This window comes from Pseudoalteromonas sp., from assembly GCF_036960685.1.
GTDB lineage: Bacteria > Pseudomonadota > Gammaproteobacteria > Enterobacterales > Alteromonadaceae > Pseudoalteromonas.
The window spans coordinates 1-57,671 of sequence record NZ_JBALXK010000024.1; the positions used below are offsets into that span (position 1 = coordinate 1).

The following is a 57,671-nucleotide window of genomic DNA, read 5'->3' on the forward strand; positions in this document are numbered from 1 at the left end:
AACAGTGATGGATTTATTCTCTCGGCGTATTGTGGGTTGGTCGATGGATAAAAATATGGACAAGCACCTTGTTATAAACGCACTGTTGATGGCTGTATATCAACGTCAACCGAAGGCTGAGGTAATGGTGCATAGTGATCAAGGCAGTCAATACGCTAGCGCTGACTATCTCGCATTTATGAAAGAACATAACCTTGTGCCTTCAATGAGCCGCGCTGGGAACTGTCATGATAATGCGGTTGCTGAAAGCTTTTTTGCGACAATTAAAAAGCGAATAATTAAGCGTAAGATATACTCGACACGCGAAGATGCGAAAGCTGAGATATTCAATTTTATAGAAATGTTTTACAATCCAAGAAAACGCCATTCACACACAGGCGGTGTTTCACCTGCTAAGTTTGAGGAAGCGTACTATTCTGAGTTAAAAACTGTCTAGTGAAAGCTGGGAAGTCCACCATTTCCATCTTGTCCATCATCTAGTGAACCATCTGACCCACCATCAATACCAGAACCAAATTGTACTGAGTTTCCCTCTTCTGCCCACGGCGGCACCAATGGACTTTGATTATTTGGACCTGAAGCAGACGCCGAAGTACCCATCACTTTTCTCCTTTTAATTCTTTAATAACAGGCACCATCCAAGGCTTATTTGGTATAGTGTTGGTATATGTTACAAATACGCTTTTGCATTTTTCATCTTTAAGTGAGAGTAACCTAGCACCATAAAAGCCAACGGGCATCTTTTTCCAATCTTCGACCAATTTAAATTGTTCGATTAGTGCATCCATGACAGATAAATATTCCTCTTGAGGCGTTGTTTCCAAGAGTTTTGAATTTACTTCACTAAGTCTGTTTTTTTGCTTTGACAATCCTTCTAATAGTTTCAATGCTGCACCTGACATAACAGAGTTAATGGCACCAAGAGGAATGCTTTGTCTACTTAAATAAGCGGCAGGCTTAAGGTTTAAATTTGAAAATGGAGGATGTAACTTTGACCATTTATCAAGAAATTCTAGATCTTCTTTCCACTCCTCAGGCAATTTATCGAGACTAAGTTCACTTTCAGAATCTTCCAGCATGGCAATTATTTCTGGCTTACCATTTTCTTTATCAATCAATTCATAAAGCTTATTAGTTGCCTGAGTACCCATACACCTTTCAAAAATAACTAATTTGGTAATCGTTTTCTCATCAAGCTGCATGCCTCTGCGATTCGCTGTTTTAAGCCGCATTCGAATTTGATTGAGCAAGCGCTTTACTATGCGCGGGTTACCATTAATATGCGCAGAACTTGCTAAAATGGGAGCCAATTGCTCTGCTACCTTAAATTCAGCTCTCAACTCTTCAATGTAGTCAACATTGCAGTCATTAAGCAGCTCATCAATAGTTATAGGATCTTGCTGCCAAGAAAGTCTTAATGATTCCTCTAATTTATCGCGGATTTTATTGAACTCTGGTTGCTCGACTTTCTTGTCTGAAGCAATTAGCATCATCAAGTATGCTCTAATTTCTTGTACGCCCGGTTTTGGTACATGGACAGGTATTTGAATTAACTTGTCTAAGTAGTCTTTTTGATGTCGAACTGATGCTCCTTTGTGAAAATGCTGCACAGCCAATCTAATCATGTCTTCGTCCGCTGCGATAACAAACGCAGTATTTGGTAAAAACAAGAATAATCGAATGGCTTCTAGTGTTGAAATTGCATTGATTGGGGAACAGCGATCTAAATTGTCTACATATACGATTAATGGCTTGTTGAAACCTTCAAGCAAAGAAGCATATGAACTTCTAAACTTGCGAATTTCAGTTGGTGGTGAAATCACTTTCTTAGATCTGACTAAGCCTTTCCCTTTTTTCACTCCCTTCTCGACATTCTTTGCAATATCCGCTACGTCGCCAAAATCAATTTCGTCTTTGTTTTCATTTTGGTCGCCAGTTTCAATATCATCGTCAAAATAATTCATTATCTTTTGACCTAGACCAAACAAAGGAAAGCCGGATGCAGCTGCACCTCCTTCAGCTAGCAAGCCAAGTAATCTGATTTTATCAACGCGCTCCGCAAAATTTTGAGCTTTATCAACCAATCCTTTATTACCTTCAGCTTCCTTTAAAAGCTCTGAGGCTATTGTTTCAAGCAAAGCTGCCTTGGCGTCATCAAATCCCTCAAATGTCCACGCATCAAAGTGAATTTGAATGTAATCTTTTTTATCCTCGGCTAAAGATTTTTTAGTTAACTCTAAAATAGTAGACTTCCCAGCCCCCCAGTTACCAAAAACGCCGATACTTATCGGCATTAGCTCTTTTTCAGTAATTAAATCTTTAATCGACTCTGCCGTTTCATTAAAATTTAGAAAGTCTATTGGAGACTCTTTATCTGACCACATTTACTGTCCTTGTTGTTGTTATATTTCATTTAAATTGGTGTAAATTTCTATATTTCAAGCCAATTTATTCAGCTTAAGTACATAAGATCGCAATTATTCTGAATTTATAACATTAGTTACTAAGTGCGCTTCACTGGGTGTTTGTCAGAAGCACTTTTTAATGTCTCTACAAAATTGAAAAATGCTTAAGTAACCCAATTTTGTAGCAGCGTAACTAGCTATAATGTCGTCATTTGCTAGCAGACTGAATAGACCTATTATCTAAGGTAATTCTCAGCCGTTCTTGATGTTGCTCTTCATACTCTACCGACGAAAGTAGATAATTGGAATCATGTTTTCTGTTTATTGTTATAGAACATATCTCTATAGTCGAATGCTTCAGCCGTTTACGTTGTTTTCCTTATCTGAATTATTCGTGCAGGTGAGTATTGCCCTGTTCTCATGATGGCTAGCTCTTTAACTGAAATCTCATAAAAGCCGAGATTTTTATCAACAACGTAACGACTTCCATTTCTAGTTCTAATTTCCAATTTATCATCAACCTCCAGCTTATCAACTATCATAGAAGTTGTAATTTGCTCAAACGGGCGATACCTGAATGATTCATCTTCTTTGACTACTCCAAACAGTACTTCTCCAAGATACTCATTCTTGGCTTCGCTGAAATCAATTACCGTCACTATTGAAGCTTCCTGTAGATAAATTTTGAACATAATTTTCAATACTTAAACAGTATTATTAATCAAATCCGCATCTTTATACGGTCTCAATGCAAGACTAAATAGAGAATCATACTTAGGGCATGGAGATTTTCGAGCGTCCTTGTGAGTTAGTAAGCTTTCTTTGAGCGCGTAAGTAAACTCACAATAATTAACATGATCAATAACGGGTGAATCATCTAATTTCTCAGCTAACAATGTTAGCTTTTGCTTCCCAAACTTAATTATGAATGTTTGTTTTTCACGAATATTTCTAACTCGAAGATCTAGTAATGGCGTTGATTCATCTAGATCTTCACAAGCTTTATTGCTTAAAGGAAACCCATAAACAAGATATCTCTTGTTCTTGATATTAAATACATGTGGTTGATTTTCTTCTTTAAACATTGTCTGACTATTCAATACAGAGTGTGTACTCAAAAACCAAAGCTTCAACAATTCAACTTTATTTGCCTCATCTAACAATTCTTCTTCACTTGGCGTCGAATACAATAATGCTTTCTTAAAATTGTTGTTTACTGAGAATTGATCGTACTTTTCTTCAAAGTATCTTATTGCAAACAAGCGAAATGGAAATTCTCCCAACTTGATAGTTGAGTAAAGTGCCTCGTAATCTCTATTCAGGACAGAAAAAATGGGTTTCCAAATTAATCCGAAATTAGCATTGAAAATATATTTCGCTTCATCATCAAGACCGAACAAAAGAAATATTTTAGAGATAAGCTGCAACTTACTGATGTTTATAACAACCATATTGGCAAGTCGATTAGCCATGTGATCAATACTTTTTTGTAATTCAATGATTAATCTTTTGTCGTTTACTCCTTCTCCAATGAGCAAATACTTTAGCCAATTCAGTAGCATGGCGTGCTTGCTTTTGAGCGAGTTAATATTTTCATATAGCGAGGATTCAAGTGCTTTATAGTCAGTTTCGCAATAAATAGCTCTGGCAAGTGCGTCCTTCGCAATTTCTATAGGAAGATTTAAAGAGGTTGAAAGTAATGTTGCTTGTCTTTCTAATTTGAGATCTAAGTGAATATATGTGATCAAAATATTGCTCCAAACGTAAAGCAGAACGATGGCCCAGCACGCCAGTTCTTGCAGTGGTTACAATATTTTTTTCGGATGCTCCGCTTTGCCGTATTTTATTTTTAACAAAAATAAATACTAGGCACAGGCTGTCCGAACAGCCTCATTTAGGCTAATTTAGAGGTCATTTTAAGTCAATACTTCAAATATGTATAACAGGAAGAAATGAAAGAATGAAAGTTCTATTAATCAATAAGTTAAAGTGAAAAAATACTTAATAAAATTTTTGAATTTTGTCCATTTACAAACGATGGGTGGTCATCCATCCGGCTTAAGATAGCTTCTTTATACTTATCAAATACTGCCATATATTTTGTATCAGCTTTTGGATGAAGGTTGGTTAATAGAATTAAATCGTCATTGCTCTGTACTTTTATGCGTAGCTTTAGTTCTTGCCAATTTGAACAATCATAAACAACTTCAGATAGTACTTGCTGAGCCTGCTTCAGAGGAAGAGATATAACTTTTGAAAGTCTTTTAGCTTGTCTTTTTACGTTATCTAATTGTTCACTATTCGCTGTAGTCATTAATCAACCAAACACAACAAATACCAGCCCACCGCACTAGCATTGAGTTTTATTGGGAAATTAAATTCTTCTACAGAGTATATCCATTTGGTCCACGGTGGCAGATCGGGCGTCTCTGGAAAGCCTAGGACCATTATTACATAGAGCTAAGTAACAATAAAAGTCAGAAATCAGCAACATAACCATGCAATGAATATTAAGTTGTAGTAGCTCATATCTGATCTTAATGTTTAGGTGATAGACTAAACTTCATTTAACAGGCAGCACAGGAGGTGGTGGAAATGGTTTAAACCATTCCTCATGAACTTTGCAGTTTTCGCTGTTTGGCTCTGGGAATGCCTGTTTTACTCTAACGTGAAGCGGCATCGATACACAATTACCAAATATTAGGGCCTCACCCGGAACAGATTGCTTGATCTTATTTGCGAAGTCATCTGAAAAATACGGAAGGATGGCATAGACGTACTTCATATCTATTTCATTCTGTATTCGGTGAATTATGAAATTTGAGCATTGTGATAAAACTGTCTCAGATAATTCTGACGGACGTTGAGAAGATATCAGCAAATACAATGCGTATTTTCTGCCTTCACGAGCTATCTGTTCGAAAATATTTTCTCGGAGAAGGTATTTCGAATCTTTTTTAATATAACGGTGAGCCTCGTCTAGTACGAGATGTATAGGTCTTTCACGTCGTGCATTACCTTTTAGTTTTCTTCTTGAAGAAAAGTTTATTCTTGATGTTACAGAAGTTAATGTCTCCAGAGCATCTTTAGACAACTCGCTGGTATCGATAATTACCATGTTGGTTTGAGCTGGTACGGCTAGATTTGATTGCCACAGCCAATCAAGATAATTATTGATATTGGTAGTCTCTATTGGTGCTTGCCGCATAAAAGCACAATCTGGGTTGTCTAAGAAAAAATCTAATCTTGTCATCATCGTAGAGGTATATTCCCTTACTCGCCCATTACCTCTAGCATCTTCTTCCAGCAATGTTAAATTTGCGGCCTGCTTCAAAAAGCGATAATCAAAATATTCTTCACCCGATGCTCTGAAATCCATAACCTCTCGAAGAGTAGCATCGTCAACTTTATTTCTCACTCCCTGTAAAGCCTTCTTCAGCTTGTCTTTATTTTCACCAAAACTGATTGTGCAACTGGAATACAGGTTTTCTAAGTCGGTCAGTATTCCTTCATCCGTGCAGGCTCTATTCAGGTTTGCATCAAGCTTAATAAGGTTCACAATCCCATAAATGATACTTTTTGCAGCAGTGATGATTGCTGTTTCGCTATCTCCCTGTGCATGCAGAGTATGGAGCAGGTTGCAGATCTTAAATCTAAGATAGTTAATTAACTTTTGCCTCTGCTCTCCATCACGAGTTGAGATCATATAAAATTTATAGCTTTCCTGAAGCACTTTGTCCCAGAAAGGACGTTGGGTCGCATCCGTCGCCATCAGAAATGCACTCCACTCATCAATGTTCATGAGAAAGTGGGGAAGATAAAACGGCTCAAAGCCTTCTTCTGCTTCATTAATGTTGGGTTTGAGAAGCCTTACTTGTAAATTGGGGCCTATTTCATGTCCAGTAAAGGCATTCTTATATTCTCCATTCACATCAAAAATCAATATCCGCGAACCAATGGCAGAGTTATCTTTTTTCTTGTGAATGTCTTGGATGATGTGCGCTATTGTATTTGACTTACCACTGCCAGAGTTGCCCAACACTGCCGAATGAATATTGAAAAATGCATTGACTGATATGTTTATTGGGTAGTTGATTAAGTTTTTACTCTCACCTAGATAGAAACTTTGGTGAATCGACGCGTTCAATTCCTTGTCTTTAGTTGTATGAAGAATAAGTTCCATATCTTCAAACGTAACTACAGTTACCTCGCTGTAAATACCGGGGAAAATTCCTACACCAAGATTAAATTTTCCAGTTCTTGTGATAGTGCCGACAGGTTTTAACAACAGTTCCCTATTGCTATCAATGTCGTAAGCGGCAGAGTCTAATTTCATATCGCTATCAAAAATTGACACAACTTCACATATTAACTGCTCACCAACTGAGTTTGTTGTTTTTAGATAGCTACCAATGTTGCCAAAATAATAGACCACACCAGCGAGGTTTATAGAATTACCTCTAATGTCTGAAGAAATTTTGACTCGGAACTGGTTGAAGTTTACTGAAGTGATCTTTCCAATTTTCATTTTTTATCCCCGACCGCCTTCATTGACTTTATAAACTCTTCTAGTATTTCGCTATCCTTACTACGGTCTAAATCGGGAATGAAATTATTCACAATGTAATTGAAATAATGAATTTTTTCTTTTTTAGGATCTGAGTTTTCATCAATAGGAACTTCTACCTCTCCTGATATTTGATAAATACGTCGGTCTGTCAGTCTTGTAAGATTTTCAGACGGATGATAATTACCAAAAATAACCACACTAAGGCTGGAGTTTGCTGCGAGTGCTGCATAGATAGCATTGTTGATATGTTCATCACTAAAGCTATATCCAATTACTATTAATACACCATGCTGGAGTAACAATTTGTTTTGAAATTCTCTGATGAGATCTGCATAGGGTGAACCTAAGCTCTTGTTTTGTTTCAATGGTGTGGGGTAGATCAGTACATTTTTACCATTAGGTTCTTGATTCGGAATAACGTCAACTTCTTTGATATTAAAAAACGAATTGTCATCCGACTCTATCCAACTAATCGAGCCATGTAGCTTGTAAAGATATACCATGTTTTCTAATGGCTCATACTTTTCAACGCTAGGATCAACTTTTCTGGAAAAGGTAAAGGAGAAACGTGCAGGATTAAACGTGCGCGACAAGCCACTACTAAAACCATTATTGTAGTTAATGTTGAGAAAACCCAACGCTGTTTCACTTAACAAATCATTGTTTGTCGTAAATACATTAACCCTAGCTAAATCTTTGTTTCTTAGAGCTAGTTTTTGATAAAGTTTTTTATATAAATCGAGAGAAAGCTCTGCCTGCGCTGAGGTGCAATCTATATTTATAGATGAATAGATCTCAGTCTCTATAAGGTTAATTAGGAAGTCATTGAGGCTATCAGATTGACCGACACCTTTTAGGTATTCACGCTTTGAGTACAGTGTACCAAGTATGTTTTCTAGGTTCTTTGGAGAAACATCTTTCGCAGATTTGAACCGTTTTTTTAACTCATCATGCGATGGGTTTTCTGGAAGAAAAGCTAACTGGGTCATAGTTTGTGTAGCTTCTACTTTTTCAGTTACTTTACCAATTAGTGGTGCCATTGCAGGTATGGCATCAGAACTTGCACCAGCACCCAATAAAAAGTGAAGATTTTTTATGTTGGTAAGATCAGAAAGTTTACTCCTGATTTTTTCTATACCATCTGCAACACTATCATTTTCGCCAAACAAACTCTCCTGACCTTGTCTGAATATAAGGTAGTCTTTCGCAAATTTCTTATCTTCACTCATGACATCAACTCCCTTTAATTAATTTTTACTCATCGCGATTCCTGAATGAGAAACTGAATCCGGTAACTCGATAAGATACTTTTTTCTATATTTAGTATGATATTAGGTGGTATTACGAATAAAAATACAAGACCTATATTTAATCAAATGAACAGACAAAACTTATTCAAGCTCATCAACTTAATCCAATACATTCAAACCACTTCAATTTCCGTCAATCAATAGCCTTTAAGCTTCTATACTCTTCAAACGCAAACCGATCCGTCATACCACTAATGTAATCGATTAATAATCGAGATCTGTAATACAACTCTAAAATTTTATCTTCATCAGAAACGGTTTCTTGTTCGTGTATGCTTTTCACGCTGTCGCTGTAATGGCGTTTATGTTTGTTGGACAAATCATGATACAACCTTGTCTCAATAGGACATGGTTTCAAAAACTCGGTTTTGGAAAGGGACTTAAATTTTTCATAATCTAACTTAAGAAGTGGCATATAAGCATCAAGTAATCCTGATATTATCGTATGGCCTTGTAACTCTAAACGCTCTACTTCTTTAGCAGAAAAAACATATTTAGAAGCAACATCTTTCAAAACTTCTGTTGCTAAGTGAAATTCATCATTGCCATCTAACAAAGACTCATCAAGCGTCCCATCGAACACAGCTTCATGATTTTCAATATATCTGTCAGATGCATAATTAGCTAATTCATTAACCAAGATAGTTCTTAACGTAAGAATGTATGAATGGTTCTTATTGTGAGACTCTGACTCATATCTCTTGTATGCCTTTTCAGCAAGATTTGGCAAATATCTTTTTTTGACTACTTCGTTATCAACTTCTTCATCATCTAAATAAGAATCCCATATATCGTTTATAGCTTTATGAAGCTGATCTACATTTAAAATGCCTTTATCTAACGCATCATCAAGATCTGCAATACAGTAAGAAATATCATCAGCAGCTTCCATAATGTATGTCAGCGGGAATCTATTGCCAGATTTAATATTTAAGTTATTTTGAAGCGCTTTAACGTACTTATCTTCAGAGTAGTAATAACCGGGCTTTTTCTTTCGATAGTAATAACGATCACTTTTATCAGTAGGCTTTGGTTCGTAAGCAGGTCGGGTATATTTGATTAGACAGGCTACTTGTGAAAAAGATAGGTTTAAGTCTTGCAAACTATGTAGAAGTCTAATGGCTTGCGCGTTACCTTCAAAACAAAGCAGGTCTTTTACTAGTATATTATCCTTAACCTCATCCCCGAATTTTTCAGTGAAAACATTCAACAGTGACGTTTCAGACCACATGTTTATGGCTTCTTCTCCAAAATGACCAAAAGCTGGATTTCCAACATCGTGCAGCAAACATGCGATTTCAATAGCACTGGTAAAGCCATCTTTTTTATCGTCTAATCCTAAAGCTTTTAATTTTTCAGCTTCGTTTAACTTTTTTAAAACCAGTTTTGCGATATATCTACCAACTTGTTGAACTTCTAAAGAATGAGTTAAACGACTTCTAACCGCAGCATTGGATTCTAGAGGGAATACTTGAGTTTTTTGTTGCAACCTTCTAACAGCAGCAGAATTAATTGAACGCCCCCGATCTGACTCCATTTCTTCATCAAATGTTTCTTTAGGAGCCGTAGATGCTCGAAAGCGTTCATGCTTTAACTTTTCGTTATAATCCATACTGAAATTTCCCTTAATATTGTTATTACTCAAAATAAAAACTTTACAATTCCCACAAACATTATGAATGTTTGTTCAATATCTATCTCTGTTGGGGCAAGTGTCGTTAATTTAAACCAAGTTTTCGTTTTATATCGAGAGGTATGTCATTCAACAACCTTCCATACAGCTCTTCACAAGTATTCTGAAGTAATTTTTTATTTTCATTCGTTAGTTTTATAGTACTGTTTTTTAACTCTTCTTTAGTCTTATGCTGATAACCTTTGTTAGGCTTATCTAATCTAGCTTCTTTAGATTTATGTAGCTCCTTATTTGTCTTATCATAGTATTTGGTCAACGCTTCAGAGAAGGTATTACTATTAAACAATGGCTGAGACTCTTTTCCAATTTTTCTACCGACTTCTGCCTTTGAAATAGTCCAGTACTTTTTAACCTCATAACTTCTTTTATTAGGATGCCCACTGATGTAGCGTAACTTTTCCTCTTTAAGATTATTTATCGCTTTGTAAGCTTCTTCAGCAGTGGGATGAAGCTTGATCCATTCTAACTTCTTATCTACTTCTGTACTCTCAGGCTCTTGGCTTCTTTCTTCTTTCAATAAGAAATCATCGTAATAATTATTACTCATTTGGGAGCCTCCTCAGAGCTGACAACCATTTCGATTGTTTCATTTAAGAAATCAATATATTTTTGATAAGGTGATACATCGTGATTTTTACTCAGTTCTTTTATACGTTTGAGTGCCAGCCTAACAGTCACTAAATGCGCCATTTTGATAAACAGAGGGAGGTTTGGGTTTCTACAAGCTTCGACATCTGGTTTGATATATACAACAATGCCGTTGAAGTTTCCCTCTTCGATATCACCGTTGATACAGCCCAAGCAAAGGCTAGGTTCAGCTTTGTGCCGCTGAGGTGTACCATCTTCTGAGCACTTAGCGTGGACAAATGTACCCTTTCGTAATACACACGTATTCCAAGGATTAACTTTAATATCGATTATTCTGTCATTCGAAACTTTGTTTGTTAGTTTTTCATACTCTCCGTGTGTTTTAACATGAGTAATAGCAACAGCTTTATTTATGAACCGATCAAACAGACCAGAATAATGCCTTCTTTCATCATTAAGACTCTTGATTCTATTTCTTACAATATGATTTATTGTTGTTCTCTTGGCGACCTGCATTAAAGCTTTAGCTTCTTTCCCCTTCAAATATGCCATGAAAAAACGTTCATCGATGTGTTTGAAATTTGCTCGAATAAACTTGCCTATGTCGCCTTTATATCGCCTCAAGACAGCTTCGGCCCATACATGCCTTAATGCGTGAGGAGTTGCGTTAAATATTCCAATTCTAAGTTCATCTATTATGGCTCTTATATCTGAATCGCTGATATTTTCACGAGTTACTCTTATGTATTCCAAAGTTTCTTGAGATAAGCGATTTTCGAGTATTTCAATTGCAATCTCATCAAGTTCATCATTGATATAACGTCTGATGGTTTCTGCAAAACGTAAGTGTTTCTGATCAACCGTATAACTTCGAGATATTAATTCTAGGACTTGGTTATCATTTCTCAGCTTATCTCTTAGTTCTTGTAGATTCTGAATTATTGCACTATTCAAATCGTATTTAGCAGACAAATACTGCTTTCTTTTAAATTCTACTAAATCACAATGAGTATCCTTAACCATTAGTAGTTCAAGTTCATCAAGTTCTAAAAACGTTACGTATTTTTCAGGAAAACTCTGCCAATGTCTTGCTACCATTCTACTGACATGACTCTCAATTAGCGTAGCTTCTCCAAGTGTGGCAGAAGTCAACGCAAAACCGTTGTCATTTGTTGCTGTAAAGGCAGACAATTGCTTAATTAGAATTGCAGTTGATAACGTTATTTCTCTTTCTAGTAATGTCTCGCCATTTGTCTTTGGTGAAATCCACTTAATATAAAATCTGAACGGTGAATATACAGCATCTGAAATTTCTTTATTAACAGCAGAATTTAACGATGATTCAGGAAAGCCATATTCACTCGCTCTCCAACCAGTATAAGCAACCATAGCCGTTACACCAGCAGCTTCGACATCCCTGAAAAAACTCCCCATTTTGACATTAGTTCTATCACGAAATAGATCTAAGTATTCGTCCAGAAGTGCAACTGCTTTCTCTAAATCTAAAGTTTGTTCGCTTAAAACTTTGTCACAATGCTCATCGAATTCTTGTAATGAAAAGTCGACCTTAAAGCCTGTGTTATCACTATTAATACTCGCAGCATATTCTGACAGTATATATTCTCTTTTTTTTAGCTGACTATCATAAAAGCGAGAAAACATCAGTGCTCTTACAAACTCATGTGAATCAAAACGAGTTTCATCTAATTTTAACTCTAATATTATTTTATTAAGCTTATCTATATTAAACGCATGATACTTCAAAACTATTTCGTTAAATTTAGTGGTAATTAAATTGCAGAGCTGCTCTTTATTTTCATTAAATAACGCATCCCATTTAGATTGATTTCCTTTCTCTTCTAAATCAAACCCTAGTTCAAAAACAGAACAACGAAGAGCTGTAGCAAAAACAATATGTTGCTCAAAGAAGCTTGCACAATAATCAACATAATGTTTACCCACATCCAAAGTTAAAAAATCAAATGTTCCTCCATTTTTGTAATCTGCCAAAGTCATACCCATTTGTGATAGACATGCTGAATTAAACGCCTTATTTAAATCCTCCTCATGGATATTAGTAACAACACTTTCTACACTATGAAGGCGTAAAGTTCTTGTAATACTTGATAAATTAAACATTTTAAATCGAGAGCCATAAGCGGGAGATGACAGGCGTCTAACAAAAGCTTTGTCTACAAAATCGTGAGTTAGAGTTAAACTAAAGAAGTCCTCCAGCTTGGATTCATCAAGTAATTTAATATTATTTTCTCGAAGATACGCAAAAAGCATTCTTAGCATTTCCAAATGCCAAACACTTCTATAGTCCAACGAGTTATTGTGCCTTTGCTGTAAAAAGAGCCACTTGGCAAAGTCTATGATCGTTAAATTAATAAACTCTCCGACTTCAAATTCAATTCTAATACTTGATTTAAATTTTAAAATTTCATTATTGAAGTCGCTAAAATCTAACGTTGCATACAAATTTTCTGCTCTGGCAGTGGTTGAAGAAAAAGGAATTACCCATTTATCACTTATAAAGGAAGCGTGTCCTTTAGGGTCAATTAAACGCAACATGTCATTACAATGCTCTACGAACCTAGATTTAGAGTTGTTGATATTGCTGACCGAACTAACCAAACTATTCACTTAGTAACCTCCTGTAAATGCGGTAAAAATAGGTGGCAGATCTTTCTTATACTTCTTATAAAGCTTCTGACCTTCAATGACCGTTTCTTTACTAAACAATCTGTTTGATAAAACCGTCTCTATCCATTCTGCCGTGGGTAACGCCTCTAGAAACAAATATTCTGGTGCGCGTTGAAAGATTTTTTGATGGCTGCGTTCTAATTCGCCTAAATAGTGTAAAAGCTTAAGAACAGTTTCAGGTGAATCAACAAGATAAATATTGTCAGGCAGACTACCTTCACTGCCTTCATTAGATACCAAGAAGCCAAGGCCGTTGACCTTGCCATTACTTTTGCCAGTAACTACTTTTAATAGCGCCAAGGTATTATCTGCTCTTAGTTTAATCGCTTGTAAGGCACTTTCTATTGTTGTGTTATATTCAGAAACTTCTGACTTACTGGGCCTTAAGACATTCAAAGAAATATCATTCATAACAGTGCGAGTGATTTTTCCGCAGTTATCTATCCAAGTTTGATTGTCTTCAGTACGATAGTTAGTACGTTCTGCCTCATTTGTATGAGAGTTGTAATTAGTAATTCGACTTGGGTCAAAGTTATCTGATTGAGAGTGTACTCTTGAGTTCTTTACAGCTTCAGAGCTAAAAATTCGAGTCACCGTTGGTGTTTCGCAATTTAAAAGCCAGTTAGTATTTTTTCTCTCATAATTCTCTTTTCGAATACCTTTTTCGCATATACCTACAACGCACTCGATGAATACGGGTGAAACCTTTTCTTTTGATAAATGGGTATTTATCACGTCACGAATACAAAATTTTCCCAAGAACTTGAAGAACAGTGAGATGCTTGCTGTTCTTCCCATCTTGGACTGTAATGAACCATCATTATCGATTAACTTACAATCAACTTTAAGTCTATCTGTTCGGTCATTTAGAAACGCTAGAATAGAAGTGCCTAATAACGAATTTCCTTCAACCGTTTCAAGATCATGGTAGCTTTTAGAGCGAGACTTAAAATAGTCTGATTCTATTTGAGTAACTTCCCCTGTTTGTCTTTTTGAAAATCTTAAATCACTCAATTTTATTTTAAACAAATCATTATATGGAACCGTTTGGTATGACATTAATAAAGCAAATAAGTAATTTTCCCCTTTAGAAATAGGGATCTTTTTATGTCTTTCAGATGAGTATTCTACTAGCTCTTGAATAAAGTCAGGATTAAATAAAAGTGAATAATCCGTGACCTGACGAAAAACTGTGACTCTTTTATTCGATATCTTTGTTGTTTGGGCTGCTATTTTTCCACCATCCCAAAATTCATCCTTCGCAAACTGATGTGCCTCTTCTACACATTGAGAAAAAATTAAAGACTCTAAAGCGGTATTAATAATGCTATCTGCTGTGATTCCAGTAAGGAGATTTCTCAGTTTCTCAAAAAATTCTCTTTGATTATTTAAAGTAGTATTTTTAAATGCCGCTTCATCTACACGAAACTGTTTACTTTTGCGACCTCCGCTATAATTATCTAGATGAGGGCGAATCAACTTCGCAGGAAAGTAGTTTGGTTTAACCTTTTTCTTGTGAAATAAATCAATAAGCGCGTGTTTTGCTTTATTAATTTCAATTAATGCGCTGCTTATTGTAATTTGGAATGACCGCATCAATAATTTTGGTGATCCAGCTCTTTGATATAGCTGTGACCCAACACCGATATCGTCTCTTCTTAACCAAGAGTGAAATCCAAAGTAATCAGTAAGTGTAGTTTGATCACTATCATCACTAGCTGCGGGTTTATTTTTTGATAGAAGATCTAGGTATTTATAATCATCTGATGCAAGTAATTCATTACCAAATGGTACATAATTAAGCGCTTTATTTATCAGTCGTATTAATTCAATCATTCCAGTGCTTTGAGTCTTCACTCCATCGTTTTTAACCCGGTAAGATTCAAAACACTTTAAAATGTTTACGCGATTTAATTGATCTACCTTAAGTGCATTCAAGTAACTCATGAATTTAGGGACGGTATAAGACAATGCTTGACGATTACCACTAGTCCCCTCATCAAGAACAAAAGTTATATAATTGGCAGCGTATAAAGCCGAAAATATTAATCGCTTCTCGTGTGATTCTAAATCTTCAAGAGTTACGATTTGCGACTTTGCACCCTCATATTCGGGAACAATAAATTTATCAGTCTCAAATGGCTCAAATTCAACAGCTCTAACCGTTTGTTTACTTGAAAACTCTGCCAGCATTTCAGCTTGTTGTTTTAATAAGCTCGCTTCTACACTATCCATTTGAGCACTCCAAGTATGATTTTTCTTGATCAAGCTTTTCTTTTACAGACCTAATGTATTTTCTCGTTGTTGTCGGAGCATCTTTGCCTTGAGTTTCATGACCTAATAATTCTGCAACTAGTAAATATGGTCTAGATAAGTGCGTAACATTTTCAAGCTCAAGTCCATCCTCTTCAACCGCATCATGAAACTTATCAGTACCGTAAGAATGTCTAAGGATGTGGTATGTATGTTTTTCGTCTAACAAATGAAGGTATGTTGGTAATAATCCTTCCTTTTGTTTGTCAATTACCAAAGCACGTGTATCTTTAAAATCTCTAGATCCTTGGTATTCCTTTATTCCATGTACAGTACGACTTGCAGGATCAGTCAAAAACAAACTATCTTCACCACAATCGGGTCTTTCTGTCTCGTAATAAAGTTTAAAACGCAACATGACGTCACGTGGAATATAAATCCACCTAGAAATGCCGCCAACACCACCTCTGCGGCCTTTAGTATATTTACCTTGAAGCCAATACTTGAACTCTTGCTTTTGTTTGTCTATGCGCGTATTGAGTTTTAATTCTGTATCTATTTCCTTGAAAAACGATTTCAGACCTAAATATGATTGACCACCAACTTTAAAGTCATTAAGTAATAATCCCATATTTTCCTGCGTACGTAGGCCACATTCTCCACCTGCCCGCAACGTACATTCTACTCGAAGACTTTTAGCATTGGCATAAAGTTCAGCCCGCATACGTGGAGACAGATACTTAATTACATTTCTTCTTTTTGTATTGTCCCTTGCAATAGATTTTTTATCGTCTTTTACACGGATCTCTTTAATGTTGGTAAACCCATTGAAAGCCAAATAGTTGTAGTAATACGTCAAGCCTGAAACTGCTTTCTCGACCATCTTCTCGCTGGTATTGCTCTCCAGAATCAAAACGTTATTTATATAATAATTGAGGATTTCTTCAGGTAAGTTATGGTGTGTACTTAGAGAAATTGAAGGTGAGTTTTCTGAATAACTTTCAAGCCACAACAGAAACTTTCTTAACTCGTAAAAGCATTCGGTAATTTTTGTTTTTGATAATGTTACTTTATTAAGCTCTGCATCTTTTATTCTTCGCTTTCCAGACCCATCTACCCATGTTAATTTGTATACTTGTCTATTTTTATAAAGTGAATGTAAATATAAGTTGGGTAGCAACAATGGAATACCATCATCGTCACACACCATCTTTGTTTTATATTTTTCACTTTGAAAGTTATACATCATCTATTTCTCATACCCAATCTAATTACATACTAATTTACCTTTCCAACAAAAGATACATTTTTATCTTTTTTAGTGGGTGTCCATTTCCGTATGGCCATGGTGGCGAAATTGCGCTTAACTATATGATGCGAGAGCACGGCGGTTTTGAAGGTAATGCACAGACATTGCGGATTGTGTCAAAGTTAGAACCATACAGTGATGGCAACGGCATGAATTTAACGCGACGTACTCTGCTTGGCTTTATTAAGTACCCTGCTTTTATTGATGATTTATGGCATACCATCCCAAGCCACGATCCCAAACGAACATTTATCAAAGCAGATGACTGGCGCCCAGCAAAGGGATTATATATTGATGATAAAGCGACGTTTGACTGGATTTTAGCTCCCTTATCAGCTGCAGATAAACAACGTTTAGGGCACTTTAATGCAATTGATGAATTTAGATCTAAAACCAGTTTTAAGTCCCTTGATGCCGCCATTATGGAACTTGCCGATGATATAGCCTATGCGGTGCATGATCTCGAAGATGCCATAGCAACGGAGCAAATCACCCTAAAAGAATGGCAAAACCATGCTTTACCAGCACTTTCGCAAGTAGATTGCGAGTGGCTAATAGATAGTCAATTAACAGAGCGGTTATTTTTAGGCAGTGAAGCACAACGAAAAGATGTGATAGGTGAATTAGTAAACTTATTTATTACTCAATCTGCAATTTCACACACTGAGTTTGCATTTGATAACCCCGTTTTAAATTACACTGTGGTACTACCAGAGTGTTATCAGCAGTTACTCGATGCCTTAAAGTCATTTATTTACCAACGACTGATACGTGCATCACATATGCAACAAATTGAATTTAAAGGGCAAAAATTAATCATCGAATTATTTGAAGCTTTTGCCTGTGAGCCCTTACGGCTATTGCCCGAAACTACAGCGAACATATTTCGCCAAGTAAAACAACAAAACGGCAATACGCAACGGGTTATTTGTGATTACCTAAGTGGAATGACAGACGAATATGCGTTTAAAACGCATCAGCGTCTGTTTTCAAGTAATAATTAAAACTCAATGTACCTAAAGCTATACAATATTTTTAGCTTGGTCTAGCATTAGGTCGATTTATAGAAACTGCAATAATCAAGGATCGTACAATGAAACTATTGCCAATTGCACTGGCTGTCGCCTCCATAAGCACATTTACTTGTTTTGCGAAGGCACAATCACCCGATGTTTTCTTAGATGAGCAACATTCGGTTGTAAAAGATACTGAAAAATACGACTGGGTGAGGTTAACGTCCGGTGAATGGCTTAAAGGTGATATAACAGCCTATTACGATAAGCAACTTGAGTTTGAAAGTGATGTACTCGATACCTTAATAATTGACCGTGATGATATCTACATGGTGATTTCTGGTCGTAACCATGCCGTTAGATTTAACGACGGTACCGTACTCGAAGGCCCCCTTAATATCTCCGGTGGCTATGTGATGGTCGGCATGGGCCGCCCAGATCAATACAAATACAGTGACTTAGTCTCAGTTGCACCCACAGCAGACTCAGCTTTAAGTGCCTGGAGTATAAAAGTCGGTATAGGTGCAAATATTAGTAAGGGTAACACTGAACAAACAGAATACTCGGCATCGGTGGATATCAAGCGCAGAACCGCCACTAATAGACTGTTAATAAACGCCTTAGCGGATAGAACCACTAATGACAGTGAAATTACCGAAAACAATATGAGAGCCAGCGGCACATTTGACTGGTTTTATACTCAATCACTTTACTTTAGACCGATATCTTTTGACTACTTCCGTGACCCATTTCAAAATATTGCACACAAATATACAATTGGTGCCGGTATCGGTTATTACATAATCGATACAGATAAAACCGAATGGGATATTGGTATGGGTCCTTCTTATCAACACACCGAATTCGATGCTGTACAAGAAGGGGCTGATACAGAAAACTCCTCTAACTCATTTTATTTAGAATCGCATTATGAATACGAACTAACCTCTGACATAGACCTTTCGTTCGACTATAAATTTACTTTTGCTGAAACAGCCGCCGGGGGTAATGCTCAAGCAGCAAAAGCCGGTGCTTCATTTGATGTAACCGACGACATCGATTTTGACGTTTCATTTGTTTGGGATCATTTAAAATCGCCTATCGCTAATGCGGATGGCACTATCCCAGAAAATGACGATTACAAAATGGTCGTACAGTTAGGTATAGAACTTTAAGGATATACAGATGAAAATATTTCGTCGCTCAGTTTGTAGTACCATCGTCGCCATTTTATGCATGCAACCTGTGCTTGCCAACGAAACAGAGAAACGCCTTGATAAACTGGAAAAACGTTTAGCTGAACTTGAACAGCAAGTCGCAAGCAAAGATCGTAAAATTGAGCAATTAGAGCGAGAAACCACCGTTACTGCACGCGTTGCAGATAAAGCGGCGGAAGTGGCTATTTCATCAGCGTTATTCACTCGCTTTTTAGAAAGGCCAAGCTATCAATTTGACGCACCAGATAAAAGTATTGAACTCACAAACTCTGATACCACCTTACAAATTGGTGGTCAAATTTGGTTAGATGCAATCTACAACAGTGGCGAAATGACCAATAGAGCGGGATTCCAACCATCATCAATTTCCTATGATGAAGGCGTAACACAAGACAAAACAACCCTTAGCGCAGGCCAATCTAACTTATTCGTTAACAGCTCAACCCCCACCCAATATGGCGCCATGACCACCCGCTTTGGTGTTGATTTATTTGACTCACAAGGTAATGCTAAATTTAATCTTACGCATTTGTGGGGAGAGCTCGGTAATTGGGGGGCTGGGCAAACGTTTTCTGGTTTTATGGACATAGATGCGTTTCCAAATATCATGGATTATTGGGGCCCAAATTCAGTGGTCTTCGCGCGCCAACCGCAGCTGCGCTATAACCTGCGTACCAACGCTGATGATAAGTTCATGTTCACCATTGAAAAGTCAGATGCTGATTTAGCTCTGCCTAATTTTGTTGCGGGTAATGACTTTTTATATATAGAACAAAATGACTTACCGGATATTACTGCCAGCTACATCAATGGTTTTGCAAAAGGCTACATTAAATCATCGATTATTTTGCGCCAACTTGGCTATGAGACCAGTAGCAGCGATGACAAGGTGATTGGCTGGGGTATTAACGTCTCGGGTAAATACGCCATAGACCGCAAAAACACCCTAAAATATCAGCTTACTCATGGCAAGGGCATCGGCCGCTACGTCAATGATGCGTGCTGCAGTTATTATGCAGATGGCACTGCGGATGGCGTTGCAACAGGTGGCAGTGATGCGGGAATCGATATTAATGGCAAACTGCAAGCAATCCCAATCACCGTTGGCTACGCCTATTTAGATCACCAATGGAGTGATAAATACACCAGCTCTATCGGTTTTGGCTACGTTGATATCGATAATATTACCTCACAACGCAGTCGCGCGCTTAGTAACTCACTCTATTCAAACGTCAATGTTATTTGGAACCCCACTGCAATGTCGAGAGTAGGCGTTGAATTACAATACGGTAAAGTTGAAAGTTTTGGTGCGGAAGATGCTGATAACGTAAGGCTACAAACATCAATTGGTTTTAAATATTAATAAGGAAGTACCATGATGACAAAATTACCAGCCTGTTTGATAGCTCTGTTTTTTGTTGTAGTGACGCCAAGTTATGCTAAGGCCCCTCCTTCAGAGTCACAATTTGAACACGTTCTCAATACTGCACATGCTTTATATAAAGATGTACAAGAAGGCGAAAATGCAGATTATATTCCTGCTTTAGCTAAAGTTGATGCAAACTTGTTTGGCATTGCTTTAGTTACGGCAAAAGGCAAAGTGTATACCAAAGGGGATATTGATACTGAGTTTTCAATTCAGTCAATCTCTAAAGTATTTACGCTCTCATTAGCCATGGAACAACAAGGCGCAGATGCTATCCAAGAAAAAATTGGCGTAAATGCAACCGGATTACCATTTAATTCAGTGACGGCCATTGAGCTTAATCAAGCACGATCAGTAAACCCCTTGGTTAACGCAGGCGCCATGGCAACTGTGAGCTTGCTCGACGGCGATACAGATAAACAAAAGTGGGATTCAATTTCGCATTGGTATAATGACTTTGCCAACCGAAAATTAACGGTGCTTGATGATATTTATCAGTCAGAATCAGCAACCAACGGCCACAACCGGGCAATTGCTGAATTATTAAAATCTTATGACCGCTTTTATGGTGACGTAGATTTAGCGCTGGATGTATACACTCGCCAGTGCTCTGTTGGGGTGACCACAAAAGATTTAGCAATGATGGCATCGGTGCTAGCAAATGCAGGCGTGCACCCTATCACAGGTAAAAAGCTAATGGAGCCTGAAAACGTCTCCCGTGTTTTGGCGGTAATGACCACAGCAGGCCTATATGAAACCAGCGGTGATTGGGCATATCAAGTGGGTCTGCCAGCAAAAAGTGGCGTGGGCGGTGGGATCATTGCGGTTGTGCCGGGTAAATTCGCCATTGCGGTATTTTCACCAAAATTAGATAAAGCGGGTAACAGTGTACGTGCACAACTTGCTATTGATTATATAGCTGAAAAAGCAGACGTAAAAATCTTTTAAACGATAATAACAATGCCGCAGCGACTATTGCTGCGGCATTTTTATTTATGCTTACTTACAACGATTTAATACCCATGTTGTAAAGGGTAAAACCATAAATATCAGCATATTGATCGATGATTTTGCTAGTTGGAGTGCCAGCACCGTGACCGGCGTTGGTTTCAATGCGGATAAGGTATGGGTTGTTACCCGCACCTTTTGCTTGCAACTCAGCCGCAAACTTATATGAGTGCGCAGGCACTACACGGTCATCATGATCGCCCGTGGTGATCAAGGTCGCTGGATATTTAACCCCCTCTTTCACATTGTGTACTGGCGAATATCCTTTCAAGTAATCAAACATTTCTTTACTTTGTTCACTGGTGCCGTAATCATATGCCCAGCCGGCTCCAGCTGTAAATGTATGATAACGCAGCATATCAAGCACACCAACTGCAGGAAGTGCAACTTTGAATAGTTCTGGACGTTGAGTCATTACCGCGCCAACTAATAAACCGCCGTTGGAACCACCACGTACCGCTAAGTAATCACTCGACGTATATTTTTCAGTGTTTAAATATTCAGCTGCGGCAATAAAATCATCAAATACATTTTGCTTTTTAAGCTGTGTACCTGCGTCATGCCACTGTTTACCATACTCACCGCCGCCACGAATATTAGCAACAGCATACACGCCACCTTGCTCCAACCACGCTGCAATTGTTGAGCTAAAGCTTGGTGTCATACTGGCATTAAAGCCACCATAGCCATATAAAATGGTTGGATTGTTGCCATCTCGTTTTAAGTCTTTTTTGTAAGAGATGATCATCGGCACCTTGGTACCATCTTTAGAGCTATAAAATACTTGCTCAGAGGTGTATGCCTCTGAATCAAATTGTGCACCCGATTTACGGTAAACTTCAGAGTTGCCAGTGTTTACATCAAACGAATAAGTGTTGCCCGGCGTGGTGTAATTGGCAAATGAATAATACAGTGTGGTGCTTTCTTTTTTACCACTAAAGCCACGCGCAGTGCCCACACCTGGTAGGCTAATTTCACGGACTAACTTACCTGTTTTGTCATATTGCTGTACTTTAGAAATAGCATCAACCATGTATTTTGCAAAAAAGAAATCACCACCTTTAGACATGCTTAGTACGTTGTCTGTTTCTGGGATCAAATCTTGCCACTGCTCAGCGGTCGGGTTTGTCGCATCTACTGTTACTACTTTTTTATTCGGCGCGTTTAAGTTGGTAACTAAAAATAACTTACTGCCATCGTTATCCAATAAGTAAGTGTCAGAATTGGTATCGCCTACTATTGTAACTAATTCGCTATCAGACTTGCTGAGATCTTTAATAAACAGTTTATTACCTGAGGTAGAAACACTGGCTGATATTAATAAATAACGGTTATCACGAGTTACTGATGCACCAATGTATCGATGTTTTTGTTCATCCGTACCGCCGAAGATAAGCTCATCACTGGTTTGTGCCGTGCCTAACTTATGGTAAAACAGTTTATGTTGATCAGTCTTTGCAGAGAGTTCACTGCCCTTAGGCTTATCGTAGCTTGAGTAGTAAAATCCATCATTACCTACCCAAGATAGGCCACTGAATTTAACATCAATTAATGCTGATTCAAGTTGCTCTTTAGTCTCGGTATTAATAATGATCACTTTACGCCAATCACTGCCGCCTTCCGAAATTTGATAAGCTGCCAATGAGCCATCTTCTGAAAAGGTAAGCCCTGACATTGAAGTCGTACCATCTTCACTGAATTTATTCGGATCGAGGAATACCTCAGCTTCGCCTTCACCTTTAGTACGATAAAGTACATATTGGTTTTGTAAGCCATCATTTTTATAGAAGTACGTGTAATCACCTTCAGTAAAGGGGGCTGTTACTTTTTCATAGTTCATCAGCTTTTCAAGGCTGGCTTTTAATTTATCGCGGTATGGAATATTTTCAAGGTACGAGAAAGTTTGGTTATTTTGTGTTTTAACCCACTGTGCAGTATCGCTGCTCATGTCATCTTCTAACCAGCGATAAGGATCTGCAACCTGTTCATCAAAATAGTGATCAACAACAGTCCCTTGTTTTGTTTCAGGATAAGTAATAGATTGAGTAACTGTCATGGTTGGTTTGGCATCTTTTTCCGCGGGCATTGATACTGATGGTGATTCAGTACAACCCCAAAGCGCAACTAAAACGGCGCAGCTAATGGCTTTTTTTAACATTGTTATGATCTTTCGTTTATTTGTTAGAACTTGCACGTTATAAATTTAGCCTAAGCTTGTCTAGTACAATGAGATCAATGCGCCTATTATCTGTAAAGAAATGTAAAACCCTGTATTGTTGACCATTAATAACGTAAAAGATAAGTAATATGAAAAATACCCCAGAATTTACCAGCTTTAAACGCTTTTACCCTTACTACTTACAAGAGCATAAAAATGTCACCTGTCGTCGCCTGCATTTTGCGGGCAGCTCTTTAGTACTCATTATCATTTTATACGCGCTGTTTAGCCAACAATTTATGTTATTGTGGCTACTCCCCATTATTGGCTACGGTTTTGCTTGGGTTGGCCACTTTTTCTTCGAAAAAAACAGTCCCGCGACCTTTAAATACCCATTCTATAGTTTGTGGGGAGACTGGGTGATGTTTAAAGACATGTTAGTAGGAAAAATTAAGTGGTAATAACCCCCTGAGGCCAATTTACAGCATTACTTTGTAGAGATTATCGACACAAAAAGATCATTATCTAATCCTGCTTTTGTCGCTTTTCAGTGATATAGTTAACGCCATTTTCGCTATTCAAGATATTAAAATGTATCGATTATTTGAACGGATGACTAAGCCGTTTCCAGAGCAACAACCAACTCAGCCTCCGGCAACGTTATTTGCCTTTTGCCGCCACTACACCAAAGGCATGGAAGTCTCGCTGTTCTTTATGTCGCTCAGCGCGGCATTACTGGCAATTTTAGAAGTGTCTTTATTTAGTTATATGGGCCAACTTGTTGATTGGCTCAGTATCTATACGCCTGAAACATTATTTGTTGAGCAAAAGTCAGAACTGATAAAAATGGCGGTTGTATTACTTATCGTCTTGCCAACCGTGGTGTTTTTTCATTCTGCGATACTGCATCAGGCTTTACTGGGTAATTATCCTATGTCAATTCGCTGGCTTGCTCATCGTTATCTACTGCGTCAAAGTGTCAGCTTTTACCAGAATGAATTTGCAGGGCGTATTGCCACTAAAGTAATGCAAACCTCGCTTGCTGTTCGCGAAACCGTGATGAAGTTACTCGACGTACTTATGTATATTGTGGTGTATTTTGGTGCGATGGTATTTTTAGTTGCTGAAGCAGACTGGCGTTTAATGCTCCCACTCCTAGTATGGTTAGCTTTATATATTTTGATTCAAATGTATTACGTACCTAAGCTCAAAAAAGTAGCCAGTTCACAAGCTGATGCCCGCTCAGAAATGACAGGTCGCATAGTTGACAGTTACACTAATATTTCGACTATTAAATTGTTTTCCTACACACAACGTGAAGAGCAGTACGCAAAAGACAGTATGGATGTATTTTTACAACCTGTTTATAAGCAAATGCGTTTAGTAACGAGCTTAAACTTTGCAATTCAAACCCTTAATTACTTCTTGGTGTTTAGCGTTGCGGCTCTGTCATTATATTTATGGACTTTAAGCGCTATTAGCGCCGGCGCAATTGCTATTGCCGTGAGCTTAGCGCTGCGTTTGAACGGTATGGCACAGTGGATCATGTGGGAGATCAGTGGTCTATTTGAAAACATCGGCACTGTTGCTGATGGTATGAAAACCCTCTCTAATCCTATAGAAGTTGATGATCAGCCCAATGCTAACACCTTACAAGTGAGTACAGGTGCAATTGAGTTTAATCAAGTCCATTTCAATTATGGAAAAGCCGCCAATGAAACACACCGTGGTGCGGTGATCAACAGCTTAAACTTGAACATTAAAGCCGGTGAAAAAATAGGTTTAGTGGGTCGTTCTGGCGCAGGTAAATCAACGTTGGTTAATTTATTACTGCGTTTTTATGATGTGGATAGCGGCAGTATTAATATTGACGGCCAAGATATCTCAAAAGTCAGCCAAGAAAGCTTACGTAAGTACATTGCGATGGTTACCCAAGACACCTCTTTACTACACCGCTCGGTAAAAGAAAATATCTTATATGGCCGACCTGACGCCAGTGATGAAGAGATGCTACGCGCCGCCAAGCAAGCTAAAGCCCTTGAATTTATTGACGACCTTGAAGATAGCAAAGGCAATAAAGGCTTTGCAGCCCAAGTAGGCGAACGAGGTGTAAAACTCTCAGGCGGACAACGCCAACGTATAGCCATCGCCCGCGTGTTGCTTAAAAATGCCCCAATCCTGATTTTAGATGAAGCAACCAGTGCCCTTGATTCTGAAGTCGAAGCGGCCATTCAAGCAAGTCTTGATGACTTAATGACAGGCAAAACTGTGATCGCAATTGCTCATCGACTCTCCACTATCGCGCAAATGGATAGGCTTATCGTGCTTGATGAAGGCGGTATTGTAGAGCAAGGTAGCCATGAAGAGTTGCTGGCGCAAAATGGTATTTATGCCGCGTTGTGGACACATCAAACCGGCGGTTTTATTGGAGTAGAGTAACTCTTAGAGCGCCATAACATCTAGCTAAGTTGCGAAATCGAAACAGTATTTTGCAACTTAACCAACTAAATTTTTCTGCACACTAACCCCACCCAAGCTTAAAGCAGTATTGCAAAGTAACGTCTTGATATAGAACCTGTGTTAAACGCTGAATTCTGCACCTTGAGGTGGTCTAGGTATACTGCTATAATCGCGGCCTTTCATAGCCTGCGTAATTTTTCAGAGTGTCTTTTCTTGAGCCCTGTAATGCGTATAAACGCTAGTAGTTTAAATGACAGTAACCTGTATAAGCGAAATTATCCATGAGCGAAAATAGTCACATTAAAGTCATCGTTGGCATGTCCGGCGGTGTTGATTCTTCTGTATCAGCTTATTTATTAAAACAACAAGGCTATCAAGTTGAAGGCTTGTTTATGAAGAACTGGGAAGAAGACGATAATGATGAATATTGTGCTGCGGCTGATGATTTAAAAGATGCCCAAGCCGTCTGTGACAAGTTGGGTATTGAATTACATACTGTAAACTTTGCCGCAGAATATTGGGATAACGTATTTGAGTATTTCCTTGCTGAATATAAAGCAGGCCGTACACCAAATCCTGACATCATGTGTAATAAAGAAATTAAATTCAAAGCTTTTTTAGAATTTGCAGCAACCGCCTTGGGTGCTGACTTTATTGCCACGGGCCATTATGTACGCCGTGAATTACGCGATAATAAATACGTTATGTGTCGTGGCCTTGATGATAATAAAGATCAAAGCTACTTCTTGTACACATTAAGCCATGAACATATTGCACAAACACTTTTCCCGGTTGGTGATATAGCCAAACCTGAAGTGCGCCGTATCGCTGAAGAGCAAGATTTAATTACTCACGATAAAAAAGACAGCACCGGTATTTGCTTTATCGGCGAGCGTAAATTTAAAGACTTTTTACAAAAGTTCTTACCTGCACAACCAGGTGTTATCGAAGACACCGATGGCAATAATGTTGGTGAACATGAAGGCTTGATGTATCACACATTAGGACAACGTAAAGGTTTACTCATTGGCGGTATGAAAGAAGGCTCTGGCGAACCGTGGTACGTAGTTGATAAAGATCTAGAGCGCAATGTATTGGTTGTTGGCCAAGGTAAAGATCACGCACGCCTATATAGCAATGGCTTAAATGCCAACCAATTACACTGGGTTGACCGAGTTGGGCCAAAAGGCACTACGCGCTGTACAGTAAAAACGCGTTATCGCCAAGAAGACATCAACTGTACTCTACTGGTTGGTGATGATGGTTTAGCAAGAGTGTTATTCGATGAACCGCAAAAAGCCGTCACGCCAGGTCAATCAGCAGTATTTTATGCCAATGAAGTGTGTTTAGGCGGTGGTATCATTGATTCGGTGATCAAATAATGAATGAAAACCAAGTCATGGCACTGGCTGCCATGTGCCAAGTTGCAAAACAAGTACAAAAAATTGCACAGTACGGCAGTAGTAACGATTACGAGTTAGAAAAACTATTAAACAGCATTGTAGAAACATCGCCAAATTCCCCCAGCGATGTTTACCAAGGCACTGAAAACCTAAGAGATGGCTATAAAAGCTTACTTAATCAACTCAGTGCTGGTGAAAAGAAAGATGTAGAAATCGTCAAATATGTTGGCGGTTTAATGCAGCTTGAACGCGCATTAAGCGCCAAAGCAAGTAGCTTAGCAGAGCTTGGTAAAGGCATTGAAGATGTTAAACGACGCCTTGATCATTTTGCTATTACCGATGACACGGTGATAGCTGCTCTTGCCGATATTTATTCAAAGGTGCTTAGCCCCCTTGGGCACCGAATTCAGGTTTATGGCAAACCTGATTTATTAAAACAGCAATTAGTACAACACAAAATACGTGCATTATTATTAGCAGGTATTCGCAGTGCAGTATTATGGCGACAAATGGGCGGCAAACGCCGTCACTTTTTCTTTGCAAAAAGAAAAATTATCGCCATTGCTAAAAACCATATTTAATTATCGTTCAAAACTAAAATTTAGGAGTTATTATGGAGCTTTCAGCGTTAACAGCTATCTCTCCGGTGGATGGTCGCTACGGCAGCAAAACCACTGAACTACGCAGTATTTTCAGCGAATTTGGCTTGATCAAATACCGTGTAACAGTCGAAGTTCGTTGGTTACAAGCCCTTGCATCAGCGGATGCTATCCAAGAAGTACCGGCATTTAGCGACGAAGCCAATGCTTTACTTAACGCGATTGTTGATAACTTCAGCGAAGCCGATGCGCAACGTGTAAAAGATATCGAACGTACTACAAACCACGATGTAAAAGCGGTTGAATACTTACTAAAAGAAAAAGTAGCAGATAACGCAGAGCTACATGCAATCAATGAATTTATTCACTTTGCTTGTACATCAGAAGACATCAATAACCTGTCTCACGGTTTAATGCTCACTGAAGCACGTAATGAAGTTTTACTTCCTTACTGTGACCAATTACTTAATGCAATTAAAGAAAAAGCCATTGAGTACAAAGCAGTACCTATGATGACGCGTACTCACGGGCAACCAGCAACGCCTTCAACAATGGGTAAAGAATTTGCAAACGTGTATATGCGCTTAAAGCGTCAACGTGACCAAATTGCACAAGTTGAAATGCTAGGTAAAATTAATGGCGCCGTTGGTAACTACAACGCTCACCTAAGCGCATACCCTGATTACGATTGGCACAACCATGCTGAGCAATTTGTAACCAGCCTGGGTTTAACATTCAACCCGTTTACTACGCAAATTGAACCGCATGACTACATTGCCGAATTATTTGACGCAATTGCTCGTTTTAACACGATTTTATTAGATTTCGACCGTGACGCATGGGGCTATATCGCCCTCAATCACTTTAAGCAAAAAACCATTGCTGGTGAAATTGGCTCATCAACTATGCCACATAAAGTTAACCCGATTGATTTTGAAAACTCAGAAGGTAACTTAGGCTTAGCAAATGCTATTTTCTCGCACCTTGCACAGAAACTGCCTGTTTCTCGCTGGCAACGTGACCTTACTGACTCTACCGTGCTTCGTAACTTAGGTGTTGGTATGGGCTATGCGTTAATTGCATACCAATCAACGCTTAAAGGCGTGAGCAAGTTAGAAGTTAACGAGCAACGTTTACTTGAAGAGCTTGACCAAAACTGGGAATTGCTCGCAGAGCCAATCCAGACCGTAATGCGTAAATACGGCATCGAAAAACCGTATGAAAAGCTTAAAGATTTAACTCGTGGTAAACGCGTAAATCAAGAAATTATGGCTGACTTTATTGATGGTCTAGAGTTACCAGAAGAAGCAAAAGTTGAAATGAAAAAACTAACGCCAGCTAACTACATTGGCCGCGCTGTCGAGTTTATCGACAACTTAGTTTAAGCTCTTAGCTAAAATGTTTATAAAGCGAAAGGTAGCCCTTTCGCTTTTTTTATCCCTAATGGTTTATAAGTGGTGATCATCATGTATCAATTAACGATTAATAACCTAAGCGAACAAGAATTTCTATCTGGATATTGGCAAAAAAAACCGCTATTGATCAAACAAGGTTTTGCAGACTTTGTCGACCCGCTTGATGCAAATGAGCTTGCAGGGCTTGCCATGGAAGAGAGTATTGAGTCGCGTATCATTACCAACCAAGATAATGATTGGCAAGCGCACCATGGCCCATTTGAAGATTTTGAATTACTCAAAGAGCAGCACTCTACCCTACTTGTGCAGGCTGTGGATCATTGGCATCCAGCTGCTGCCCAGCTGCTCGAACCCTTTCGATTTATTCCTAATTGGCGTATCGACGATTTAATGATCAGCTTTTCAACGCCAGGTGGTGGTGTAGGCCCACATTTAGATCAATACGACGTATTTATTATTCAAGGTGAAGGCAAGCGTCACTGGCGTGTCGGTATGCCTGATAGCAACTTAAAGCAATTTGCTCAAAATAAAAGCCTATTACAAGTCGAGCAATTCCCCGCTGTTATCGACTGCATACTTGAACCGGGCGACATTTTATATATTCCACCGGGCTGTCCACACGAAGGTTACGCTGTTGAAAATGCGCTGAATTACTCAATTGGTTTTCGTGCACCAAATCAGCGTGATTTACTGTCAAACTTTGCTGATCATATTATTGATAAAGAAGCCGGTAATAGTCGTTACCAAGATCCAGAAATTATACTTCGTGGCTCTAAAGGCGAGATCCACACCAGTGAAGCCGAAAACATTAAGTTATTAATGCAAGCGATGTTAAATGACGATGCATTATTTAAAACCTGGTTAGGTACTACTCTCAGCCAACCTAAGCATGAAATGGATTTAATGCCACCAGAAGATTTATTTGACAGCGAACAAGTGGCCGAATTATTAACGGATGATGAGATTATTTTTGAGCGTTTAGGTGGTACTCGAGCGCTATATCAAGTTTTTGAAAACGAAATACTTCTAAGCATTAATGGCGAGAATTATACCCTCCCAGAGAGTGATTTAAACGCGGTTAAATTACTGACAGATCACACCACGGTGACAGCAGAGCAACTTAATAGTTCAAAAAATAGTTTATTATTTGTACAAACCTTTACTACACTTCTAAATGAGGGGATTTGGTTTTGCTAGGAGTGTGTTTTTATGGGCTATCATATCAACAAAGTAGAATGGGAGTTAGGTAAGGAGTTACTGCAACAGATCAGAGAGCGGGTATTTGTATGTGAACTGCATATACCCAAACATATCGAGTTTGATAATCTTGATCGGTATGCTCATCATATTCTCGTAACTGACGATAGCCAAGTGGCTATCGCTACTGGCAGGCTATGTAGTGACGGCTTAATTGGCCGCATTGCGGTGCTGCCAGAGCATCGTAATCGCTCTGTATATCGCTCACTTCTGACATATATTGTTGACCTGGCACAGCAGCAAGGCTGTGATTGCGTCAGCATTAATTGTATTTTAAATGAGGTCGAGCGATTTAAACGCAATGGTTTTGAACAACAAGGCCATGTGTTTATGGAAGCAGGTATTCCGCGACTGCGTATGCAATGCCCGATAAATAGATTTAATACAAAACCGTTCACGCTGGTTCATTAAATTAATATAAAAAAGCGAACTTATTAAGCTGAAGAACCAGATAATACGTTCGCTTTTGTACTTATTAACTTAAGTTGAGCTACTATAGCTGAGCTAATGTTATTTAGGTTCGTTTAGCCACAACTCTTCTTTTTCATACATTTCATAAAGACCATGAGCACGATTAATTAAAAGATTTGCAAAATCAACTTGAGTTTTATCACGCGCGCCGCCGCTTTGAATGATTTGATCTGCCTTTAACTGCCATTGCAAAGAAAAATAACGCAATGCATCACGGGCATTTTCCGCAACCGATGCTAATGCATGATCCGTTGGCAAGCGACCTGTTATAACCCAGTAGCTTTTTCCGTCTTGGCCTTTAAACTTCCAAAGTGCACACAGTGGGGCAATAAATCGACTTTCTTTTTCTATCAAGCTTTTTGGCATTACGCCCTTTTCAGCTAAATGCTTTTGCGCATTTTGAAAACACTCACGCTGCCACATTAAACTTTGTTGTTCAGCTTGTGCTTGCTCTTCTGGTGTTAGCGGTTTAGCTTGTTTTGATTCCACTTGTTCTTGTTCCATTACAATAGTTACTCTTTTACAACATTTTTTACACTTTAAGGGCATATAATTTATGGTGCAAGTAATAAAGGACGAAACTTTCTCGTTGCCCATGTGTTTGTTTGCAATTCAGCCAATACAATCACAATAACCACGATAATTTTACCGATAGTTAGTTCTTGCCGTTAAACGGTTAAATAAACCTGGGAAAAAACGCTTTATCGTGGGTGCCCAGCCACTTAGCCCCTCACCGATTACAACTTCATCTTTTCCTTTGCCAATCGCACTAATCATTTGCTTAACGGCAAGCGTGACATCCATGCCATTTTCAATAGAGTGCTCAGCTTGATTTTGCGCAACACCATGCTCATTTAACGAGTTATGGGCAATGGCTGTTTTAATAGAACCTGGGCATACTGTTAAACAATGAATGTTTTTATCTGCCACTTCTGCGCGCAGGCAATCCATAAAACCAACGACGGCGTATTTAGAGCCTGAATAACCCGTTCTAAACTTAGAACCAACCTTCCCCGCTACACTGCTAATTGATACTACCGTGCCCCCGCCTTGTGCCACCATTGAGGGCAACACTGCTTTGGTAAGCGCCACTAAACCAAAGTAGTTTACTTCCATTAACTGGCGATACACTGAAAAATCATTTTCCAAAAATAAACTACGTTGCGACACACCGCCGTTATTGATCAGAATATCAACCTTACCAATGTCGTTGATGTGCTGAGTGACGTATTCAAGTACCTGCTCTGGTTGTGCTAAATCAAGAGGGATCACTTTATGTTGGCCACCGTTTAGCTCACTACACAACTGCTCAAGCTTAGCAACATTACGCGCTGACAAAATAACGCGAGCGCCCAACTGCGCAAATTGAATTGCTAACTCTTTGCCAATACCTGAGGATGCACCGGTGATCCACACTGTTTTATTATTAAAATTCATTATTTACCTTTATTGATATCGGTTGTTTAAGGTTTAGTTGGCCCGGCAATTTCAGTCACTTCATGTTCGAGTGTTTTATACAAACCCAACATAAAAAGTAGTTCAGCAAGGACAAACAAAGGACCAATAACAAGGCCCACGATATCATCAACAAAGGCTGGCTTTTTTCCTTCATAATAATGACCGATAAACTGTAATACCCAACCAAGTACAAAAAGTCCCACACTTATCAGCAACCAATGACTAAAAGCAAGGTGCGCTATGGGGGCTGCAGCAATCGACAATAATACTAATAACATGGCCATAATTAATCCCAATGACACACTGAGCATTAAGTAATAAACCACCGACGCGAACACCACAAGCTGTGCACCATTTATAACAAACTCTCCAAGTGGAATATGAATACGTGCAAGTAAACAAATGACCGCAAATACAATCAAAGGTATACCAAAAAAGTGCGTTAAAACATTTCGTTTTGAGCGGTGATATAAACCATACTTACCAAGTTGTTGTTGTAACGTTTTCATCGCATATCCTAGTTTTATTATGTAATAAAATTACTTTAGCAAATAACTATAAAGTAACAATGTCTGCTATCCGACATTTAAATAAACACTATACGAATGCACTTATAATTTTACCTTTGTCGTGATCAGGTGATTTAGGTTGTAGCTCTCGGCCTTTTTGATACTCTTGTTCAAGCATCTTTTGTAAATCTTCCATTTGCTCAGCCAGCGCGCTTGTATCACCGTCGTGATCTTGTATTTTTTTCGCCAGCTCTTCTATCGCCGCCTTAAGTTCAGCTATCTTTTCTTTATCGACACCTAATCGTTGATAAATAAGCGCTTCATTTGCCTGTTCAAGAAAACTTTTTTCATAGCTTGGGTTTTTAAGAGATGTTGTTGTATCAACTTGGCTAGTATTTGCCATATCCGGCAATTCAGTTGCCGCTTTAGGAGGTATAACTGTTTGTGTTTGATCAGGCGCACGATATGGCTGCGTACGGTACTGGTTATGAAAAGTAAGTAAGCTCATTGCCTCAATTCCATTGAAAAGATGGGTCACCCCCATGCTAAGCAATTATGAAGCCAGTTAGGTACAAACGGATAAGGAATTTACTGCGTTAATGCCGTAAGCTTTGCGTTATCAATAATTTCGATGCGTTGATAATGTAAAGATACGATATTTTTTTCGCTCAGCACTTGGAGGATTTGATTAATCGTTTGCCGAGTTAAGTAAGTCATATCTGCAAGTTGCTGCTGCGATATCATTACCACCGCGCTATTATTACTCGCCAGTGAAGCTACGCTTAGCATTAGCAGCCGTTTACAGACTTTTTGCTGTGCAGTTAATAGCGCATGATCTTCTAGTGATGTAAACAATAAACGCATTTTGTGCGATAACAGTACACCAAAGTCATGCCAATACACGGGTTTAAGGGCCAGTAATTGCAACAGTGTGCGATGCGGTACATGCAGTAATCGGCTAGGTATTTGTGCATGTACATCATGAGTGCGCAGGCCACCATCAAATAATGCCACTTCGCCAAACCAAATAGCAGAGTCAATGAAACTCAAAACCGCCTCTTTGCCATCGCTATTTGCGCCACTGACTCGCATTAGCCCATTAAGTACAGCGTATAAACCAGAGTTTTCATCACCACGTAAAAATAACGCCTCACCAGCGTCGAGTTTAATTACTTTTGCATGTTGCAATAACGACTGCTGAAATTCGTCAGCGCGGCTACTAAACCAGTTTCCTTGGTTAATTATCGCACGGTCCTGTTCATTCATATCGCTTTACTCTACAGTAGTTTAATACTCCAATAATAAAAGGGATTGCTATGTTAAACAAAGTTATTTACAGCAGTTTATTACTAAACGGCATCTTGATAAGCACGTTATCTTCCTCTAGTTTTGCAGCCGCTCCTGAGCAGCAGCTCAACAATAATCTTAAAAAAGCCAACCACAGTGTCAGTGAAAAAGTGATCACGTGGCGACGTCATCTGCACCAGTACCCTGAGCTGAGTAATCGCGAATTTGAAACCGCTAAATACATTACTAAACATTTAAAAGCACTGGGTCTCGAAGTTCAAACTGGGGTAGCTCATACTGGCGTGGTTGCTAAACTCAAAGGCGGTAAAAAAGGCCCTTTAGTGGCGCTGCGTGCCGATATGGACGCCCTCCCAGTTACTGAGCAAGTTGACTTACCATTTGCATCAACCCAGACCTCAACCTACCGTGGCAATGAAGTCGGTGTTATGCATGCCTGTGGTCACGATAATCATGTTGCTATTTTGATGGCTGTGGCTGAGTCTTTAGCTAAAGTTCAAGATGACTTAGCCGGTGATGTCCTGTTCGTATTCCAGCCAGCGGAAGAAGGTGCGCCAGACGGTGAGGAAGGCGGTGCTGAACTGATGCTCAAAGAAGGTTTATTCAAAGAAAAACCCGTAGCCGTATTTGGTTTACATGTAACCAGCTCATTAAATACAGGCCAAATTGGCTTTCGTGAAGGCCCACTTATGGCCAGTGAAGATTCTTTCACTATCAATGTTCAAGGTCGCCAAACCCATGGTTCAAGGCCTTGGAATGGTGTTGATCCTATCGTTGCAGCTTCGCAAATTATTATGGCCACGCAAACCATTTCATCTCGTCAAGTTGATGTTACCAAAGCGCCCTCTGTTATCTCCTTTGGGGCTATTAATGGCGGCGTCCGCTCAAATATCATTCCTGATAGTGTTGAGTTAATTGGCACTATTCGCACCTTTGACCAAACAATGCGTGCAGATATTAAAACACGGTTAGCGAAAACCGCCGAACTAGTAGCAGAATCTGCCGGCGCTAAAGCCGATGTACATATCGATCACGGCTACCCGGTTACTGTGAATGATGTAAAACTCACCAAAAAAATGACGCCAACACTCGCTAAAGTGGCTGGGGCTGAGAATATCATTACCACTGATTTGATCACCGGCGCTGAAGACTTCAGCTATTACGCATTAGAAACTCCGGGCTTGTTTTTCTTTTTAGGTGTTACACCCCAAGGCCAAGATGCAAAAACTGCGGCAAGTAATCACTCGCCACAGTTTTTCGCCGACGAGAAAGCATTGCAGCTAGGGGTTGATTCAATGACTCAATTGGTTGTGGATTTTTTTGCGAATGAAAAATAATTTTTAATAAAAATATACCCACATAATGTGGGTATATTGACTAACATTTATCGAGCTAAGGCTTAGCGCGCAGTGAGTAACTGCGATAAGTAATCTGGTTTTCCTTCAATACGCTCAAGATGAGGATATTTAAGGCCATCATGGTAATCTATCTGAATTTCACTGTACTGATCAAAGTTTTTCACCAGTAGCTTAATTGGCGCTGTTTTGCCTTTAGCATCAGTGACGGCATCTTTAAGTGCATCACCACTGAACTGCGTATTATTAACCGCAATAATTTGCATACTTGGCGCAAGACCCGCATTAAATGCAGGACTATCCCATAATACATCGCGCATTTTGCCCTCTTTATTTACTGAAAAGCCCAGAGAATAAAGTAGATCCGTCGCTTTATAGCGGGTTTCAATTGCTTTAATGCCATCAGAGGCTTTATCGTTATAAATCAATTGCCAACCTTGATCTGCAAGTGAGTTAGACAAATTAACATGGCCTTTTAAACGCGCATTAATAAACTCATCCCATTGGTACTTTTCAATCCCATTGAGAGTATTGATCACATCGTCAAATTTATAGGTCAGTACATTCCAATCACCGGGGTTTACACCAAAAAAGTCGTGAGCAAAATCATCTAATGAATGACCGTTGTTACTCAATTCACGTAATTTCGCATCAACAGCAAACCAAATTAACTCGCCCCCTGAGTAATAATCTTCACTCATTTGATAGCTGCGATAAGGCAAAGATGAGCGCTGAGCGATGGTTGGATCGTTAGTAGTATCTAAAATATTACGCCATGCCATACCAGGGCGACCTTGATCATAGGTTGCGCCCAAACGGGCTAACATGTCCATCGCATTATCTTGGCTCCAAAGTCCTGAACGAGCCGCAATAATTTGTCCCCAAAACTGAGTTTGTCCTTCATAAACCCAAAGGCCATTCGCTTCTTTTACCTGATTATAGGTCGGTGTCCATAAGGCTTCAGGACGACGATATTTACCATTCCAAGAATGATTAAATTCGTGCGCTAATAAATCGCGACCCACCCATGACTTATCCCAGTCGGTAAAGTAATTTTCTTTCGCGCTATTTTCACTTGAACGATGATGCTCCATGCCAATACCGCCTAACTTATCTGTAAGGGCAAGTAAAAAATCATAATGGTCAAAGTGGTGTGCACCATAAAGCGCATACATTTGTTGGATCAGTTCGCGGTGTGCTGTTAACCCTTCGTCACTGATCTGAAGATCTTTTTCTTTATCTGCAAAGATATTTAAGAACACTTTAGTATCAGCATTTGGGTTTAAATCAACACGTTTATAGTGGCTACCAGCAAACATAGGCGAGTCGACTAGGTTTTCAAAATCAATTCCCTCAAAGGTAACGGTATTGCCTTTTTGCGAAGACTTTTCAAGTGCAGTAGCAAATTGCCAGCCTTTCGGCAACGTTACACTTGGTTGAAATTTAATTTTACGACTGTAATGCCCTGCGGGATAAAGCGCCACTGTATCCCATTGTAAGTTGAGCATTTCTGGCGTCATCATAACGCGTCCTTGCTCTGAACTTTGTGGTGACAAAAATTGATATTCAACATGCAACTCACGTGCACCCTTAGGAACCTTAAAGTTAAAAGCGTATACGTTAGCAGGATCGCGTTGCCATGCGATCGCTTTACCTTCTGCTGAAATTTTCAATCCAGCCAACTGACTTATTGGTCCAACCGGTGAATGGTGCCCTGGTATCCACTGTGGATAAAGTAATGTCATATCACCAGAGTTTACTGGGATGGTTTCGTTTATTTGAAAAATACGATGAGCAAGATCGGTAGCATCAACTTTGATTTTAATTGTTCCGGGAAATGCTTTATCAACCGGGTTTTGAACGCCAGCCGAAGCTGGTAGAGCAAGGCCCATAAAAGAACTGAGGGCAGCAGCGATAACATAATTTTTCACTTACTTCTCCAATAAAGAAGCGCAAAGCACGCGCATTTAGACTTGTCCTGGTAATGTGAGTGCAAAACACTCGGAAACCTCCATTTGTTTCAGTAATTACTGAAATAACCATAACTTTATAACGCCATGCAACCCTAATAGCAATGATTTATAGGACCAATGACGATTAAAAGCGTTAAAACGATCACTGCCTATCATGACAATTAATCACATAGCGTTATATTAAGGTGCTATAAATTCAAAGTCAGTTACACTTATTTACAGTTATTTTTAATGGAATGAATATCAAAGTGACAGCTGACTATTTTCACTTTTTAAACATTATTGGGGTTGCTTTTTTCGCAATTTCAGGAACATTGCTTGGCCATGATAAAGACATTGGAGGATTCGGTGTTGTCGTCGTCGGTACGGTTACAGCCTTAGGCGGCGGCACACTACGTGATGTATTATTAAATCAGCCGGTGTTTTGGATTGCCCAACCTGATTACTTATACGCAACGTATGCTGCAATCTTTGTTGCTGTCATATTTATTCGCTATATGCCTGATGTATCGAACTATTATATGTTACTTGTTGATGCCATCGGCATGGCAATTTTTAATGTGGTTGGTATCGAAAAAGCACTAATCGAAGGCACGACCATGATAGTTGCAATTACCATGGGCATGACCACGGGTATATTCGGCGGTTTAATGCGCGACGTAATTTGCCGCGAAGTCCCGCTGGTGATGCGTGATGAACTCTATTCCACCGCTTGTTTTTGCGGTGGCCTTGCTTACGCTGCACTATTTTTATTAGGCGTTCCTTACCTATGGTGTATATTTGGCTCGTTATTTATTACCGTATTTTTACGACTCGGTGCCCTTCACTGGGGCTGGCAACCAAATATATTTAGAAAAAGAACTGTTAGAAAATAGAGCTTAAAAAGTAAGAGCAGCTAATAAATTATTAGCTGCTCTTGACTGAGGGGAAATTCAAAGTGAATTTACAGTGAGTTTAAAAACGCCAGAACGGCTGATTGGTCATTTGCGGATAAACTTTCATAAGCGATGCGTGATGATTGCGACTCGCCAGCATGCCATAAAATTGCTTCGTCTATCGTTCTAGCACGGCCATCATGAAGATAACTTGGCTCTGCGGTACAAAACTCATTACCTTGCCCGCCGAGGATATTATCTACCCCACCGGTCACACAGGCAGATAAACCAATGCCCCAAAGCGGCGCTGTTCTCCATTCAGCACCTGTAGCCAAGCCTTCGCCTAAGTTATCGGCAAGGCCAGGACCCATATCATGCAATAATAAATCCGTATATGGATGAATTGTTTGTGAACGTAATTCAGCAAACGGATGGTGCTCACTGGTTTCAAATGTACCAGTATGGCAGCCTGCACAACCAATCGATGAAAATAGTGTTTTACCTAATTGCACTTGCGGATCGTCAAGGCTACGTTGTGCTCTCACCCCCAGTAATGATATATATTTACTTAGCTCATCTAAGTGTGCATCTGAAACTTCACTCCCCGCATTACCGCATACAGCTTGTGAGCTGCCACAATCCGGATCAGGAAACACTGAGTTGGTCACACCCATATCGGTATTAAACGCTCCAGCTACTTGGTGTTTAATTGATGCTGCAGCCGCTTTATAACCAAAGCGCCCTAAACGTGTTTGACCCGTGCTAGGATCGATAATACGCTGTGCCTTACCTGAAATCCCATCGCCGTTATTGTCATTTTCATCCGCCAAAGCTAATATCGCACTCTCTGGGATCGCCTCAAGTAAGCCTAAACCGACAAGCTGTGGTGCAATACGCGCTGAATAACGTGCTGGTGTGGTTTTACTAAATTGGTAATTAGGTGAACGTAAACCGTTATTTTCTGTCCACGACGCAATCGTTACATCCCCTTCGCCTTGTGTTGCATCGTTAATCCCTACGTTTTTAGGTTGTAATACATTACCTAATAATGGATGTGAGTTGCCATTAATATCGGCCACTTTAAACACCCACTTAGCTAGAGAGCCACCAACTTCAGGCGGTGCAGCACGACCATTACGGACGTGACAACCTGCACAGCTATCATTAATATAATGCGGTCCAGATTTACCTACAACGGCATTAAACACCCCATTTTCACCATTTCGCTCATCGTGTTCACCATTGACAAAACTACTGTGATGTAAGCGTCGTCCTTGCACAAATGCTTGGCCATTTAAGCTCGATAAATTAGTTGCCATTTGCATAAAATGATTGTCCGGCTCATTAGTATAGTTATATGGCAATGTGGTTTCACCGCCTAACCAGCCTTGCTCTGCAATAGGGTATGAGTCTTCACGTTGTGATGAAGGATCGTTAAAGTCACCGACTGTTTTCCAAGGCACCAATCCTTCACCGACAATATATAAGTAAGTGGTACCATAATAGTTTTCACGACCCTCTGGTGGCGCATCCAGAAATTGGCTAACCTCAAACTCCATGCGTTGACCAACTTCAAGTGGTAAAGACCCACCAGCAGGTTCCCAATTTAGCGGACGATAATCATCAATTACGACACGGTAACGGTATTGATCGCCTGAATCACTGATCTTATTAAAGTTTGCATCATAACTACCATTATCAAGCTCAACCACTGCACCACCGCCAAAATAATTTCCATGGTACTCAGCGACAGTCCCTAAACCACGATACCAAGCTCTAAATTCACGCGCGCCTAGTTTCCACTCGGTAATAAAGGTCACTTCAATACGAGAACCACCTTTAGCAACAAAGTCGACAATTTCAAATTGCGCGGTGCGATGTTCCCAGTAATGAGATAAGTAATGATCATAAATTTGAAATTGGTCTTCCTTAGCATGACGGTCACGGCCACGATCGGCAAACCGCGTGATTAACGCATCGCCTCTATCAAAACTTATCTCTTGCTCTAACTGCGTAGCTGTATTGTATAAAGGAATAATATTTCCTAAGTTAATCTCACAACCTTGGCTATTTACTTGGCTACCTAGGGGTGTGTTTGGACATTGGTCTTGGCTGTCACTCACACCATCATTATCGCTGTCGCTCTCTGTTTGATTTGCAAGGTTAAACTCTAACCAATTGATATTAAATTCACCGCCGGTCATTTCAATCCGAATAGTGTGTACACCTTCATCCAAAGTAACTGAGGCAATTGTTTGACTAATAAATGTTTGCCAACCACCAGTTGTAGGCACAGCATCAGTGGCAACAGTGTTACCATCAATTAATACTGTGTAAGTGCCGTTACCGATTTCAGAGGCTACACGGGTAATTAAGTTATACGTTCCTGCACCTAGGTTCGCTTGATATTCAAGCCATTCACCCGCTGAGGTCCATCCGACATTATAACCGCCGCCAGTATCGCTGGTGGTTTCAATATCAACATCATCGTTTCGATATTCGCCGCCAGTATTGCCTGTGTCATTATCAAAATAGTTACTGTAATCTTCAGCTTCGAGACGAAGTTGCTCGGTCACTAACACGCTACAGCCTTGTGTATTAACAACATCACCTACCGGCGTATTTAAACATTGATCAATGTTGTCATTCACACCATCGCTATCGCCATCACTTTGATTATCGTTGCCTGAAGATGATGAATCTGAAAGTGTATATGTTTGCGCTACCGTATCTGTGACCAGTCCATCGGCTTGTAAGTAAGTAAACCAAAAACTAACTATATCGCCTGTAACTAAACCTGTTAGCGTAAGTTCATTGCGACCATTGATAACTTGCATGCGCACATTTTGTTGACCACCACCATTAACGGTGTAATGCACATCTGCCCAGCCGGTTGTGTTCACATAAAATGTTAGGCTATCTTGTGCTGCTTGCTCTAGACCCTCAGGTAAAATAACCACTGGACAACCATTCGCATCCACTTCTGTATTTGCTTGCGTATTTGGGCATTGGTCCTGGCTGTCGATAACACCGTCTTGATCATTATCACTGGGGGCATTGCCTCCGCCGCTCCAGGTAATATCATCAATCGCCATTTGGAAGCTATAATTTGGCTCCTCAGTTGCTACTGAGACAATATTAAAATGATTTTTTATCGACTGTAATGCCACTGAACTACCAGCTAAATCAGTAATAGGAATACTCACTTCACTCCACTGACCATCACGCACTAGGCCATACTGATTATTATTAGCTGCAAAGGTTATCCAATTTTCATTGGTGTAAGTATCAGCTATGCCAATTTTAAAACTCACATCAGCCGGAATTTTAATATTGAAATTTAAGTAACCATCTCTGAAATTACTCATATCACGTGCTTGGCGGCTTTGAATACCCGCGCCAAACCACTGATCAGGGCTATATTGCCAAGCAATAACTTCGCTGCCCTCATAAGCTGCTGTATTACCTTGAGACAATGAATTTTGGTTCCAAATATAAATATCAGCATTGGTACCTGGCACTAACTCGTTATCGCTCGGCCCTTCACTGAAAACAGCAAAAGTACCCGTTTCTGGCTGAGTTAAATTGCCATTAAATACTTCACCTTGGCCATCCAGTTCATAAACTCGCACATAGTCCACCACCATTTTCCCTGGCAGTGGCGCGCTCACCTGTTCATTGCTCAACGCATCGGTAAATAAACCACCTACGGCAAGGTTCATTAACAAATAAAATGGGGCATTAAACTCACTGGATTCAGCGGATATTTGAAATGGGTTATCGTACATATCGTATTCAACACCATTGTCTTCTACGGTGAAACGAATTTCATCTTCAGTCCAATAGGTACGGTAGGTAACAAATCGGTTTGTAAGGGGGATTGCTGATACGTGAGCGTTATCTGTTTGATACGCCACACTTGCAGCACATGTTGGGTTACCAGTGCTACAGGCTGCATCCGCATAAAAAATTAAATTTGATCCTGTATAATTATTACTCGGCGCACCAGGGAAACCAGCGTCACTTCGCCCTGCTTGAGATTGACCCATTTCCATCATGTCAATCTCGCCTTTAGCAGGCCAATCAGCAGTGCTCGTACCTAGCATCCAAAGTGCCGGCCAAAGGCCGGTATCTACATCAGACACTTTCATTCTAATTTCTATCATGCCGTATTGCACAGCTAATTTATTTTTACTTTGTAATTTACCAGAGGTAAATGCTTTACCGCCAAACGCTTCATTTCGAGCTTCAAAAACAAGCCCCTTATTACCTGCCTCTCCAGCAATATCACTAATGTAGACGTTATTCTCGCTATACCATTGTAGCTCTTGGTTACCCCAGCCACATAAGCCTTGATCACAACCATCACCCACATCGATATTCCAAACGTCGGTATTTAAATTATTAAAGTTATCTTCCCAAAGTAAATTTCCCACGGCGGCATTACTTTGCCCAGGCGCGCAAATGATCAGGCTTGCAAACCCAATATTTGCAAGCCTTCTGTTAAACTTGCTATTCGTTTTCACTGTGTGTCTCCAAATGTGATTTAAAAACTTTTTTAGCGGTTAGCCAATAAAGAACGAGTCCTTTTTATTCATCTCACAAACAACAGAAATGAAAGCGCTTACATTTAGATCCATAGCAATTGTGAACAATTGAAATGTAGCGCTTTTCAAACACACGCACTGAGTAAACCATCCTTTTTAAATAGTTTTAGCGTGTGCAGAGTTATAAACTTAGCATGTAAGCGCTTACATTAACAACCTAATAACAATAATTATAATAAATTAACTTAAATAATTCTGATCCTGCGATAAGTTACGAGATATAAAGATCAGAAGGTAGCAAAATTACAATAAGTTAAAGCCAGCCTATTTTAGGCCAGCTTTAATCCAATCTAATATTTTGTGACGCGTATTAGTAGAAACCCAATGTTCATTGATAGGTGTGATCAAGGAGGTTTTTTCACTATTAATAGCGTTATAGACTATATAACAGGTAGTTGGCGGGCATGTATTGTCGTTAAAGCCCCACGTCATAAACACCGGCACATCAATAAAGCGTGCAAAATTTACAACATCATAATAGGCCATAGTTTTAACTTTCTCTGGTGTGTCCATACCTGAGAACTTGGTAAAAAAGTGCGGGTAACCACCTGCTCTCCCCTCTTTATAACCTGCCATATCACTCAAAGCTGGATGGTTTGCAGACACAGCTGTTATGCGTTTATCAAGCCCAGCTAACACCAGCGCCAACGCTCCCCCTTGGCTACCTCCCTGAGCAATCATATTTTTAGCATCCCATTGTGGTAGTTTAGTCAAAAAATCGACCACCCGTGGCATAGATATATACGCTTTTTTCATATAGTAATTATCGCGGTTATCTAAACCATTCGTTAAGTAACTGTTGTTACCTTCGCCAAAAGCAGCACTTATTTCATTATAGGTAGGACGGTCTAGATCAGGGCGTATGCCATGTATTTCCATATCAAAGCGAATAATCCCCGACTCGGCATAAAAAAGATGCTTTTCTGGGGTCATAGGTTTTATACCAGCACCTGGTGGAGATATTACAACAGCAAACTTACCTTGCTGTTTAGGTATCGTTAAGTAGCCATAAACGTACTGGCCTTTTCTATATGCTTGAATCTTGACTAAATAACAATCAACTAATTCATTTGAAAATTCTGGTACAAATGTTTTTTCAACTTTGTAAGGCACCGTCTCCGCCTTTTTTAGTTCTTGTTGCCAGTAAACACTAAAATCATCAGGCATTTTAGTGTAAGCAGTTAGCTCATCAACAGAAAAACCAAGCTTGATATGGTGTTGATAGGTTTTCCCATCTATTCTGGCTTTTAATCGTAATGCCTTAAATCCCGGTGCAGTTAAAGTGCCCATCGCAATATTTGCCTCACCGTTATCAAGTGCTACTTTGTCAAACGTGTCTGAAGGCAGCATATCAGGACCTATTTCATACTCTATTTCAGTATCAGTAACGCGCATACCATAGCGATACAAAGACACTTTAACACTGGCATTTTCATTGGTTTTATATAACCAGTTATGATGGTTTGGTGTAGTAACCCAAACAACATCACTGCGATATGGATTATTTTCTGCCACCGCTGGCAAAGCCAAGGCAAAAAAAATCACATTAATTAAAAATAATGTAACCGCCTGTTTAAAATTTATTTTTCTTGGTTCAATGGCAAACATAATAGGTTAAGCCTCAAGGGGTACTTATTCGCAAAAGTTAACTTTATTCTAAAGAAGCTTTACGAAATTGTAAAAAGCAATTAATCGCTGATTAAATTAATGACTATTTATTTTTTTAAGAATGTACGATTTTGATTAACTGCCAATATGTTCAATGCAATACATCAGCCACATTGCGATTACTGCGATGAAGTTAATTGTAAAAACAATACCTCGCAGTCTTATATTTGCAGTGAAAACTTGAACACCACTGTGCATTACTCGTCCAGCGACAAATACCCAAGCCAGTAAACAATAAACTGAACTAATTTGCGAGCCAGAAGACATTAACAACACACAGATTAGGTGAAAAAACATCGGCCATTCAAATTGGTTACTCAAATTAGCACTGAGTTTTGGCTGTATAGATTGAAAGGGATTAGAGCCATCAGCTCGTTGCCCTAGCCCCCAGATACTCGGCGCCCTAGCTATTGTTAGCAAGCCATATAGTACAATACACAAAATTACGTGAGCAAACATGGGGAGAAATAGAGTATTCATTTTACACTGAGTCCTTTAAGAGCAATCTCATCTTGGCTAAACAAGCCTAGAATAAAAACTATCAATGACTAAGCTTAAGAGAGTAGCTGTTATACGGCGATTATTCCTGAGCGGATACTATTGGCAAAACCACCCACTTTTACGCTGCGTATTATTGAATTATCAGACTCAACCGATGCCGTAATTAATGAATGACAATTCATAGCTCTACCTTGTTCAAAAACATATTCACTACCTAACTCAGCAAGGTGCTCGCTAAGATAACACGCTAAAGCACCACAAGAACTTCCTGTCGCTGACTCCTCAGGAATACCAAATAAAGGAGCGAAATTACGACAACTTGCTGTATGTTTACTTGGTAACTCATTAAGCTCAAAAACATGAAAGCCAACCAGGTTATACTGTTTGCAAAAATCAGCAATACGTTTATCATCTGGCACTATTGTATCTAAATAACCATGGGGAACAGGAATAATCACGTCTGCGAGCCCTGTGGAAATAGCTTCAATCGGTAAGTTTGTGCTTTCAAGTATATTACTTTCAATACCAATAACATTGGCAATTTCTTGATATGAAAAGCTCGCTATTTTTTCAGGTAATTGCTGCGCCATGACGACCTTGCCACTTGACTCAATAGTCACAGACAGCATTCCAGCTTTAGTCCGCTGTACATAAGTGCCCGCTCTAAGCATACCCTTTTGGTACATTGTAGAAAAAGTAGCTAATGTAGCATGGCCACAAAAATCAACTTCTGCTGTTGTCGTAAAAAAAGACACCTCAAAATCAGCTTCATTATCACTAGCAACAAAAGCCGTTTCTGAATACCCAACAGCTTGGGCAATTTTTAATTTTTCAGCATCTGAGAGGTTGTCAGCATTAAACACAACACCAGCAGGGTTGCCACCTTTGCCATTTACTGTAAACGCGCTTACCAAAGCAACTTCAATATCCACTTGTACTAAACTCCCTCTATTACGAGCCTGAAGACTTACCCGTTTTATGTATCAACCATAGCCGAGTATTATTTAACCTAGATGATAAATTTAACACCGAGCTAATCTCTAACTTAAAACTTACCGCTTACAACTTAAAGCTTCATTTCAACCTCTCATACAACCCTGATGCGCGGCTGACTGATTTATTCATGGCCATGAGTAATACTTTTTTGTCGGCCACCAGCTCAAAGGTTTGTTTTGCGCGGGTAATACCGGTGTAGACCAGTTGGCGGTTTATGCCTGCAGTTGCTTGATTAGCTGGTGGCAGTACCATAGCGGTGTAGGTAAATTCAGAGCCTTGTGATTTGTGTATCGTCATAACATACACTTTATCGTGGGCGGGCAATCGTGCGGGTGAAAAGGCCCGCTCACTGCCCTGCTCGTCGATAAATACCGCTTTTAATTGGCCGTTCTCATCAAGCATTAAAATACCAATATCACCATTGAATAATTTTAGCTGATAATCGTTTTGCGCAATCATAATTGGCATGCCCACATAATGGCGCTGATCAGGATTTAGGGCAATTAAGCCTTGTTGTGCAAGCTGTTTTTCAATACGGTGATTTAAGTTATTTACGCCATAATCACCTTCACGTACTGCGGCTAACAGTTGGTAGCTGGAAAACGCTTTATGTACGGCGGCACTACTTGCTTGCTGGGCAATTAATTGCAGATACTCAGCGTATTTATGCGCGGCACTTTGCACTAGTTTATCAAGTGGCTGGCTTACTAAATCATAATCAAAAATCACATCCTTAAATGCGCCGCTGTTTACCTCTTGCTCTACGTAATTAAGCTTACCAGTATTATTGGTATTTACCGCTTGTGCTAATTGGCCGATACCGCTTTTGGCATCAAAGCGATAACTATGTTGTAAAAATGCAATGCAATCGGCAAGTTTAAAATCACTCGGGCTACTTTGTAGTTTATCTTCGCCGTTAAAACACAACTGATTCAACTCTGCGCAGCGCGCAGCAGAATAATGTGGCGTTTGCCCAAGCGTTAATCCTTGGCATAAATCGCTCATAACACTGCCGGTATCTACCGAGGCAAGTTGGTCTTTATCGCCCAATAAAATGAGCCGCGCGTGAGCTGGTAATGCTTCAATGAGCTTTGCCATCAATGATAAATCAACCATTGAAGCTTCATCGATGATCAACAAATCAACGTGTAATGGGTTGGCCGCTGAATGCCTAAATTTATTTGTAAACGGTTTAACCCCAAGCAAACGGTGGATTGTCTGGGCACTTTGCGGTATTAAGGTTTTTATATGCTCGGGAATACTGGTGAGTTTATCTTTTGCGCCCAGTATTGATTCACTCAAGCGTGCTGCCGCTTTACCCGTCGGTGCCACCAGCTTAATACTCAAGGGGGCATGTTGATAAAGTGACTGTAATATTGCTAATAATTTTGTCACTGTAGTGGTTTTACCTGTACCAGGGCCACCGGTAATCACACTAAACCCTTTAGTCGCCGCCATTGCACACGCTACTTTTTGCCAGTCGATGCTATCGGTTTGCTGATCTGGAAAATAATCTGCTAAGAGCTGCGTCAATGCCTGATTATCAATCTTTACTGTTTGCTGGCTCATCTGCAATAAACGCTGCGCCAGTGTGTGCTCGTAACCTGCAAGGCGAGCAAAGTACAAGCGATTATCAAATAACAATAATGGTTTTCCAGGGCCAACACTGGCATGATTTTGCAAACAAACCAGTGCCTGCTCGGTAGTAAAGCCATCACAAAATGGGCTTAAACAATCTGGCACGCTCAGCGCCAGGGGGCTAAATTCGGCTTGGCGTAAATTAAACGGGTTTTGCCAATCAAGTTCGTTCAGTGTTAAGCAACTATGCTGGCTTTGTTGGGCATTACTGAGTAATAAAATCAGATAAAAAACATCATCATGCTGTTGCTCGCAGAGTAAGTCGGCCAGCTTTATATCAACCATTCTGACGCGATTTTCACTGAGTAAATAATCCAGTAATGGCACTATTACAGGGCTGCTTTGTTGTGGTGCGTTCATAGCATGGTTCCTTCACTAAACAAGCCGTCTAAAATCAGCACTTGCGCTGTGGTAAGCTTTTTAAAATATACGCCCTTCCCCTCACTCATACCACGTAAAAAAGTGTAATACACGCCGCCTAAATGTTGCTCTATGTTGTAATTTGGTAGCCGTTGTTTTAATAATCGATGCAGCGCCACAGTATAAATTAAATACTGTAAATGATACTGATGGCTGCTCATTGCTTGCTCAAGGGCATCTTGCTCATAGTCACTTGCTTGGCTACCTAAATAGTTTGATTTGTAATCTAAAATATAATACTGATCTTGATAGCAAAATATTAAATCGACAAACCCTTTCAGCAAGCCTTTTACATCATAAAAATCCAACCGGCTTTGATTAAAACCAAACTCTTTAACTAATATCGCATTTAATTGCTTGGCTGATAAATGGCTCAGTGGCAGGTTAAATTCCATCTCCACTAAACATTGCTGCGGGGTTAACACACTAAGGCTTAAGCCTTGTTCGTTCAATGGGCAATTAAGTGCATCAAGCACCCATTGCTGCGCCGTTGCTTGCCACTGCTCACTAATGTGGTATTTATTTAAACTGCGCTCAACCACGGCCGCTAAATTTTGCTCTGCATTGGTGGGGTGAGTTTCAGGCTGGGTAAAATCAAGTTGTTCAAAAATTTCATGTAAGCAACTACCTGGTTTTGCGCCTTTCGGGAAGCTATATGGTGATAGAACTTCATCTTGCTGAGCGGCAAATTCGTCTTTTTCGTGATCTTCATCACTGCGTCCAGGCTCTATATGATCGGTGTGCTTTTTAAAACTCAACGCACTAAAACTGGTAGCGCGCCAATTACGTTCAATACGCGCATTAACCTGATTTACAGTGAGTATTTCACTGGTATCAAGGCTGTTGATAAAGGTTAACACGCCCTGCTCAGCGAGTTGCTCAGAGTTAAATTGTTGATAAACCATTGCCTGGTTTGCATCGCAAAATTCTTGTAAATGCTCACGCCAAACTTGACTACTGGTAATATCTAAACCTGCAAATAATACATGCCCTAACGAGCTACTTTGTATTGCTAAACGGCTGCTTTGTCCTTGGCCAAGGTTATACATGCCAATAGCACAAAAATGCACGGCGCGAGTAAGGGCAACATACAATAACCGTAAATCTTCCGCTAAACGTTCTTGTTGGGCTTTTTGTAGTGCGTCTTCACTTTTACTTAAATCGTAAATCAGCTTACCATCTTGATGATAAAGCGCGTCTTTGGTTTCACGAAAGCCACTAGCAAACGGCATAAACACCAGCTGATATTCAAGCCCTTTTGATGCGTGCATGGTCACTATTTTCACTAAATTAGCGTCACTTTCTAGGCGTACTTGCACCGCTTCACCATCTTGCTGGCTAACCTTTTGCGCGAACCAACGCAATAAACGCAGCGTGCCTTCCAGCTCAATTTGCTTTTGCTGGAGTATTTCCGCCAAATGCCTAAAGTCGGTTAACCAGCGTTCAACGTTGTAGCCTAAGCCCTGCCATTTTGCGCTGAGCTGGTTATGGCTTAGGAGATGTTCCATCATTGCCATGGCACCTTGCTTGTGCCAAATTTCGCTCAAGCTGGCAAAAAAGGTTAAATACTGTTGCCACTGAGTTTCGTCTTCATGCAAAGCATAAATGGCGTTATAACTGAGGCAAAATAACGGCCCTGCTAATACGCCGCGTAGTAACGACTCGTCATATTGGCCGTGTAAAGCAGTTAAAAAATTAAGCAAATGATGACTTAACTCTTGATTGAATACACTATCACGAGACAAATAAACGCTGGCAATATGCGCCTCACTCAAGGCTTTTTTCATGATTTGTGCTTCAACACGATCCCGTACCAAAATACAAATATCAGCAGCGGTTATAGGTGTTGTGCCAATGCAAGCACGCTCTTGGCCAGCTTGCTCCAGCAAAGTGACTATTTTATTAGCAAAATACTGCGCTAACTGTTGCTGGCCAAAGCCTTTACTGGTTGGTTTATTTTTTTCATCTGCATCAGTATCTACAAATACACAAAATTCAAACGCAGTAGCGGGCTTGCCATCGAGTAAAAATGATTTATCGGCTTTTTTACCCTTTGCTGCAACTGGGCTGAACGGTATGGCATCGTTATAAATAAAGCTATTGCCGTGTTTGGCAAATAACTGGTTTACGCTTTGGACTACATCGCTGCTGGAGCGAAAATTTGTGCCTAAGGTAAATTGCTGCTCTTTAACAACCGCTTGTTTTGCACCGATGTAAGTAAAAATATCCGCGCCCCTAAAACCATAAATGGCTTGTTTTGGGTCGCCAATCATGGCGAGGGTGGTATTCTCTTGACCATAAATTTTACTAAAAATGCCGTACTGAATCGGATCTGTATCTTGAAACTCATCAATCATCGCCACCGGAAACAACTGCGCTATTTTTTGCGCCAGTGTATCGCCTTGCTCGCTGTGCAGCGCATTGTGTAAATTGCTGAGTAAATCATCAGGGGTGATCACACTTTGCTCTTGTTTGCGCTTAACAATGGCGGTTTTTACCCAACTTGCAGCATGTTGCACAATGGCAATACCTAGGCCTTGGTTTACTACAGATGAAAGTCTTGCGAGTTCATCAAATTCGGCGATCAGCGGATGAGTAAATAACAGCTGATTTTTTTTATAATTGCTGGCATCACTTAAGCTATCGCTGCCCCACACCGCAAACGAGTATTTGCTGGTGCCAAACTCAAAAAATGCTTCATCACCTACACAAAATTCTTCCAGCGCTTGTAAACTGCCTTTTCGTGCGGGAGTTTTGGAGCCACTAAGCCCTGAGCTTTTAATTGCAGCAATAAACTCGCTTTCTAAACAGGCTTTTTTAAACCCCGGTACTTTTGCTAAATATTGCTCGCGGGCTTGCCACACATCATCTAACTTTATTTGTGGTGTGATCTGCGCATTACCTTTATTTAAAATACTCGCTACGTGTGAGAACAATTGCTCTGGCGCGGCGAACACATTTAATATGGCATCGGTTTTTTCTTTATCTAACGGGTATACAAACGCACGCCAAAAATCTTTAATGGTCTCAAGCAGAATATCCCGCTCATCGAGAATAAACTCTAAATTAAATGCCACACCAGATTCAAACGCATGCTGTTTAAGCATGCGCTGACAAAAACCATGGATGGTAAAAATAGCCGCTTCATCCATCGACTTGGCCGCCGCATCGAGTAAATCAAAAGCGCGGTGTTTATCGTCAATTGCCGCTATTACACCTGTTATCAGCTCATCATCTGGGTCTTGGCCAAGCAATGCATCGCGGGCGGCAATAATGCGGCTGCGCACCCTGTCTTTAATTTCTTGAGTGGCGGCATCGGTAAACGTTACCACCAATATTTGCTCAACACTGAGCGGCACATTAACTGCTGCAGTGCGATCATCAGCGTTTTGCATGCCAAGCAAATAGCGTAAATATAAACCCGTAATGGTATAGGTTTTACCAGTACCAGCACTGGCCTCAATCAGGCTTTGCCCCGTCAGTGGCATAGTGAGTGGGTTAAGCGCTTGCATAGTCACTCTCCTTGGCATGAGTAAATAATGGCGCCAGTAGTAGCTCGCTCCATTTTATAAATTCGTCTTGGCAATCGGCTAACGACTGAATGGTTAAGCGAATATAAGGATCTTCCCCTTCGCCTCGGCCAATATATTGTGGGCTAAATTTACTCATCGCTTTGTTTATATCACCACCACTTTTAATGTATTCATAACCACTAACCGGAAAAAACGCCACTGGCGCTTGTCGTAACACTTTATACAAATCAAACCAATCGGCCAGTAAAGCATCGGCATCTGCTTTACTCATTGGTGCAAAACTAATTTTTTTATCCAGACCTAGCAGTAAAGTCTCAACGTTTTGTTGCATACTTTGTGCTGCTAAGTGATAAATAAAACCTTTGATCAGATCTTTCGCTTTAATACTGGCACTGCGGTAAAACACTTGTTTTTGCAAATACACATGATTTAGCCAGCCTTCAACTTGGGTGTTTTCAAGGGTTAACTTAACCTCAATCGGCTCATTTTTACCGCCTTTTATTTGCTCTTTCACTTGTCCTGCAAGTGCGTCAACTCGGTGCTGCATACTGTCGTAAATAATGTCGCCCACATTGGCTTGCGGTAAATCTCCGCGCTGCAGTATTTGTGCTGTGCTAAGTGGTTGTTCATTAATATTTGCTTGCAGTATTTCATCCAGATAAAAATACCGTTTTAGTGCATCTAAACTAAATGGCTCTTCATCTTTGGCTACTTCATTAAATTGCGGTAAGCGTAACCCTAAACTTTGTTGATAAAAGCTTTCTTGGGCATGGCATACACTGCGAATAAACACATCAAGATCAAGCTGCTCTGGCGCAGTGACTTCAAGCTTAGTGACAGGCTCTGGCATTATTGGCGCAGCAGGTAGCCAAATTGGGTTATAACTGTGATTGCTTTGCAGCGAATGATTGGAGGCTGCTTGATAATATTGGCTATTAAATGGTTGTAAATGCTGTTGATTAATCAAGCTCTGCGGTAATTTTTTATGACTCTTATCTGCGTATTCAAAGTCTGCGTATTCAAAACTACGGCCAATGTATTCTAATAATTCGCTAACCAAGGTTGATGGCATACGCGGCTGGTTGTCGAAACACGAGCGGCCAATATAACTCATATACAAATTATCGCGGGCACTGAGCAGTGCCTCTAAAAACAAGTAGCGATCATCCAGTTTGCGTGATCGGTCACCTTTTTGCTTTTTAGAATACGGCACTAAGTCAAAACCAATCGGTTGCACGGTACGTGGGTAATCGGCATCGTTAAGGCCAAGCATACACACCACTTTAAATGGCACTGCGCGCATTGGCATGAGTGTACAAAAGTTAACTTGCCCCACTAAAAAACGCTGACCAACGCCCTTTTCTTGAATGCCTTGTTTAACCAAATAGCTAACAATGCGCTGCGACACGGCTTGGCTGTAGTCACCATTGTCGTGGTGCTTTTTAAGCTCATCCAACACGTTTTGCAGGACTAATAGATCCCAGCTATCGTCGCTGTCGCTTTCATAAATTTCGCTTAGCAGGTTTGCCAGAATATCTGCTTTGTTAATCAACGTATCATCTGGGCTTAGTTGCTCTTTAAAGTTTTGTAATACATCAATAAAATGCACTAATTTATTGAGCGTATCAAGCGCCATACCTTCGACTTCATCGGCGCTGTAAATCCCTTTGTAAGGGCATTGTTCATCGCGCTGGGCAATGCCAAGCAATAATCGGTTTAAACCATGTTGCCAGGTATTTAGCTCAATGGCGGGTAAATCAAAACTGTGTTTATGCTCAGCGTTAATGCCCCATTTAACACCAACACGTTCCAGCCAATACTGAATTTGTTCGTACTCATGGGCTTCAACACTAAATTTTTCAGCTATTTGGCTCACTTGCAGTAAGTCGAGAATATCTGACACACCAAAGCGCGAAAACGGTAAATTAGCAAGGCTGGCAAACGAGCTGAGCACCGGTTTTTCTTGCTCAATAGCGAGATCGGCTAACGCATAGGGAATAAAACGCTCATTTTTCGCACCACCAAATACCGCTTCAATGTAAGGGCTATAAGTGCCCACATCCGGCATCATTACAATAATGTCTTTGGGTGTGAGCTGTTTATTTTGGTTAAATAAGTTAAGTAGGTAATCATGCAGGCGCTCGACTTCTCGAAGCGGTGTATGGCAATCGCTCAGTGTAATACTGGTGTCGTCACTGTTTATTGGCAATTTGCCTTCATCATTTATAAACCACGCTTTGTTTTCGCTTAGTGATTCGCCTTTAAACGCCAGTTGATAAATTTCACTTTGAATTTGGCCAAGTAAGCTGTCGTCAAATACATCAATAAAGCCATCAAGCCAACTGGCTTCAAGTTGTACTAGTTGCTCAAAATAATCACGGCCAAGTTTCCCCCACGACGATAACAGCGGATTACCAATAAAATAATATTCTTGTTCTGGTTTAGATTGCGCGTCTAACAAAGGTTTGATGGCATATTTAGCGGTGATTTTTGCTGCGGTTTTTTCATCGACCACATCACCCCAATAATGCTCACTGGGATTAAAAAAGAATAAGTTAACTTCTGTTTTTTGGCTTAAAGCTTCAAACACCTCAAGTTGTGAGCTGGCAATCGCTGAAATACCAAATAAATTGATGCGTTTAGGTAATAAATTTGCATCCATTGATGCAAGCGCGCTGAGTAACTTACCTTGCATATTAGCGCGATGAAATTGGCTTTGGCCAAGTGCTTTACTGTGCTCAACAATACGCCGCCAAAGGTCGGGCTGCCATGGCGCTATGTTTATGTCTACATCGTCCAGTTTATCAACACCGCTGTCCCAAGTCGCAATCCAGTGCGGTCGATACATCAGATATTGGTCATATACGTCGGCGATTTTTTCACACAAGGCAAAGGTTTTTTGCCCATCGGTATCGCCCGCTAAATAAGTTTTAAGGGGTAAGTACAGCGGTTCATCAATGCAATTTGGTAATATAGCAAACAGTTTCCAAGCAAGGTTTGGCTTATTAAAAGCCGACTCTTTAGGCACATTAGGTAACAACTGCTGATAAAGCTGCCAAATAAAGCTCGATGGCAATGGGAAGTCCACCTGCGCGGCAATGCCTAGTTGTTCACTCAACCCAATTTTGAGCCACTGCGACATCCCTGGGGATTGTACCAGCACCACTTCTTTATCAAACACGCTGGGTAATGGGTTTAACTTTAACAGCTGATGAAACTGCGCTTGCAGGGCTTCCATCCGGTTTGATTGAATAATATTGAGCATGGCGACACTGTTCTTGCTTGAGATAAAACCAGTGTAAGATATTTTCAATTACAGGGGTAGCCAAAGTCGTTAATTGGCTTTAATAAATCAGATGCTTAGCTTGATATTTAAGCGGAGTAAGCCCACGACTTCAATCCCTGAAGCGGTGAGCTTAATATCGTTACTTGTAGGGACTAATACTGGATAAACTAAATTGGCTTTGCATAATAGTTTTGCCATCAATGCCTTTAAGCTGCAATGAAATAGCTGGATCTGCTTGCTGCCAATCTATGCTTAAATCACCGTAGTTTACCTCATGAGTAAATTGCCCAATGCGATGTTTATTGGGACTTACGTCTTTCCATTTTTCAGTTAGGCCAGAGCTTGTCATTTCAACTAATGGATAATCTAGATCAGTACTGTATTTAGAGATTTCTCCCCAGTGAGTATCGCCACTGATAATAATCACCCCATTTACACGGTGTTTTTTAATAAGTGTGAATAACCGTGCGCGATCTTCAGGAAAGTTAGCCCATGACTCCCAGCCGGTAAAATCAGGTAGCAACTGTAAGCTTGAGCTGATCAGCTTTATTGCCGCTGGCTTTTTCAGCTCTTGCTCAAACCATTGCCACTGCGCTTCGCCGAGCATTGATGCGCCTTTTACCGCTGTTGGGCTGTATGGCCCTTGATTGTTTGCTTTACGCTTAGTGTGATATTCAGCTTCGCTTACTTGCTTAAGTGCATCTCGGTTCCAACGTAGATCAGGCATGATCACCTGTATGGTTTGTTCGCCTTGCCCATACATGTACGAGGTATAAATACCATCAGTTCGAGTACGTCTAATTGATGCTTTTGGCTCTTGAAAGAAATCGAGCATAATTTGTCGTGATTGCTCTTTTTGTGGGTATTCTTTGCCTGCATCATTTTGGCCATAATCGTGATCGTCCCACATGGCGATAATCGGCGTTTGTGCTTGTAGCGTTTTAAAACCTGGTTTTGCCCCTAGTTTTTGGTACTTATTTGCCAGCACTTGCATATCGTTGGTGTCGCCATAGATGTTATCCCCTAAAAAGATAAACAAGTCGGCATTTTCCTTATTGATCGCATCAAAAATGGGAATCGCTTTATCTTGATGACCGCAGGAGCCAAACAGTATTTTTTGAGGTGCCGTTATTTTTTCTGCTGCGCTTAAAGCACTACAGCTCAATAAAACGCTTGCCAGTAGGGTTTTTGCGAGCGTTGTTACAAGCATAGAGCGGGTAAATAAAGGCTTCATTTTAATACCTCAGCGATCGCAGGTGCCATTTTAGGGTTTATCGTTTGTGGATTTTCACCTAGCGCAGTTAATACGGTGGCGGCAACTTGCGCTTGCTTAAGCTCTGTTTTGGTTGTAACTAAACCGGTAGTTTTAATGGCAGGACCAATGGCTGCAAACCAAATGTGCTCAGAGCCAATTATTCCCTCAGGAAACGCTTTACGCCCTTGCTCTGACTTTGCTAATGCTTGTTTTGAACTGTGATGCTGCCAATCATTAGCGTGACTGCCACGGCCATGATCTGTGGTGATAATCAGGGTCGTGTTATTTTTATAGCCCTCAGTAGTCTGAATAGTCTGCCATAAATCTTTGATGAAAGCGTCACTTTGTTTAGCTGACTTTAAATAATGATCGTAAGCGCCATCATGAGCAAAGTCATCGGTTTCACCTAAACTGATCACCAGTAATTTAGGCTTTTTAGCCAACATATACGCTTTAGCAAAACGATAAGTAAAACTATCTAAACGCACATTATGCCAAGGGCTTGGGATCTCATTTTGCATTGCATTTAACAGCGCAGCATCGTTTGATAGGTTCGCTGAAATTGGCATAAAGCCCGCGTTTACATACACGCCACTGCGCTTATCATTGACAATAAACGGGAACACATCCCAGCTACCAAAGAGTGCCGTTTTGTTTTTATATTCAACCTGTTGCTCAAGCAACTCCAGCATGGTTTGATTTGGGTTTAAAATTTTATCGTTACTGTTAATGCCCTCATCAACAAACCCACTTAAAATCTCGTTGTAACCTGGGTATGAGAAATACCACGGATTACTCACCGACATCTTGGAGTTATTATTTCTGTCGCCAATAATCGCTCCTTGTTTTGCCACTGTTTGAGTTATAAAAGGCATTAGCAACTGTTGACGCTGTTTAGTATCGTCGTGCCAAAACTCAGCTTTTAGCTCTTCGCTGCGTTTAACAAAATCAGGGTTGTTGATCAGGTTTTCATCCGCGCCATTAAACACCTCTTGCCAGCGCACACCATCAAGGGTGACTAACACCACATT

General features: G+C 40.0%; 41 protein-coding genes and 1 pseudogene (1 of these 42 running past the window's edge). 14 read left to right on the plus strand and 28 right to left on the minus strand.

The annotated features are described in order from the left end of the window. Window positions 1-436 (plus strand): IS3 family transposase (locus V7783_RS17005; RefSeq protein ID WP_335679736.1); only part of this gene is annotated, 436 nt, incomplete at its 5' end. Here V7783_RS17005 and V7783_RS17010 read toward each other — a convergent pair. From V7783_RS17010 to V7783_RS17065, 12 genes are all read right to left on the minus strand, one after another. Continuing rightward, entirely contained in the window at window positions 433-600 is a 168-nt protein-coding gene (locus V7783_RS17010) for a hypothetical protein (RefSeq protein ID WP_335679737.1), read from the minus strand. The two genes, V7783_RS17005 and V7783_RS17010, sit on opposite strands and share 4 nt — an antisense overlap. Beyond that, window positions 600-2,384, minus strand: a complete 1,785-nt coding sequence (locus V7783_RS17015; RefSeq protein ID WP_335679738.1) for a KAP family P-loop NTPase fold protein — start codon at window positions 2,382-2,384, stop codon at window positions 600-602. The genes V7783_RS17010 and V7783_RS17015 overlap by 1 nt, the downstream gene beginning before the upstream one ends. Window positions 2,385-2,770: 386 nt before the next feature. Next, window positions 2,771-3,064: a hypothetical protein gene (locus V7783_RS17020; RefSeq protein ID WP_240701317.1), complete on the minus strand. Its 294-nt coding sequence runs from the start codon at window positions 3,062-3,064 to the stop codon at window positions 2,771-2,773. A 45-nt stretch (window positions 3,065-3,109) separates the two neighbouring features. Continuing rightward, window positions 3,110-4,153 (minus strand): hypothetical protein, encoded by a 1,044-nt coding sequence (locus tag V7783_RS17025; protein WP_130051670.1) that lies wholly within the window; start codon window positions 4,151-4,153, stop codon window positions 3,110-3,112. 236 nt (window positions 4,154-4,389) lie between these two features. Then, window positions 4,390-4,719 (minus strand): hypothetical protein, encoded by a 330-nt coding sequence (locus V7783_RS17030; RefSeq protein ID WP_130051671.1) that lies wholly within the window; start codon window positions 4,717-4,719, stop codon window positions 4,390-4,392. 249 nt (window positions 4,720-4,968) lie between these two features. After that, a complete protein-coding gene (locus V7783_RS17035) occupies window positions 4,969-6,933 on the minus strand; it encodes an ATP-binding protein (RefSeq protein ID WP_130051672.1) in 1,965 nt (654 codons plus the stop codon). Then, window positions 6,930-8,204: an SIR2 family protein gene (locus V7783_RS17040; protein ID WP_130051673.1), complete on the minus strand. Its 1,275-nt coding sequence runs from the start codon at window positions 8,202-8,204 to the stop codon at window positions 6,930-6,932. The genes V7783_RS17035 and V7783_RS17040 overlap by 4 nt, the downstream gene beginning before the upstream one ends. A gap of 214 nt (window positions 8,205-8,418) precedes the next feature. Then, a complete protein-coding gene (dgt, locus tag V7783_RS17045) occupies window positions 8,419-9,897 on the minus strand; it encodes a dGTPase (protein ID WP_335679739.1) in 1,479 nt (492 codons plus the stop codon). Between the two features lie 106 nt (window positions 9,898-10,003). Continuing rightward, complete coding sequence (locus tag V7783_RS17050) at window positions 10,004-10,525, minus strand: hypothetical protein (RefSeq protein ID WP_130051675.1); 522 nt, start codon at window positions 10,523-10,525, stop codon at window positions 10,004-10,006. After that, entirely contained in the window at window positions 10,522-13,212 is a 2,691-nt protein-coding gene (locus tag V7783_RS17055) for a hypothetical protein (protein WP_130051676.1), read from the minus strand. The genes V7783_RS17050 and V7783_RS17055 overlap by 4 nt, the downstream gene beginning before the upstream one ends. Continuing rightward, window positions 13,213-15,507: a hypothetical protein gene (locus V7783_RS17060; RefSeq protein ID WP_130051677.1), complete on the minus strand. Its 2,295-nt coding sequence runs from the start codon at window positions 15,505-15,507 to the stop codon at window positions 13,213-13,215. Next, the gene (locus tag V7783_RS17065) at window positions 15,500-16,774 is read right to left on the minus strand and encodes a hypothetical protein (RefSeq protein ID WP_240701318.1); all 1,275 of its coding nucleotides are present in this window, start codon (window positions 16,772-16,774) and stop codon (window positions 15,500-15,502) included. Before V7783_RS17065 ends, V7783_RS17060 begins: the two co-directional genes overlap by 8 nt. 86 nt (window positions 16,775-16,860) lie before the next feature. Here V7783_RS17065 and V7783_RS17070 point away from each other — a divergent pair. From V7783_RS17070 to glsA, 4 genes and pseudogenes are all read left to right on the plus strand, one after another. After that, window positions 16,861-17,838 (plus strand): annotated as a pseudogene (locus V7783_RS17070) (anti-phage deoxyguanosine triphosphatase); the annotation flags it as partial. An 89-nt stretch (window positions 17,839-17,927) separates the two neighbouring features. Next, on the plus strand, window positions 17,928-19,022 hold the full coding sequence (locus tag V7783_RS17075) for a DUF481 domain-containing protein (protein ID WP_335679740.1): 1,095 nt from the start codon (window positions 17,928-17,930) through the stop codon (window positions 19,020-19,022). A gap of 10 nt (window positions 19,023-19,032) precedes the next feature. Further along, complete coding sequence (locus V7783_RS17080; RefSeq protein WP_335679741.1) at window positions 19,033-20,427, plus strand: DcaP family trimeric outer membrane transporter; 1,395 nt, start codon at window positions 19,033-19,035, stop codon at window positions 20,425-20,427. A 12-nt stretch (window positions 20,428-20,439) separates the two neighbouring features. Further along, window positions 20,440-21,438 (plus strand): glutaminase A, encoded by a 999-nt coding sequence (gene glsA, locus V7783_RS17085; protein WP_335679742.1) that lies wholly within the window; start codon window positions 20,440-20,442, stop codon window positions 21,436-21,438. Between the two features lie 55 nt (window positions 21,439-21,493). On the opposite strand, the gene V7783_RS17090 is transcribed toward glsA, so the two are convergent. Then, window positions 21,494-23,656, minus strand: a complete 2,163-nt coding sequence (locus tag V7783_RS17090) for a prolyl oligopeptidase family serine peptidase (RefSeq protein ID WP_335679743.1) — start codon at window positions 23,654-23,656, stop codon at window positions 21,494-21,496. Between the two features lie 149 nt (window positions 23,657-23,805). Here V7783_RS17090 and V7783_RS17095 point away from each other — a divergent pair, with 149 nt between their 5' ends. The 7 genes from V7783_RS17095 (at window position 23,806) to V7783_RS17125 (ending at window position 31,201) form a co-directional block, all read left to right on the plus strand. Beyond that, on the plus strand, window positions 23,806-24,117 hold the full coding sequence (locus V7783_RS17095; RefSeq protein ID WP_335679744.1) for a DUF962 domain-containing protein: 312 nt from the start codon (window positions 23,806-23,808) through the stop codon (window positions 24,115-24,117). Window positions 24,118-24,247: 130 nt separating this feature from the next. Beyond that, window positions 24,248-26,095 (plus strand): ABC transporter ATP-binding protein, encoded by a 1,848-nt coding sequence (locus V7783_RS17100; RefSeq protein WP_335679745.1) that lies wholly within the window; start codon window positions 24,248-24,250, stop codon window positions 26,093-26,095. 302 nt (window positions 26,096-26,397) lie between these two features. Beyond that, window positions 26,398-27,498, plus strand: a complete 1,101-nt coding sequence (gene mnmA / locus V7783_RS17105; RefSeq protein WP_335679746.1) for a tRNA 2-thiouridine(34) synthase MnmA — start codon at window positions 26,398-26,400, stop codon at window positions 27,496-27,498. Beyond that, a complete protein-coding gene (hflD, locus tag V7783_RS17110) occupies window positions 27,498-28,100 on the plus strand; it encodes a high frequency lysogenization protein HflD (RefSeq protein ID WP_335679747.1) in 603 nt (200 codons plus the stop codon). The genes mnmA and hflD overlap by 1 nt, the downstream gene beginning before the upstream one ends. Window positions 28,101-28,132: 32 nt before the next feature. Beyond that, a complete protein-coding gene (gene purB / locus V7783_RS17115) occupies window positions 28,133-29,503 on the plus strand; it encodes an adenylosuccinate lyase (protein ID WP_335679748.1) in 1,371 nt (456 codons plus the stop codon). 81 nt (window positions 29,504-29,584) lie between these two features. Beyond that, a complete protein-coding gene (locus tag V7783_RS17120; protein WP_335679749.1) occupies window positions 29,585-30,730 on the plus strand; it encodes a ribosomal protein uL16 3-hydroxylase in 1,146 nt (381 codons plus the stop codon). A gap of 12 nt (window positions 30,731-30,742) precedes the next feature. After that, a complete protein-coding gene (locus V7783_RS17125; RefSeq protein ID WP_335679750.1) occupies window positions 30,743-31,201 on the plus strand; it encodes a GNAT family N-acetyltransferase in 459 nt (152 codons plus the stop codon). Window positions 31,202-31,300: 99 nt separating this feature from the next. Here V7783_RS17125 and V7783_RS17130 read toward each other — a convergent pair whose 3' ends face one another. The 5 genes from V7783_RS17130 to V7783_RS17150 all read right to left on the minus strand — a co-directional run bounded on the left by V7783_RS17130 (window position 31,301) and on the right by V7783_RS17150 (window position 34,494). Then, entirely contained in the window at window positions 31,301-31,765 is a 465-nt protein-coding gene (locus V7783_RS17130) for a DUF4826 family protein (protein WP_442961391.1), read from the minus strand. Between the two features lie 141 nt (window positions 31,766-31,906). Further along, the gene (locus V7783_RS17135; protein ID WP_335679751.1) at window positions 31,907-32,698 is read right to left on the minus strand and encodes an SDR family oxidoreductase; all 792 of its coding nucleotides are present in this window, start codon (window positions 32,696-32,698) and stop codon (window positions 31,907-31,909) included. Window positions 32,699-32,724: 26 nt separating this feature from the next. Continuing rightward, the gene (locus V7783_RS17140; protein ID WP_335679752.1) at window positions 32,725-33,228 is read right to left on the minus strand and encodes an Mpo1 family 2-hydroxy fatty acid dioxygenase; all 504 of its coding nucleotides are present in this window, start codon (window positions 33,226-33,228) and stop codon (window positions 32,725-32,727) included. Between the two features lie 88 nt (window positions 33,229-33,316). Next, window positions 33,317-33,736, minus strand: a complete 420-nt coding sequence (locus V7783_RS17145) for a hypothetical protein (RefSeq protein ID WP_335679753.1) — start codon at window positions 33,734-33,736, stop codon at window positions 33,317-33,319. A gap of 80 nt (window positions 33,737-33,816) precedes the next feature. Next, window positions 33,817-34,494 (minus strand): Crp/Fnr family transcriptional regulator, encoded by a 678-nt coding sequence (locus V7783_RS17150; protein ID WP_335679754.1) that lies wholly within the window; start codon window positions 34,492-34,494, stop codon window positions 33,817-33,819. Between the two features lie 50 nt (window positions 34,495-34,544). On the opposite strand from V7783_RS17150, the gene V7783_RS17155 reads away from it, so the two are divergent. Continuing rightward, window positions 34,545-35,870, plus strand: a complete 1,326-nt coding sequence (locus V7783_RS17155) for an amidohydrolase (RefSeq protein WP_335679755.1) — start codon at window positions 34,545-34,547, stop codon at window positions 35,868-35,870. A gap of 62 nt (window positions 35,871-35,932) precedes the next feature. Here the strand turns inward: V7783_RS17155 and V7783_RS17160 are convergent, their stop codons facing one another. Next, on the minus strand, window positions 35,933-37,819 hold the full coding sequence (locus V7783_RS17160) for a M61 family metallopeptidase (protein WP_335679756.1): 1,887 nt from the start codon (window positions 37,817-37,819) through the stop codon (window positions 35,933-35,935). Between the two features lie 290 nt (window positions 37,820-38,109). Here V7783_RS17160 and V7783_RS17165 point away from each other — a divergent pair, with 290 nt between their 5' ends. Further along, entirely contained in the window at window positions 38,110-38,736 is a 627-nt protein-coding gene (locus V7783_RS17165) for a trimeric intracellular cation channel family protein (protein ID WP_335679757.1), read from the plus strand. Between the two features lie 68 nt (window positions 38,737-38,804). On the opposite strand, the gene V7783_RS17170 is transcribed toward V7783_RS17165, so the two are convergent. The 9 genes from V7783_RS17170 to V7783_RS17210 form a co-directional block, all read right to left on the minus strand. After that, on the minus strand, window positions 38,805-43,262 hold the full coding sequence (locus tag V7783_RS17170; RefSeq protein ID WP_335679758.1) for a di-heme oxidoredictase family protein: 4,458 nt from the start codon (window positions 43,260-43,262) through the stop codon (window positions 38,805-38,807). Between the two features lie 345 nt (window positions 43,263-43,607). After that, on the minus strand, window positions 43,608-44,951 hold the full coding sequence (locus V7783_RS17175; RefSeq protein WP_335679759.1) for an acetylxylan esterase: 1,344 nt from the start codon (window positions 44,949-44,951) through the stop codon (window positions 43,608-43,610). 135 nt (window positions 44,952-45,086) lie between these two features. Continuing rightward, complete coding sequence (locus V7783_RS17180; protein WP_335679760.1) at window positions 45,087-45,491, minus strand: MAPEG family protein; 405 nt, start codon at window positions 45,489-45,491, stop codon at window positions 45,087-45,089. Window positions 45,492-45,580: 89 nt separating this feature from the next. Next, a complete protein-coding gene (locus tag V7783_RS17185; RefSeq protein ID WP_335679761.1) occupies window positions 45,581-46,444 on the minus strand; it encodes a PhzF family phenazine biosynthesis protein in 864 nt (287 codons plus the stop codon). Window positions 46,445-46,586: 142 nt separating this feature from the next. Beyond that, the gene (gene recD / locus V7783_RS17190) at window positions 46,587-48,506 is read right to left on the minus strand and encodes an exodeoxyribonuclease V subunit alpha (protein WP_335679762.1); all 1,920 of its coding nucleotides are present in this window, start codon (window positions 48,504-48,506) and stop codon (window positions 46,587-46,589) included. Next, window positions 48,503-52,078, minus strand: coding sequence for an exodeoxyribonuclease V subunit beta (recB, locus tag V7783_RS17195; protein WP_335679763.1), 3,576 nt, complete (start codon window positions 52,076-52,078; stop codon window positions 48,503-48,505). The genes recD and recB overlap by 4 nt, the downstream gene beginning before the upstream one ends. Continuing rightward, window positions 52,065-55,364 carry an exodeoxyribonuclease V subunit gamma gene (gene recC, locus V7783_RS17200; protein ID WP_335679777.1) on the minus strand — a complete coding sequence of 1,100 codons (3,300 nt, stop codon included), beginning with the start codon at window positions 55,362-55,364 and terminating at the stop codon, window positions 52,065-52,067. The genes recB and recC overlap by 14 nt, the downstream gene beginning before the upstream one ends. A 160-nt stretch (window positions 55,365-55,524) precedes the next feature. Further along, the gene (locus V7783_RS17205; protein WP_442961392.1) at window positions 55,525-56,619 is read right to left on the minus strand and encodes an alkaline phosphatase D family protein; all 1,095 of its coding nucleotides are present in this window, start codon (window positions 56,617-56,619) and stop codon (window positions 55,525-55,527) included. Then, a protein-coding gene (locus tag V7783_RS17210; protein ID WP_335679764.1) for an alkaline phosphatase family protein crosses the window boundary here: on the minus strand, window positions 56,616-57,671 show its 3' portion. Its footprint extends 72 nt past the window's final position; only the last 1,056 of its 1,128 coding nucleotides appear in the window; its start codon lies off the right edge, out of view; its stop codon occupies window positions 56,616-56,618. The genes V7783_RS17205 and V7783_RS17210 overlap by 4 nt, the downstream gene beginning before the upstream one ends.

Excerpts from the sequence above, each read along its gene's own strand:
- V7783_RS17205 (WP_442961392.1), bottom strand. The coding sequence starts at position 56,619 with ATGAAGCCTTTATTTACCCGCTCTATGCTTGTAACAACGCTCGCAAAA.
- V7783_RS17130 (WP_442961391.1), bottom strand. The coding sequence starts at position 31,765 with ATGGAACAAGAACAAGTGGAATCAAAACAAGCTAAACCGCTAACACCA.
- hflD (WP_335679747.1), top strand. The coding sequence starts at position 27,498 with ATGAATGAAAACCAAGTCATGGCACTGGCTGCCATGTGCCAAGTTGCA.
- V7783_RS17095 (WP_335679744.1), top strand. The coding sequence starts at position 23,806 with ATGAAAAATACCCCAGAATTTACCAGCTTTAAACGCTTTTACCCTTAC.
- V7783_RS17090 (WP_335679743.1), bottom strand. The coding sequence starts at position 23,656 with ATGTTAAAAAAAGCCATTAGCTGCGCCGTTTTAGTTGCGCTTTGGGGT.
- V7783_RS17145 (WP_335679753.1), bottom strand. The coding sequence starts at position 33,736 with ATGAGCTTACTTACTTTTCATAACCAGTACCGTACGCAGCCATATCGT.
- recD (WP_335679762.1), bottom strand. The coding sequence starts at position 48,506 with ATGAACGCACCACAACAAAGCAGCCCTGTAATAGTGCCATTACTGGAT.
- V7783_RS17175 (WP_335679759.1), bottom strand. The coding sequence starts at position 44,951 with ATGTTTGCCATTGAACCAAGAAAAATAAATTTTAAACAGGCGGTTACA.
- V7783_RS17060 (WP_130051677.1), bottom strand. The coding sequence starts at position 15,507 with ATGGATAGTGTAGAAGCGAGCTTATTAAAACAACAAGCTGAAATGCTG.
- V7783_RS17040 (WP_130051673.1), bottom strand. The coding sequence starts at position 8,204 with ATGAGTGAAGATAAGAAATTTGCGAAAGACTACCTTATATTCAGACAA.
- V7783_RS17035 (WP_130051672.1), bottom strand. The coding sequence starts at position 6,933 with ATGAAAATTGGAAAGATCACTTCAGTAAACTTCAACCAGTTCCGAGTC.
- V7783_RS17135 (WP_335679751.1), bottom strand. The coding sequence starts at position 32,698 with ATGAATTTTAATAATAAAACAGTGTGGATCACCGGTGCATCCTCAGGT.
- recB (WP_335679763.1), bottom strand. The coding sequence starts at position 52,078 with ATGCAAGCGCTTAACCCACTCACTATGCCACTGACGGGGCAAAGCCTG.
- V7783_RS17140 (WP_335679752.1), bottom strand. The coding sequence starts at position 33,228 with ATGAAAACGTTACAACAACAACTTGGTAAGTATGGTTTATATCACCGC.
- V7783_RS17030 (WP_130051671.1), bottom strand. The coding sequence starts at position 4,719 with ATGACTACAGCGAATAGTGAACAATTAGATAACGTAAAAAGACAAGCT.
- V7783_RS17065 (WP_240701318.1), bottom strand. The coding sequence starts at position 16,774 with ATGATGTATAACTTTCAAAGTGAAAAATATAAAACAAAGATGGTGTGT.
- dgt (WP_335679739.1), bottom strand. The coding sequence starts at position 9,897 with ATGGATTATAACGAAAAGTTAAAGCATGAACGCTTTCGAGCATCTACG.
- V7783_RS17080 (WP_335679741.1), top strand. The coding sequence starts at position 19,033 with ATGAAAATATTTCGTCGCTCAGTTTGTAGTACCATCGTCGCCATTTTA.
- V7783_RS17155 (WP_335679755.1), top strand. The coding sequence starts at position 34,545 with ATGTTAAACAAAGTTATTTACAGCAGTTTATTACTAAACGGCATCTTG.
- V7783_RS17015 (WP_335679738.1), bottom strand. The coding sequence starts at position 2,384 with ATGTGGTCAGATAAAGAGTCTCCAATAGACTTTCTAAATTTTAATGAA.
- V7783_RS17125 (WP_335679750.1), top strand. The coding sequence starts at position 30,743 with ATGGGCTATCATATCAACAAAGTAGAATGGGAGTTAGGTAAGGAGTTA.
- V7783_RS17075 (WP_335679740.1), top strand. The coding sequence starts at position 17,928 with ATGAAACTATTGCCAATTGCACTGGCTGTCGCCTCCATAAGCACATTT.
- V7783_RS17180 (WP_335679760.1), bottom strand. The coding sequence starts at position 45,491 with ATGAATACTCTATTTCTCCCCATGTTTGCTCACGTAATTTTGTGTATT.
- V7783_RS17120 (WP_335679749.1), top strand. The coding sequence starts at position 29,585 with ATGTATCAATTAACGATTAATAACCTAAGCGAACAAGAATTTCTATCT.
- glsA (WP_335679742.1), top strand. The coding sequence starts at position 20,440 with ATGATGACAAAATTACCAGCCTGTTTGATAGCTCTGTTTTTTGTTGTA.
- V7783_RS17050 (WP_130051675.1), bottom strand. The coding sequence starts at position 10,525 with ATGAGTAATAATTATTACGATGATTTCTTATTGAAAGAAGAAAGAAGC.
- recC (WP_335679777.1), bottom strand. The coding sequence starts at position 55,364 with ATGCTCAATATTATTCAATCAAACCGGATGGAAGCCCTGCAAGCGCAG.
- V7783_RS17010 (WP_335679737.1), bottom strand. The coding sequence starts at position 600 with ATGGGTACTTCGGCGTCTGCTTCAGGTCCAAATAATCAAAGTCCATTG.
- mnmA (WP_335679746.1), top strand. The coding sequence starts at position 26,398 with ATGAGCGAAAATAGTCACATTAAAGTCATCGTTGGCATGTCCGGCGGT.
- purB (WP_335679748.1), top strand. The coding sequence starts at position 28,133 with ATGGAGCTTTCAGCGTTAACAGCTATCTCTCCGGTGGATGGTCGCTAC.
- V7783_RS17150 (WP_335679754.1), bottom strand. The coding sequence starts at position 34,494 with ATGAATGAACAGGACCGTGCGATAATTAACCAAGGAAACTGGTTTAGT.
- V7783_RS17100 (WP_335679745.1), top strand. The coding sequence starts at position 24,248 with ATGTATCGATTATTTGAACGGATGACTAAGCCGTTTCCAGAGCAACAA.